Source organism: Peribacillus suis (genome assembly GCF_059384845.1).
Window position 1 is genome coordinate 3,228,452 of sequence record NZ_CM182019.1, and the last position, 57,553, is coordinate 3,286,004.

Consider the following 57,553-nt stretch of genomic DNA (forward strand, 5'->3'; position numbering starts at 1 on the left):
GAAACGCTTCACTTCGTTAAAGTGAAATTTATCAGTATAATACAGCATCCTCCAAAAGATTAAGTCTAGAAAAGAGGAAGATAATGACACATAGTATAATTGAAGTTATTGGCACTTTATTTGGTTGTATACTAGTAACACAATTCTCGTACGGCTTCTTGATTTTTTTATTAGAATCTACTATGACCGATTTTTATGCTCTAGGCATCTACAAACCGCCTAGAAATTTTTTTCAGAAAACTACCAATCTTTTTATGTTGATTACGATTGGCTTGGGGTACCATATTTATCTTATACTTCGGAACTACAATTGGTTTGTAAGGAAATTTTTATTTCTTATCGCACTTGTTTTACAAGGAATTGCTTCTCTTATTATTTATTACATCGTTTACGGAATCTTGAAAGCTATTTTTCTATAAATTCATTCTTCGTATCTCTGGGAAAAGGACGATAATAGAAACAATACAATAGACAAGGAGAATTTTAAAATGAAAAAGGTTAAGATTAAAAAATTCATATGGAACCTAGTAACTCTGGGCTTCTTTCTATTAGGTTGTCTATTTATTTACTCTGCTTTTTTAAAGTTGTGAAGTGAGTTTTAGTAACAATACAAAGAACAATGATAACTAGAATACTTTTATTCCTGTGTTAGTTTTAGAGGCAATTGCTTAATGATTATTTATGAGATGTGAAATTTCATCTTTTTATATAAGTAGGTTACCTTTCATTTTTTCAGAAAGAGGAAAATCATGATATATAGCATGATAGAAAATATAAGAAATTTATTAGCAGGATATCTAACAATACAACTTACCTATGGATTCTGTATTTTTTTATTGGAAGAAACAATGACCAGTTTTTACGCTTTAGCCATCTATGAAAAACCTAGTAGTCTTTATCAGAAATTTGTCAACTTGTTTATGTTTCTTCTCGTTGGTTCTGGTTACTACATTTATCTTAAACTCAGGAAATATAACTGGTTTGTTAGGAAACTTCTATTCCTAATGGCTCTTCTTTTACAAGGAATTGTTTCCGTGATTATTTATAAAATCATTTATGGGACGTTGAAAGCTATTTTTCTATAACTTAGAAAGAGGAATGTCATGGTAGGCGATATAATTCAAGGCATCAGGATTTTTATAACATGTATACTCTCAACACAATTTGCATTTGGCTGTACTATTTTCTTTTTCGAAAGTGCGATGATCAACTATTATGCTATGGGAACTTATGAGAAACCCAGTACTCGGTATCAAAAATTCGTAAATTCTTTCATGTTCACTTTAATTGGTACTGGATTTCACATTTATCTTAAACTCAGGAAATATAACTGGTTTGTTAGGAAACTTCTATTTCTACTAACTCTTATTTTACAAGGAATTGCTTCCATTATTATTTACAAGATCATTTATGGGACAGTGAAAGCTATCTTTCTATAACTTATCAAAAAGCGGATACATAACCATAGTTCTTAAAAGGACGTGACATCATAATGAATCATTTGTTAACCTGTACGACTGAAGAATTAGCCTTAATGGTGAGTGTTGCCGGACATCATGAAATCGCAAAAGGTATTGCCGAAACTGCTATTGGGGATAAGTCCGAAAAAGAGTGGTTGGCCATTCTTGAAGTAACGAAAAATCAATTGATGATGAAAAACATGTGGAGTGAGGAGCAAGAATCTCGGGAAGAAGTACCATTAATGCAGGAAACTCAGCGTTTCATCGAGAAATATATTGGCTCAAAACGAATGATTCGCTGCTCCAATTTTCCTCAAAAATCCGTTTTAATGCTACATCACTTTGAAGAGGATGAATGGCTTTTCCATTTGATCGATCGAGATATCATTCATGAATTCGCGATTATCCCCTCTTCTGAAATCCAGATGGTCATCAGGGAATATTATGGGATTTCCTTTGACAAATATGAAGGTGAGGAAGCTTTCTCTCTGACCGAGCAAGCATTTGATTGGTTAAGTAATCCTAAAAAAGTTGATAAAGTACGCAAGAAGTCCAAGTTTACCCAGCAAGAAGAAGACAGTTTCTACTTATTCTCTGATGACCTGCGCACTTATGACTGGACTTTGTTCAATATTTCCAACTTTAGTATAACGAGTTACGAAGAAGAAACATACTTAGAGAACATTCTATTCTTTTTACCTTCTGATCGTGGAATATGGCTTGCAGAATATACGGAAGATCCAAAAACCCCTGTACATATCCATTTAGCCAACCATGATGAATGGGAAGCCACATTAGCTGGTATTGGTGACTTAGCTGCCTATCAGGGACAAACAATATATCAAAGTTAATAGATTGAGTAATGCGAAGCGGCCATTTCAATAGGATTGGCCTTTCGTTTTGAAAAGAGGCAGATTATGTGCACGACATCATTCAAGGTATAAGAATTTTATTATTATGTATTCTTTCAGGACAACTGATGTATGGATTCTTAATTGTCTTGTTCGAAGAAACCATGACCAACTTCTATGCTTTAGGTATTTATGAGCCGCCCAATAATCTTTTTCAAAAAATAACGAATCTCTTCATGTTGATAACGATTGGCTCAGGCTATCACATTTACACCAAACTCAGAAAATACAATTGGTTTATTAGGAAGTTTCTCTTCCTATTTGCCCTGTTTTTACAGGCAATCGCTTCTGTTATGATTTATAAAACCATTTACGGGGTTTTGAAAGTTTTATTTCTATAAGTGATTACCTTCATTTTTTGAAAGAGGACAGTATGACAAACAGTATAATTGAAAGTATAAGAATTCTATTAACCGGTTTCCTTTTAACGCAACTTTCGTATGGTTTCACCATTTTTTTATTGGAAAGTACAATGACAAACTTTTATGCACTGGCGATTTATGAAAACCCTCGTAACCGTTATCAAAAGTTCGTTAATTTTTTCATGTTTATTCTCGTTGGCTCTGGCTATCATATTTATCTTAAACTTAAAAAATACAATTGGTTTATTAGGAAATTTCTTTTTCTAATAGCTCTTGTTTTACAAGGAATTGCTTCCGTCATTATTTATTACGCCATTTACGGGAGCTTGAAAGCCATCTTTCATACATAGGTTTTCATGTAATTTAAGAGGCTGCCGGAAAATTCCGGCAGCCTCTTGTTTACTACTTTGTGAAAATCCCTATAAGTTCATTCAGCCCAAGATAGGCAAACATGATGAGGCAAGCTGTTAATACCACATTAGGGACGGATTTATTCCGATACTCTTTATCTACCTTTTTTGAGTTTAATAATAGCAACAAGGAGATCGCCAGAAATGGCATGAATAATGCACCTAATGCTCCATAAATGATGATTAACTCGACTGGTTTTCCGAAATAAAACAGCATCATCGGAGGAAAGGTCAACCAGGCTAGATAGGCGCGATAGGCCGGTTCTGTTTCGGATACAGCCTGTTTGCCTGCTGTTTTTTTCTTGCGTATCGTTTTAATAAAATCAGCGAAAAGGTACGGGACCCCGTTCCAAACGCCAAGTAAAGATGAGAAAGCCGCGGACCAAAAGGCTACTAAGAATAACCAGCGCATCGGCGTTCCAAACTCCGCGCCAAGCATTTCAGCAAGTTTGATGAGGCCTTCATCATCGCGGATACTGACCCCTGTACCCATGAGGAACTGGGCGCCAATTACCAATGCGGCCAATGTGAAGATGGCCGTTAAAGTATAGGCGACCTTCGTATCCGTCCGCATCATGGAAATCCAACCCTTCCCACTCCACTCTTTTTCACTTAACCAATATCCATAGGAAGCCATCGTGATCGTGCCACCCACTCCACCAATCAAACCGAGCATTAGCAAAAAGGAACCTTCGGGAACTCGGGGGACAAACCCACCTGCGAACTCCCCTAAATTTGGCAAGAAGAGAAGTGCCGTACCGATAATCGTTACAAACATCACCCCGATCAATGCTGTCATGACCCGTTCAAATAGAAGATAGCGGCCGGTCCATACGAGGCCGAACCCTGCAACCGAATGGATAATGGCCCAAGCCCAAAGAGGCATGATGGGAAACATGGCGTGCATGGCCAATGCAGAAGTCGACGCTGCAGCCGCTCCATAAATAAAGCCCCAAATGACTGAATAGACTCCAAAATAACCCGTTGCCCATTTCCCCAATGAATGCCAACCGTCAATCATCGTTTGTCCGGTTGCCAAATACCATCGTCCCACTCCTTCATTTAAAAAGTATTTCAGAATCGCACCAACGATGATGGCCCATACAAACGTCATCCCAAACGAAGTTCCGATGACGATGGATGTGATCAAATCGGCAGTTCCAACACCTGTCGCAGCTACGACTATCCCTGGACCGACCTGCCTAAGTTTTTCTCCCATGGTGGTGGGTGGGAGTTTGATTTGTGCATGGTTAAGTTCTGTCTTCATATAAAACCTCCTAGAATAAATTTTCTGAAACCAAACCTTTAAATGTAACCCCTTACATTACTAAAGATATATAATGAGTAAAAGTAGTTCACGTTTCACCAAATAGTTTCACTATCCGTACAAAGTGTACGTGCAGTGAAACATATAACAATCATAGTTTTCTTTTGAATAGAAGTCAATATAGTTATTTTACTTTTCTGACAACTTCACAATATACTATTGGGATTATTTTGGGAGGTCGTTCATTATGGATCAAACCACGAGTCATTCAGACTATTTTGTACACTCGGTAGCTAAAGGATTTGAAGTGTTACAAGCATTCGATTCTAGCTCAATTAGCCTTTCACTTCGGGAGCTATCTGAACGGACAGGCATTAATAAAGCGACAGTCCGACGTTTTGCTTTAACCCTTGTCAATCTTGGATACTTGAAGATCATCCAGGAAAAAAAATTTCAGCTCAGTCCAAAGATTTTAGACATCGCTCATCACTTTTTACAATCATTGAATTTACCGGAGTTCACCCAACCCATCTTGGAAACCATTTCTGCCACTGTTCAAGAATCTACCAACCTGGCCATTCTTGATGGAAATGAGATTGTCTATGTATCTAGAGTGAATGCAGCTAACCGAATTGTCGGAGCAAACTTGTCGGTCGGTTCAAGATTACCTTATTATGCAACCTCAAAGCCCTTGTTGCTTGGCTACCTGAAAATGAAAGGAAGGTAATCTGGGAAAGCACGATAATCGAACCCTTTACTCAACAAACACTCACCACTTTCGATACATTCGAAGAAGACCTTGCCAAGAGTAGAATGCGCGGTTATACAATAGGAGACGAAGAACTCGAACAAGGACTATGCTCCATATCCATGCCCATTATCAACCATCAAGGTGCAACCATTGCCGCAATTAATATTTCCACCCAGGTAAGCCGGACAGATAAGAAGAAATTAATCGAAATCTACTTACCAGTCCTTCAAGAAGGAGTCAAAAAAATAAACCAACAAACCGGAGTTAACATGTAAAAATCCACACCCTATTAAAGTGTGGATTTTTATCATCTATTTCATTTAACAGAGACTCTTCAATTCATTGGTTAATCTGATAAATTTTTTCTTATCACGGGTTTCCAACGAATGATCGATTTCTTTTTCGATTTGATTTTTTCGATAATCATTAAGGGCCTTGATAAGTACCATTTCTGCCAACGTTTCCATCATCTCAGGTTCTAGTGGTGTTATAGGCAATTGCTTCTCCATTCGAAACCAACTCCTTCACCTTTTTTCTATTATATTGGACAACTTGAAAATTAGTATCATTCTTTATGTTTTCTTAAAAATATACATTTAGTAGTAAGACATCGTTTTTTGTGAACCGTTCCCCTCTCCCTTCTCTTACTCTCATGATTAACTGGATTTGACTTTTCTATACATGAAAATAAAAAAAATCCTACCCTTCTATTATTAAATAAGAAGAGTAAGATTTTATGATATGAGCTATTTTCCCCTGACTTTCAGTAACCCCCAAGATAACAAGCCTGTAATTCCTACAAAGATTAAGTCAATAAGTACCCATTCAAAATCAATTCTATTATAATGATAATCCTCTTCATGAAAATAAGTGAAATTCCACCAATAGAAAAGCACGGATATGATTACATGAATGATGGGTCCTACTATAATTTTCTTTGTAACCAATGCTGATCCTGTTCCTATTACAACAGCAATCGGGAGGATAAGCACTTCTAAGACGTAAGGATTAAACCAAGTTGATGCACTTATCATTCTAATCCTCCTCTAATGAGCAGCTTGTTCCTGTTTCAATTTCTTCCACCGGGAATAGATATCCAAACACGAAATCAATAGAATCAGCCATAGGAAAATACCATTTGGAATCACCCGTACAAACGATAGATTCGGGAAATAATCCAGCACAATGACTGGTGTAAAAATAACAAGCGTGATTACTTGTAATGACTTCATTTTGCCCTCCGCTATTTCGATAACAACCTCTTTCAATCAACTATCCCGGTGATCCATTTTCTTATTAATGGACCGGAGTTCATCTTCAATCCGAGTGAGCCTACTATCTATATCTTGTTGATTACGATTCTTGCCTGAATTCTTAAGTAGCCTACTGATAAACGCAGTGAATGAAACAAAGAATAAAGCGATAAGTGCAAATACGATGATCATCAAAATGATTCCTGGTACCCCAATATTACTCATTAAAACAGCTCCCTTCACTATCCATTTTATACCAAGATGATAGTGGAATCATACCTCATTATGCTAATAACAATATGCCCTTTTACTAGAATAGTTTAATTCGACGTTCGTTTGCATTAATTCAACATTCAGCCTCATTAATTCAACATTCGTGGCAATAATTCAACATTCACACCATTAATTCAACTTTCACTACAAAACAAAACCGATAGCCACTTGCCGCTATCGGCTTTCTCTCACTCTTTTAATAATCTCCGTAATACCTTGCCTGAACTGGTTGTTGGCAAGCTGTCCCGGAATTCAACGTAGCGGGGATATTTATAGGACGCCATCCTGTTTCTTGACCAATCGATGATTTCCTCCTCACTGATCTCCCCTTTGTACTCCGGTTTCAATACGATGAAGGCCTTCACGCTTTCGCCCCTGTTCGTATCTGGCACACCCACTGCGGCAACTTGTAAAATCGCTTCATGGTCTTTCATCAACACTTCCACATCTTCCGGAAAAATGCTGTATCCCGAGGATTTGATCATCTCTTTCGTACGGCCGAGGAAATGCAGATAACCTTCCTCATCCAGCATTCCAATGTCACCTGTATAGACCCACCCATTTTTTAATGTCTCGGCTGTCGCGTCTGGCCTATTCAGATATCCTTTGAATACGCCAGGGTTCTTCAACACGATTTCCCCTCGTTTACCCGGCCGTAAATCTTCTCCTGTTTCGAGGTCAACGATGCAGATCTCGGTATCAAATGTAGGAATGCCGCAAGTACCAAACTTGATTTTATCACTCGGCATGAATGTATCACATGTATGGGTTTCACTTAACCCATACGATGCTTCATACAAAAGACAACCATCGGTCAATTCCCCCCATGCCTTTGCAAGTTTTTCATCGACCGGAATACCAAAACTAGTCGCGAAATTCAATTCAAGTGAAGTTAAGTCTCTTCCTTCGATACCGTGAGTATTCAAGATGGCTACATTCATAGGAGCGACCGTATATAATTTATTCACTTTATATGTTTCAATTGCGCTGATTGCCGCCTCTGGCTCAAACCTTGTCAATGCCACACACATGCAGGCACTATATATAGGAAGATTGACGCCCATCACCATCCCGGCAATATGGCAAAATGGAGCGCCTGACAGCATTTTGTCGCTGTGCGTGATGAAAGAACTCTGAGCAGTCGCTGCCGTTTTGAACAACGCGTTCCCATATGTAAGCATCGCCGCTTTCGGCCTCCCCGTCGTACCCGAAGTGAAGACCATCAGGCTCACATCTTCCCATATATTCACTTCTTCCACTTCTTTTAGAACCTCATTCGTATAGAGAATTTCAAGAAGATCAAACGTTCGTTCCATTGTCACTTTCTCCGCCAAAAACTCGGCTGGCAACGGCAAAGTGGGAGATTCCGAAAGAAAGTCAGCGTAATGGGTGGTGATGATAAATTGTAAAGATTTTGCCTTACCTTTCACCGCTTCCATAGTTGGATATAACTCCTGGCCGGCAATCACGGCCTTTATATCTGCCTCAATGATCAAATATTCCAGTTCCGCTTCTTTATACATCGGATTCAAAGGTACCACTATAGCACCAAGCATTTGGATGGCGTAATGTCCAATGAGATATTGCGGACAATTCTGCATGAACAAAGCGATCCGGTCACCCTTACCCACACCTTGGTCTTTGAGAAACTGGGCAAGCCTCCCCGTGTCATCCTGAAGCTGGCTCCAAGTCAGATTGTTCCCATAGTACACATACGCCGTTTCCTCCGGACGTTCCTTCGCATTATCCATCAAGTACTCATGAAGCGGCTTTTCCCCTAAGCGGTAATGCAAGGTTTCCAAAACACCTTTTGGCCAGCTTTTCTTAGTCATTGATTTCACGATCCATTCCTCCTATTAAAAGAATCACAAATGGTTGGAAGCGTTATCATTTTTTTGCAATGGACCTAGTTGAGGAACAAACGGATGAGATGGAGAGAAGCGTCATGATGTGGAATCGAAGGGAATAATTTTTAGAATATTCTAATATCAATTATATTTCATCTTATCTTTAAAATCTAGGATAGTCCCTCTGTAAAAAAAAATTCCTCAGTAACTTGAACAGAGTATAAAAATAGCATTTGGCGGGCGCTTCCACCAAATGCTTAGTTTTGTTCCAACTTGTTAGAAGTAATCCAGACCTTTAAAAGGTGACTAACCCAACCATACGACCAAATCCGTAACCAACCAATATAATTAAGAAACCTCCTATAATATAGAAGGATGCCCTCATAAATTGATCCTGTTTGTTTATAGTCTGAAAAACACTTTTCAAAAACTTATTCATTGTAAATTCCCTTCAAAATTATTCATTTGGAAAATTGATACAATAATTCTACCATAGAATACATCAGTTTGTACCGGATAACATGGTAGTCAACGTATAATAAACGAAATGGAGATTCTGTCCATTCATTTCGAAGCCTTCTTCACTGGTAGCCACTTTCTTGAAGCCGTTTTTCTCCAAAACTCTTTGGGAGGGAATATTAGTAGTGGTCGTCTTTGCATGGATTTGTTTGATATCTTTATTGACAATTTTCTTTAGTAATAATTGCAGAGCCCTATTGGCAATCCCTCTTCCAGTGTATATTTGACCTACTCGATAACCAAGATGCCCTATTCTTTGGTTTTCTTCGATATCTACCACATTTATTCTTCCTAAAATGGAATGGTGGTTATCCTTGATTAAATAGAAAATGGAAGCTCCTCGTGTTTGTTCATCGAGTAATGCTTTATGGCTTTCATTGAAATGAGCAGGGGTATAATAGTCATCTCCACGAGACGGGACCATTTCTTCAAAAAAAGCTCTGTTTTCCAGTTCGAATGCTAACAACTCTTCCATATCTGAATCTCGTAACTCCTCTATGAATATATCCATTTATGCCGCCACCCCTTTTTGTCTAAGTATAATGGAAAATTAAGGATGAGTAACGTTTTTTCTTGGTGAGGGATATTTGTTTATTTGGCATTTCCAACAAACAATAATAAAAACACCGTGAATGTAATCATCCACGGTGTTTCCCTTTATCCTTTGAATTGACTTTGGAATCCTTCTCGCAAGCGTTCTGGCAGCTCGACAATGGTTTCGTTCAATGTATCCAGCTTTGTTTCGATCCGGTGAAGCAAGTACAAGGTTACAATGATGGGAAACCCGATATCGCTGACAAACGGTAGGATTTGGTCCACTTTTATTCACCTGCCTTGGTGTAGTTTTAGTCAAAAAGGACAGGCTCACCGCTTCCGGACTTGTCCTTCCAAGATGAGCCTGCCTATGAATGTAGTTGAATCACCATGAATTCAACCACATTAGCAAATAATCCGACCATTGTGGGCATTAATTCAACCGTTACGACGGATAATTCGACCGTCAGAAGAGATAATTCAACCGTTACTAATTTTAAAGTACTTCGACGTCCTCGACATTACGCTCGACCACGCGTGCTCCCTTGATGCTAACGAAATCTCCTGAAGAGGTGATGAAAACATTTTGCGCGATGATTTGTTGCATCGCTTGCTTCACTTGATTCACGTCCACCGGTTCCTTTGGATTATCCACAGAAATCGTAGATGACTTTCCTTCTTCTGTTACGAAGATCATTTCCAATGCTTTAGCCATACCTGTCACCTCCCTCGTTTTCCGACCTCACATCACTTACCCGATGATAGCGTTCGTATCCACGCGGTTCACTTCACCCATCGGATAATTCTGCACACTCGCAATGGCCTTGGCTGTTGCCGATAATTGATCGACCAATGCATCCGTTTTAATGTTAGAAAAGGACTTACGTTTAAAAACGATCTCCCCTTTTTCATTGAGGCCCGTTTCAAAATCCAATCGTAACGTTGTCGATAATTTGATTTGGTTTGCCATGTCGCTCACCCCCTTTCATACTCTATATAAACTTTTTCGCGGGAAAAGTAGCATGGCGGGTAAAACTTTTTCATAAAATGCGTAAATATGGAATAAATCATGTAAAATAAAAGAAAGAACATCGAAAACCTAAGACGTTTCCATCACAGTAATGTGGGTAGAGAAAGGATGAGGCATTCTCTACACGTCTCTTTTGAGGAGGAAAGTTCATGAATCCTGTCATCTTATTTGATGGTGAATGTAACTTTTGCGATTCGAGTGTCCAATTCATCATAAAGCGCGATCCGAAGGGGCTGTTTCGTTTTGCTTCCCTTCAAAGTCCAACTGGACAAGAGTTGCAGAAGAAGTATCAGGTTCCCGGGAATATCGATAGCATCGTCTTGCTTGAGACTGGCAAGGCCTACTATAAATCGACTGCAGCACTAAGGATATGTAGCCATTTGAAAGGCGCTTGGAAGCTGTTTTATGGCTTGGTCATTGTCCCACGTTTCATTCGGAACACCGCTTATGATTTCATTGCCAAAAACCGTTATAAATGGTTCGGGAAAAAGGAAGAAAGCTGCATGTTGCCTTCACCAAGTATCAGGAAGCGTTTCTTATAAATGAAAAAAAAAGACGAAAAGCAAAGGTGCTTTTTCGTCTTTTTTATATATTCTATGATTTCCCACAAAAATAATAGTTCCTTGAAGGAGTGATTTCCCTTGTATCCACAAACATTATTAGAAATTATAGGGTCTACTATTTTTGTAGTTATGCTGTATGCCACTGCCTTATTATTGCCACAAAAGATCAGGAAATTGAGTTTACTAATGGCCTCTTCCATTACCGTATTCGTGCTTGCATTCTTTGTTATTCGCCCCTATTGGGTTGATTATCAAGTATCCAAGAAGACTGAACAACTCAACCACTATCTTGAGGACAAATATCCGAATCAAAGATGGCAACTCAGTAGGGACATTGGGAGAAACTATAATCCGTATCACGTAAATGTAGAATTTGAAAACGAAAAAGGGTGGACGTATTCGTATTCCTTGAGCAATGAGTTGTGCCAAGGCTCTTGGTCGCCACCAGAAGGAAAAAGCCCCAGTGAAGGGAAACATTTCGAGAAGAGTTGTGATTAGGCCGCCTCTTGTCAGTAAATGATTTCAGACTTTATCTTGCACTTTTTGCACTAAAGTCAAGCCAGCCGCATTCTATTAAACGTTAAAACACTTACTTACTCAAACTTAATGTCTTCCCAAATAAAACGAGGGTTAAATTCATTCGGTTCCAGGTCCGTTTCTTTGTACGTAATCGGCTTTTCATTTGGCATCGTAATGGTTAGTTTCCTTTTATCTTCGCTTAATTTCAAAGTGAAAAGGGTAGTGCGATTTCGATTTTCTTCATTATATAGGATACCCGTGATTGTGGAACCAGTCGGATTCACGATTTCAAAATGCCTAAGTGGATCAATCTCGTTTTTTGTGATTCTCTGAAGGGTATACGTACTGATTTCATCCCTCATGATAATAAGGTACGTGTCATTCGATATCCAATAATTGTACAATTGGCTACCAAAATACTTAGGGGTCTTATAAGAAGGAACATCGCTCGTTTCCACTAAGTCTTTCCCCTCTTTTGTTTCTTGCACTTGGAACTTTCCTTCTTGGATGGCTGGTTCTTCACATGCAACAAGGCTACCTATCATCAGCCATCCAATCATTACTCTTTTACACCTATGCACATCTTATCCCCCTATTCCATTTCTCAACGGGTATCTTTATTATCTATTGATTATAATTCCTCTCTTTTATTTACCATAAAAAGGAACTAATTTACAACCAATACGCTAAAAAAAAACGATCCCTACATCTTCCCATTTATTATTTTTTACAATTTTTCACTAAAATATACTATTATATTAAAGACAACAATCAAGGAGGAAAGTCATGAAGAAAATGGCCGTCATACTTACTTCGTTATCCGTATTTTTAGCTGCTTGTGGAAATTCCTTTATTTCTTCTCAATATCAAGAAATTGATACGATTGAAAATGACTTAGGGGATCATGGAACGGTTTATCAGGCTTATAGTAAAAGTGTTTCAGAGGTTGCTAGTGAGATCCGGACGGACACAGAACCCGATCATGCTTCAGTAAGCAGTGAGGAAGAGATGTTTCTCCTCTATCCAGAAGACTCAACAGATGAAGTCATACATATTATGAAAGATGAACTAAACCCAGCTAATACGATCATTGAAGTCGTCGAAGAGGATTTTGCCGAAAATAGCTATGACTTTCCTCTTATGGAAACACTCGGCGTTTTAAGTGTGGCTACCACTTTGTATGGCTGGAATCAAGTAGACTCGAAAACATTAAAGAAACGGCTGGGCTATAAGGGTTATGTTAACGCGTTTAGAAATCATAACTCCACTAGTATCCCCACTAATTCTTTGATGGAGGATGAAGAGGGAGACGAATCCGGATCTTCATACACGGGTAGCGGTTATAGAGGGACAGGCAATGTGAAAAAATCATCAGATCCGGACAGCATTCGAAATGGTGATGTTGTACGTGGTGGCGGTCCGGGGACCGGGAAATGACAAGGAGGATATAAGAAATGTTTGAAAACATTATAGACGTACAGGAAGTGTTACTAACAATCTATTACTTTTTGGTATTGGGTGTAGTATCCATTGTTTGTATGTGGATTTTCGAAAAAATCACACCGTACAATGATTTTGAACTGATCAGAAACGGGAACAGTGCGGTCGCTATTCAGTTTGCGGGGAAAATCTTGGGTATCACCTATATCATGAGTACTGCCGTTGACACAAATAATTCCTTACTGGGTGCCGCAATATGGGGCATCATCGGCTTTATCTTGATGATGATCGGTTATTTTATATTTGAGATCGCTACACCGAAATTAGATGTGAGAAAAGAGATTGAAAAAGGGAAAGTATCGGTTGGAATCATTGCAGCCGCTATATCCCTCGCTATCGCCTTTATCATTTCAGGTGCCATTTCATAAGACGGACTAACATGAAGAATCTGAGTTCTTTCAGGTTCTTTTTTGATGGATCATTATAGATTGTGAAGGAGAGAACAGTATGTCAGAAAGAGCAAGCCACATTCAAAAAAGAAGAATCTTCACGTCTTCCGGGATTGTTTCTATATGTGGGATTGTGTACCAGGTACTATATGGAGCCGCTGGTGGCTATCTTTTCGGGGATTCCACATTATTCTATTGTTTAACCATTGGCTTGTTTTTGAGCGGGATGGGCATTGGGGCCATGCATAGCGGTAAATTCCATCGCCACTTGATGTCCAAATTCGTGATAACGGAATATTTGATTGCCTTAATCGGTGGTTTCTCCATCTTCTCTGTTTTTTACATACAAGCAAATTTCGGGGATGGGACATCCAAGGTCTTTTTATTTGCCATCATCATTATCACCGGTTATCTTACAGGATTGGAAGTGCCCCTACTTATTCGGAAATCCGAAGAAATTGATGCCGACTTAAAGGAATCGACTGCTAATGTACTGGGATGGGACTATGTTGGTAGTCTATTGGGGACCGTGGCTTTTGCTTTTTGGCTAAAACCGACGCTGGGACTGATCAAGACCGGATTTTTTATCGCTTTTATCAATATCATCGTGGCCCTCTGGATAAGCTTTGCCTTTAAAAAAGAGATTCAACAAACGTATATCAGACTGACGGGGATCTTATTAACCATCGTGATTGGCTTAGGTTTTTTATATGGGGAACAGTATGCCCATACATTGGAGCAGAAACTTTATAGAGACCCCATCGTTTTTTCCAAAGATACGAAATACCAGAAGATTATCATGACGAAAGATACAGGAGATTTACGTTTATACCAAAATGGACAGCTTCAGTTCGCTGAATCAGATGAACATCGATACCACGAAGCGCTGGTTCATATTCCAATGTCGCTTTCCGACAAGAATACGAATGTACTGGTCCTTGGTGGTGGTGATGGGTTGGCGACAAGGGAATTATTGAAGTATAAAGAGATTCAAAACATTACCCTGGTAGACTTGGATCCTGAAATGACGACCCTTTCCAAAGAAAACCCACTTTTGACGAAGTTGAATCAAAACTCCTTTCACTCTAAAAAAGTTCATATTATTAATGAAGATGCCTTTAGTTATTTGAAGAATGCCGATGACGTATATGATGTCATCCTTGTAGATTTACCTGATCCGAATAACGAGTCCTTGAATAAACTCTATACGTGGGAATTCTATAGCTTAGTTAGGAACCACCTGACACCAACTGGCTTTACTTCTATTCAATCGACTTCCCCTGTATTTGCTACAGCGGCTTTCTGGACGATCAGTAACACCGTGAAATCGACAGGGTTATATGTGGATAATTATCATTTAGATATTCCTTCGTTTGGTAATTGGGGTTTCACATTAGCCTCCAGGGAAAAGTTTGATATTGAAACTGCTGAACTAAAAGTGGAAACTACCTATCTTGCGGATGAAATGATTCCATCTCTCTTTTACTTCGGCAAAGATGAAGATCAAGATATAACCATCAAGGGTAAGCATTTTGAGATCCCCGTTAATTCATTAAATAGACCCGACCTTCTCGACTTATATGAAAGAGCTTGGGATTATTATTAACAACAAGAAAGTTGAAACTTTTCCTCACTCTTTCCGTACTATCTATTATAAATTATTTACAGAGGAGGTATTTTATTGGATAGGCCTAAGTCGGTAAATAAATCCAGTCTTGGTCTTCCTATTTTCTTTGGAATGGGAATAGGTGCGGTAGTTGGGTTAGTTGCTTATGTTAAAGACTGGCTCTGATTAAAAATGAGCGAGACGGAAAGCAGATTATGCCTTCCGTCTTTTTACTGCTAGGACGTGGACTATCGCCATAAGTGGTTGGTAGTCGGGCTCAATTGCAGTGATATATCTCACTTTTAACCTTAATCAAGCTGTTACACTTTGGATTGTGTTAGGAAATAGAGCATGTACGAACAAAAAGCTCATCTTTGAAGGACCATCCCTTCAAAAATGAGCCTAATTCGACCATTGTGGCGATTAATTCAACCATTATGGGCATTAATTCAACCGTTACGACGGATAATTCGACCGTCAGAAGAGGTAATTCAACCGTCACTAATTTTAAAGCACTTCAACGTCCTCGACATTACGCTCGACCACGCGTGCCCCCTTGATGCTAACGAGATCTCCTGATGAGGTGATGAAAACATTTTGCGCGATGATTTGCTGCATCACTTGCTTCACTTGATTCACGTCCACCGGTTCCTTTGGATTATCTACGGAAATCGTCGACGACTTTCCTTCTTCCGTTACGAAGATCATTTCCAATGCTTTAGCCATACCTGTCACCTCCCTCGTTTTCCGACCTCACATCACTTACCCGATGATAGCGTTCGTATCGACGCGGTTCACTTCACCCATCGGATAATTTTGCACACTCGCAATGGCCTTGGCTGTCGCCGATAATTGATCGACCGATGCATCCGTTTTAATGTTAGAGAAGGATTTACGTTTAAAAACGATCTCCCCTTTTTCATTGAGGCCCGTTTCAAAATCCAGTCTTAATGTTGTCGATAATTTGATTTGGTTTGCCATGTCTCTCACCCCCTTTCACTGTCTATATAAACTTTTTCGAGGGAAAAGTAGCATGGCAGTGGAAATATATTTTAGAAAAGCTCAATAAAAAAGGAGACAGCATTTACACTGTCTCCACTAGCATTCAACTATGAACCTTTAAACAGGGGCACTAAATGGCATGCATCCACTGCTTATGAAAGGTGCCAAATGATCATCCTACATGTTAAATGGATAATTTTCGAAGTCTTGTATGGGTAGATATTTTTTCCAAACTACATGCCTTTCCGTCTTTCAAAGAGTGAGCTGTTCCTGAAGTCATGAACGTTCTTTTATCCGTGCTCTAAGTTCTTCAAGCCATTCGGCGTTGTGCTGCGCCCGGCTGTATGCATGCTCTTGAATAAACTTAACACCCCAATAGTTCTCAGCGTTTTCATCAATTTCAAGGCTGAAGCTTGTGTAGGTTTCCCAAGCCTTACGCTGTTTTTCAATTTTCTCCTCTAATATCGTGAGTACTTTATCTACCTTCACGTGCTTGATATAGGAAAGGGCAATATACATTTCATTTATTTCAGTGGCTTTTTCAAACATTTGGTAAATCCGCTTTTTTAATTCTTCTCGTCCTGGATCTGTAATTTGGTAGACATGCTTGTCTGGCCTGTTCTCTTCCTTGATGGTTTCAACCGCACGGATATACCCCATATCCGCTAATTTGACAAAATGATAATATAATTTACTTTCGCTTATCCCCGTAAATTTATCAATAGGAATTGGTTCGGATAATTGCTTTTTTAACTTATATGGATAACTATTGTCTTCAGCCAATTTCCCTAAGATATAAATTTGAATCGACACGTCAAAACTCCCCTTCAGTCGTCACTTGTCTATAGTTTAACAAATTTGCGCTGTATATTCTGTAGGGATTTCGACTTTCCCTTTTCAGATCGTCAGAAACGGCTTATTCCTCAAATTCCCATTCGTAAGTAGGATTAAATTCGTTTGGCTCCATTACGGTTTGTTTGTATGTAACAGGAGGCTCATCCGGCATGGTAATCGTCAGTTTCGTATGGTCGTCGTTAAGTTTTAGTGTGAACGTAGTCGTCCGATTCCGATGTTCTTCATTATAAAGTACACCTGTCATGGTATGGTCAATGGGTTTGACTATTTCAAAATGTCGTACCTCTTCATAATCATCTCTCGTTATCCTTTGCATGGTATAGGTACTGATGGGGTCCCTTAAAATGAGAAGATAGGTTCCTTCTGATATCCACCCTCCATATAAGTGTCTTCCATTATATTTATAGGCTTCATACAAAGGTTCATCGTTCCCCGTTTTGGCATCCCCGACTTCTTTTTCTGCATGTACCGCTTCCTTATCGTCATTGAATGGTTGTTGGTCCTCACATGCAGCAAGGAGACTTATAACTAGGAATCCCATCATGATTTTTTTGAACGCTGACAATAGCACACCCTCCTGTCGGGTCATTTCAAATAGTATTCGTCATGGTAGAGTTATCCCCCTTTAAAAATACATATTTTGGACGAGAGTGTATTTCGTATTTTGGTAAACAATAAGGAGCGAAAGGATGTGGATGAAATGTCATTAGAATGGTTTGACAGAGTATGTGGGGAATTGCAGGACCATCTTCAATCGATTTGTGATAAATACGATCGGATTGGCAGCATGACCGTGGAGCGAGGAGCAAAACATCCACGCATCGAATTTTATACAGAATTAGATGAAGATGAGCAGGAGAATTTTTGCGCCCTGTTTTTCGATCCGAAAAGTGAAGAATTTTATATGGAATCCTTCGACATCGATTTTGGGCAAATAAGCAAGGTGCTATTACCTGATATTGAAGATATCGTGGAGGCCGTCCATGAAACCTTCCATGCTTACATAGAAGGGGACGATGACGAATACGAGTATGAACTTGATGACGACAATAATGGATTGGAAATCGTGTCAGGCTCCATGTCCTATCCTTCAACAGGAAACGATGATTCTGAGGTATTCGAAATCGATGTTGAATGGGAAACGCCAGAAGTGACGGCTTATATAAAAGAAAACGAAGTAGAGGTCACCTATCAATTCGGAATCGTCCAGGAAACAGGTGATGGACTGCTGAGACGGGTCAATCGGATCTGGACAGAAGAAGACGATATTATTTTAAGAGATGAAACGAACTTCATGTTCAGTAAAGAAGAAGCTGGTACCATCATCTCGATGATTGCCAGTCATATGGATTCTCTGACTAGCATGGATGAATAAGCCAATAAGAAAACCTTGTCCGGTGAGAACATGGACAAGGTTTTTTTCTCACATAATCAGTTGTTCATACACTTCATTTAATTGCGTATAACGCTCAGAATCCATCGCTTCTTTTGCATGCTCCATTTCCTTAGGAAGAATTCGGTTAAGAAGTTCTGATTCCTTTCCAGTAAGCTCACGAACGAGCTCCTTCTCCGAATGGAACTGACCATGTTTTATTTTGTCATAAATGTGCTGTGCCTCCGGGTATTGATCCGTATAATTAGACAAGATCTCACGTAAGTAACCAATCGTGCGGTCCATCCAAACCACTCCTCTCCTGGATTAGTAATCTAAACTAGATTGTCCGAGAATGACTGCAACTATACAGTGTTTAAGGGAATTTGAGATGGAAGCAAAAGAACCAAATTTGTTATTAATATTCTTTTGTAAAAAACTTAGTTAATTGATAGTTCATTTCTTCGGCTGTTTTTTCATAACCCGTTTTTTTTCCAATGATAAATCATCCTTCATCCTTCACTTGATAAGCTTGACTCGCTTGAAAGGCGCTTTGGTTGAAGTTACATAAGGAAGTGATACTCTTCCAGAATTGTCACTTTAAATAAGGGCGGCAAGTGTTGCCCTCTCATAATAAAGAAAAGAAACCTTGAAAAGCATTAGCTTATCAAGGTTCGAATTATACTTATAATATAGAATTTCTTCCTAGATTGAATATATCTATGTCTTCGTTCTCTAACAAAGTTTCAAGAGCTTCTGATCCTTCTTTCTCAGCGAATAAGAACTCTTTTGTCGATACCGGTACTGCCAGTAACCATGTAACTTTTTTATCTAGGAAATCTAGGGTCTTAAGTTTATCCCAGATAAAAGGTGACGTAAATAGCACATGTTCCATTTCACTATCTGGATAGTACATCTTTATGACCGCTTTGAATATTTCTCCATGAGAAATAGGTAACTTTGCATTAATGATATTGAAGGCACATGTGGATAATATATTAGGGAAAAATTCATATATTGTAGCACTGGCCCCAACAATTTCTATCCTCAATGGCTTTTCATCTACTGAGTACCCAATTGAATAATCAGATAAACCAATAGTAGAATATGCGGTAATACCATCATAAGGTCTATCTATAGCATCTAATATATCCACATCGCTAACATTATTCTCATCCCAATACTTAGATACACTAGGCTTTCCTCCAAATGCTTCTAAAGCTGTTCTTGCTATGATTTTATTCTCTTTCGTAACTGTCATAGTAAACCTCCCAAAATGATAACCGATTTTTAATCTCCAAAATAATCATCTGTTAAATCTTCTCCCTTATGACTCCTATTTGTGGATGGTAATTCTGGACGATAATGGTCTGGGTTATTATGTTCATCCAAAAACTCTTTCCTTGTGATACGCCTTTCCATTGCACTTTGTTGGTGTTTTCTAAATTCATAACCTGGTTTGTGTCCCATATCCCAAGGTTCATCTTTATTCATAATTGTATCATTAAGTGGGTCTCTAACTTGTCATACGAAAAACTGCACCTACAGTTGTTAGATTGAGTCTAACAACTGGAGATGCAGTTCAAAGACGAGGCACTTTTTTATTCGTGTTCGTTATCCGGGATATAGTTCAATCGTATAGGCAGTTTTTTTACTGGCCTAAAATGGAGCACAGTTCAATATACTGTATACAAAACTTAAATAACTTATATTATTTTTTTACTAAATATTCAGAAATACTGTGAATCAACCATTTTAGTCTCTCTTCATTCATTTTCCTCATGCCATATCTTTTAACGAATTCCTGTACATGTTCCCAGTTGTTTAGTTGCTCTATTAAGTTTAGCTCATCTCTAAGTTTTTGGTGATACTTAGTATTTTCGAACGAATTAAAGTGTTTTATTTGGTCAGTTAACTCTTCATAGTTAACACTTGCGTTGAAATAGCATTCAAGAAAATACTTAAAGGTTTCAAGTTTTAATTCATCATTCAAAGTCATCACAACCTTTATTTGATCATCGGAAAACTAGTTAATATTTTCAACCCTACCTCTTGTGTCGAATCTCTTACTAATATAACTCTAGAGTCCGTTAAGTTGTTTATAAATTGCAAAAAACTATCATTCTTATTATACAAAAATTGGATTTTCAAAGATTTTTTTGATATAGAAAAAACCGAACAACGAGGCACTTTTTTATGAGTGTCATTGTTCGTGTTTAGTATAGCCAACCACTTTATCTTTGTCATTTTATACGAACCTAAAGGATGATCTTCCCATCTAAAAAACCTTAACTAGCCACTTTGCTAATCAAGGTCAAGTGCCTAAGAGGCAATATCATTTTTTAAGTATTGTTTTTCTTGGTTTAGAAAGACATTAAATAAGTTAATTAATCTAACTTCATTCTCTTCTTTCGAGTATTGAGAAGGATTAAATCCGTCTTTAGGAGCCAGATAATGAATAAAGCTCTCCATGTCTTTTGGATAATCAAAGTCGGCATACACTTCAGCAACCTTCCATGTGTAACTCCTTTATTAAGATCAATAACCCACTCAAATATTCCGGCTTGGCCTTTAACAGTTGTTACTCTCTCTGTGAAAGTAAACCAAAATATTAGCTATCATAAAATATAGTACTTTCAATTTCCTTCCTTAATTACATTACAAACTCGTACAAGCGTATTGATCACTCTAATTATTAAATTACTTTTTAGCTCATAACTCTTAGTAAAAAAATACGGTGAGAAAATAGAAAACCAGCATTCAGGGCAGATAAATTTATATCGGCTAGAATGCTGGTTTTTTCAATTTTGCATATGTTCATTACAGTATTCAATTATATATTCGTAAATATCTTTTCCTTTATTCTTATATCCCCCTCGATGGCAGTTTTCAATCTCTGTAAAAGCCATCTGCTGTGCAACGGAATAATCATTTTTAGATATATTAGCTATCATTTTTAATAATTTCTCATCTAATATATTTTCCTGAGATAATATAAAGGAATGAAAATCACCGTGCTGTAATTTAATAGTTTCAATTAAATTATTTATCTCTTTCTGAAAATCCTTAATTGCATTTGCAATATCTATATGCATCAAGTCAAATGTGCTAACTTCATATGATTTCTCATTCCATTGAATTGGTGGACATACATATGCACCATTTGCTCTCAAGCTTTCTCTTGCATGTATATTTTCAGGCATCTCAAAGATATCCCAAAACAGATTATCATAGTTGTAGGCTTTAATATTCATTCTGAGAAATAAAGTCCACTGATCTTCATTGGATTGAACCCAGAATACAGCATTAGCAAAATATTCACCCACAACCTTATACATACAATTAGATATCACCTTGAAATTTTGTTTTTTTGCTTCTTGCTTTATATTTGTCATTATGAGTTTTTCTGTCTCTTTGCTCTTTTGAATTTTGCTCATGCCCCTACTGGTCTCCTTCCATTTTAATCTTCACTTTTTATCACTTGAATATTATACTTTCCTGGGCTTCGCTCACTTGGTATTCTTCTACTAATTTATTATCTACTTCCTGGACTTTGTTGATGGTATCGTTCTTTTCTTTTTCCGCCTTTTCCATTTTCTCATGGAAATCCTCTTGGTCGAACACCTGTAGTGAGAGGATATCATCAATGTTCTGGAATATCTTTTGGAGATCGGTGGACTGCTGGTTCACCATCGATTTGGCGTTGGAGAGACCGTGGGTCACTTCCCCCTCTAAAAACGGCACCTCGACCACGGTTTCACCGGATAAGTTTGCATCTTCCAAAATCGCCGGAATGCCTTTTAAAAAGCTGATTTGTGTCGTGAATAGTTCGTTCAGGCATCGGCAACGATGACTTGTGCTCGATAAAAGTTCTTGATGGCCGTCGCCCCGGCTCCGGCCAGCTCTTCATCCAAATCGACGATTCCCTGAAATTCCTTTTTCAGTGTCTCTACTTGCCCCAATAGGTCTTCATATTGCTTGGCCCGTGACTTGACTGCCGACTTCAATGGCTTTGCTTCAAAAATCGTCATAATGGCTCATCCCTCTGTAGGGAAAGGGGGACGGTGCTTTGCAAAAAATAAATCTGAGCTTTCTCCTGTCCTATATCCAAAAGAAACACCTCATTATTATTGGTATATTTTTCATATTATATAATTATAAGGAAGATAGTCAGGGAGATAAATAGGGATAAATATGCTAATTACCCGATTGACCAGGATATAATCCTCATCTATCCACGAATACCACTAAGACTTTATACCCTCTCCGCATATAATTTCAGATAGTAATAGAGGGTAATGAATGGGCCAAAATGATTTGATAACAAAAAAAATCCGCCATACAAATTGTAGGTGGATTTCTGGATTGATTCTTGATTAGTATTTTTCTTGATACCACTGTTTCGCGGCATTCACTTCATTCATCGTTAATTGATGTCCATGGTTCTCCCATTGTACATCAACCGAGGCATGGGCCGCTTCTAATAATTCTTTAAGGTCGATGGATTCTTGCTGTGGACAAATTGGGTCATTGACTCCGGCTGCTATGAACACGTTCGTACCTGTTAAATCAGGTAAAGCGATTCCACGTCTTGGCACCATTGGATGATGTAAAATCGCACCCTTCAAGGCATCCGTAAAGTGGAATAAGAGGCTCGCTACGATGTTCGCACCATTTGAATACCCGATTGCGATGATATTTTGACGATCAAAAGCATAGGTACTTGCCGCTTCATCCAGGAAGCTATTCAGTTCATTCGTACGGAAAATCAAATCCTCTTCGTCAAATATCCCCTCCGCCAAACGTCTAAAGAATCGGGGCATCCCATTCTCCGATACATTCCCTCTTACACTAAGGACAGAAGCTTCTGGATCGACGATGTCAGCTAGCGGAAGCAAATCATTTTCATTCCCGCCCGTTCCATGTAAAAGCAATAAGACTGGTTTATTCGGATTCGTTCCTGGTTTAAAGATATGTTTCATTCTATATTCTCCCCTTGCTTAGTTATCTCACTTTATTGGATGGTACTTGAATGGGAATCAATGATTGAACGAGATGCTCACGTTGCTGCTCGAATTGGGGCGGCAACATAAGTTTCATCCCCATCGTTTCCACACTTTCGTCAATCGCAAATCCTGGTGGGTCTGTCGCGATTTCGAATAAGATCTTTCCTGATTCACGGAAATAAATCGCATCGAAGTAGTTACGATCCTTCACTTCGGTCACGTGATGTCCATGATTCATTGCATACTCTTGCCACTCCAAGTGGTCGGCTTTGTCGTTCGCACGCCATGCGATATGGTGCACCGTACCGGCACCTATTGTGCCCCGAACGCCTGTGACCATTTTTAAATCGATGATATTGCCGATGTCAGCTAGAGCTCTGAACCGTGTGTAATCGCCTTCTACACCCATCATTTCCAGACCTAACACATCCGTTAATGTAGCGGCCGTTTCATCTGGTGCGCTTGAATAAAGGGTGGCGCCTCCAAATCCTATTATCGCCACTTCCCTTGTCACATCGTCCACTGCCCAAGCATTCTCTTCACCCGCCCCACGAGCGACAAGTTCAAGGTGAAGGCCATGCGGATCGTCAAATTGTAAATACGTTTCACCGAAGCGCTTCACTTTTTCAAACTCCACATCATATTTCCGTAACCGTTTTTCCCAAAAATCAAGTGCTCCTGTTGGCACGACATATGATGTCACACCCACTTGTCCATCGCCAATCCGCCCCTGACGAGCGTTTGGCCAAGGGAAAAAGGTAATGATGGTCCCCGGATTTCCCCCTTCGTCACCGAAGTATAAATGATATGTGCCAGGGTCATCGAAGTTCACCGTTTGCTTCACCAAGCGTAAACCCAGTACACCTGAATAAAAATCGATGTTTTCCTGCGGATGGCCGACAATGGCACTGATATGGTGAATCCCTGCCGTCTGTTTTTTCATCTTCGTTTCCTCCCTATTTTAGATGAATGCTGAGCACATAGTTCAAACAAATTGATTTAACCCATTTGCTCAACATTCTTCTTTTTTAAAACACACCATGTACACGTACTCCGTGCACATGGTGTGAACGGAACTGCTTACAAGTATTCTTTCTCAATCTTCATCGTACTGCGAACCGTATCGATTGGGCGGACCATCTTCTCGATTTGTTCCCGTTTTGGTTCTAAAAATGGCGGCAATGAAAGAATTTCACCCACCGTTTCATATGGCTCATCGCCCATGAATCCTGGACCGTCTGTTGCCCATTCAAACAGGATGCCAGGTGCGACGCGTGCATAAAGCGATTCAAAGAAGAAACGGTCCACATAGCCGGAAGTACTGAATCCGAAACTTTCCATACGGTCGATCCATTCCTTCAATACACTTGTATCTTCCACGCGGAAGGCTGCATGGTGCACCGTACCGAAGCCTTGGCGTCCACGTGGCAAGACCGTATTATGTTCGACGATGACTTGTGCCCCATTCCCGCCTTCACCAACTTCAAATAAATGAAAGGAACCTTCTTTGGCAATTTCACGGAATGCCATGACTTTCTCCAGCACTTCTTTAAAATAGTCAAATTGGTCAACCCGGACATGAATCGGTCCCAATCCTGTAATCGCAAATTCAAGTGGAATCGGGCCCTTTTGCCATGGTGTACCTGAAGCCACGCCCTCATTCAACTCGTCTGAGACTAATTGATAGTGTTGATCGTCGAAATCAACGAATGATAAAGACTTTTTCCCGAAAAGATCTTGAATGCCTGTATGTTTCACTTGTAGCTTGTCAAAACGTTTGACCCAATATTCGAGAGCGGCATCTGTCGGTACTCGGAATCCCGTTTTGAAAATCTCATTCGTACCATGCGTTCCTTTTGGAATGCCTGGAAAATCGAAGAATGTCATGTCCGTCCCGGCACTTCCTTTGTCATCCGCAAAGAATAAGTGATAGGTTTGAATATCATCTTGGTTTACCGTCTTCTTGACCAAACGCATGCCCAATACGAATGTGAAAAACTCATAATTTTTTTCTGCACTGCTTGTTATAGCTGTTACATGGTGAATTCCTTTAATGTGATTCATCAACTTTCTCCCCTTTTCATTGTGCTTCCTGTTTCAAATTATCTCGAATTCGAGATATTATATAAAAAATAAATGAGATCTATCGACCCATTGTTCTTAATTGAAATATATTTAATTCGAGATAATAATATCACATATCTATATCTTCTGCAAATAATTCTTGCCTTACACACAATCCTAATTCCCCTTTAACGGGCAAAGAGAAAATTAGGATTGAACACAAGTCCACACTTTTAGTTGTTAGCTAAACATTCAGGTGCTACAGAAAATTGGGCTTCCGTCTTTTCTTTCACTTCTTCTATGGAAACATCTCCTTGCGTCTCAATTAGAACCATTCCTTCAGGGGTAAAATCAAACACGGCTAGATCGGTGATTAAACGATGCACAACTTTTTGACCAGTCAATGGCAGCGAACATGTTTTTTTGATTTTCGATTCTCCATGTTTGTTCACATGTTCCATAATCACGACCACCCGCTTGGCCCCATTAACGAGGTCCATCGCACCGCCCATCCCTTTCACCATTTTCCCGGGAATCATCCAGTTGGCCAAATCCCCTGTTTCAGATACTTCCATTCCCCCAAGGATGGCAAGATCGATATGGCCGCCACGAATCATGGCGAACGATTCTGCGCTGTCAAAAAAGGCCGATCCCGGAACGGCCGTGACCGTTTCTTTTCCTGCATTGATCAAATCCGGATCTATCTCCTCTTCCCGTGGATATGGACCAATGCCAAGCAAGCCATTCTCTGATTGAAGTAAAACATTGAAATCATCCGGGATCTCATTGGCAATAAGTGTCGGCATCCCAATGCCCAGATTGACATTCATGCCGTCTTCAATTTCCACAACCGCCCTTTTTACGATGACCATACGTGTATCCTTCATCATCAGACACCCCATTCCCTTTAAATTTTATCCTTGTGCAACCGTCCGTCGTTCGATTCGTTTTTGATAATTGGATCCAAGCAAGATCCGCTGTACATAAATGCCTGGTGTATGAATTTCATCGGGATCCAATTCACCTGGTTCGACGATTTCTTCTACCTCCGCAATCGTGATTTTCCCGGCCATCGCCGCAAGTGGATTAAAATTCCTTGCTGTCTTACGGTATACAAGATTCCCAAGCGTATCGGCTTTCCACGCTTTTACAAGGGCAAAGTCCCCAACAATTCCTCTTTCCAATAGATACTTCTTGCCGTCGAACACCTTCGTTTCCTTTCCTTCTTCTATAGGTGTACCGACGCCCGTCGCTGTATAAAAACCAGGGATTCCTGCCCCACCAGCCCGGATTCGCTCCGCCAGTGTACCTTGAGGCGTTAATTCGACTTCGAGTTCCTTACTCAAGTATTGCTGTTCAAATATTTTATTTTCCCCCACGTAAGATGACACCATCTTTTTTATCTGCTTATTCTGAAGCAACAGGCCCAGACCCCAGTCATCGACGCCACAATTGTTACTGACAACCGTCAAATCTTTGGTACCTTGTTCCTTTAGCGCCTGTATGGCATACTCCGGGATGCCTGACAACCCAAAACCGCCAACGATTATAGTGGAACCGTCCTTAATATCTGAAACCGCTTCCAAAAATGAATGCATCACTTTTCCTTTTTTCATATGTTCGCCCCCTTTAGTATCATAAATATTCTGAATAGTATTATTGTTTAAAGTTTACATTTATATCTCCTATAAGTAAAATACATAAATAGAATATATTGTATGAAAATAAAGAATAAATAGGAGATAAAACGCATGGAACTACGAGACTTACAATCTTTTATCGAGGTTGCGAACCATAACAGTTTTACAAAAGCTGCCGCCCATTCCTACTTGTCACAACCCTCACTTAGCAAAGCCATCAAAAAGCTTGAACAGGAGCTTCATGTTGAACTGTTCGATCGATCTACAAGGCACCTCCGCTTGACCGATGCTGGACGGATCGTCTATCAGCAAGGTCAAAAAGCGCTACAGGCCTTGTCAGAATTGGATATCCTTTTAGGTGACCTCAAAGACATTGCGACAGGGGAAATTAAAATCGGGATGCCTCCTTTGATTGGCACCCTTTTTTTTCCGGAGATTGCCCGTCGTTTTCACCAACAACATCCGAATGTCTCAATTGAATTAGTTGAACTTGGCGCCAAGTTGATTGGTCAGCTTGTCGAAGATGGACGGATTGATCTTGGGCTCGTGGTCATGCCAGCGAATGAGGCAAAATTCGACATCTACCCGTTCATTCAGGATGAATTCGTTTTATTTGTCCACGACGACCATCCGCTCGCACATCAATCATCCGTCTCCTTGACCGAACTAAAAGAAGAAAAGTTCATCTTATTTACGAAGGACTTCACTTTGCACGACTATGTGATACAAGCATGCGAAGAAAATGGCTTCAGTCCCATCATCTCGTACCAAAGTTCACAGTGGGATTTAATCGTCGAACTGGTCTCATCCAAGCTGGGCATTGCGCTATTACCCAAATTGATATATGAAAAACAAACGAACAGTGATGTTAAAATCATCCCGATTGAAAACGCCACACTCCTATGGAAACTCGGAATCATTACAAAAAAAGGCTCCTATCACTCGTTTGCAGTGAAAGAGTTATTGAAGGTGTTGGAGATGAAAAAGGATGGGGTTATGTAGGGAAAGGGAGCTAAGTTCTCCTTCTTCAAGAAACGATTAATTTCCTACTCACTATAAAAAGGGCGTAATCCACTTAATCGTTGATTACGCCCTTTCTCGTTAGTCTAGTTATGCAAGGTTACATTGGATTCGATGGGGTCACGTCCCACACGAAAACTATTTACCTTTGCTTCTTGATCAGGATAACCAAAGGAAATGCCAAACAATAACTTCATGTCATCGGAAATGCCAAGTACTTGGCGTACCGTATCAGCGTGAAAGCCCAAGATTGTCTGAGGAACACTTCCTATCCCGCGTGCAGTCAGTGATAAAAGGAACGACTGAGCATACATGCCAATATCAGAAGCGACACGCACATTATCTCCAAATGAAGGCATGAATAGGAACGCAACATGCGGTGCATCGAAGAATGATAGATTTCGCATGACTTCCTTTTGACGGGCTTCGTGATCCTCCCTAGCTATCTGCAATTCCCCATAGAATGTTTGGGCCTGTTCTATTTGTCGTTCAGCATAACGTCCATAATAGTGATGTAAATCAAATGTAAAATCGGGCGTGGCTTGCCCTTGTTCGCTCGTATTTAAGAGGGCCTTCTTCAATTCCTCTTTCTTTGCACCTGAAACGATATGAACATCCCAAGGCTGAGTATTGCAATTCGATGGGGTAGCTTGAGCATCCTCTAGAATTTCACGAAGAACTTCTTCTTCAACAGGTGTAGAAAGAAATTGACGTATAGATCTTCGACTGCGTATAACTTCTTGAAAAGAATGATTATCCAACAAACACCTCTCCTTTAGTATGAACTTCCAAAGCCGTTAATTATTACAAGAGAACACTGTATATTCATACTAAATGAGAATTCATTTATTCTCAAACATCCTGTTTGATGGGCTATCGCTTAAAGTCCATTCTTTCTATTAAGAAATGGATAGATACATATGTACTAGGTTTCCTATTATACAATTAGTAAAAATGTTTATCTTAATACTTGTATATCCTCTACTAATTCCTTATGAATTCTTCTAAATAATAGATTCCATGTGCACATACCATACCTATTATTAGATGTCTAAATTTAAAGTCTTCTTTTTCCGATGCTCTCAGTCTATTCATTAAAATAATTAATATGGATATTGTTAAAATCATTAATGAAAAAATATGTGTATCCGTATATTTAGCATCAGTATTTAAAAGAAACAACATGATTAAAAAGTAATAAAAAGTCGGTTTGCCCTTCACCTTTTTCCTTCCTTCCCATTCAATTAAACTCTTAACCTTCTCTTCCTAAACAAAAAGAAGACTGCTCATTAACAGCCTTGATTTGAAGCTATTCCCCGTAAGACCTATTAGACAGTTTCCTTTTATTCATAAAGCTTCTTGGCTATTTCATCAAGAGTTCTGGATATGTTTGAAAGTACTATTAGAATATGGACAGGAAATCCGATTGCAAGTCCTACTAATGGAGAAAAAGGTCCAGCAAAAAAGAGTGCGATAAGAGTAGGTATTAAATACACAGAAATAATTAGTACTTTCAAAATACATCACCTTTTTAGTTAATTATAACATGGTATTTCGCTACAGAACTCGTTTAGTAAGCTGATACCTCCTTCCTTACTACCTTCATCGTACTGGTCATGAACGGCAAGGCAGTGGAAGAAGGATTTGTATTTTTCATCCCGAATATATTCCTTAGCGATCTAACAAGAAAGGAAGTTCAAAAAGAGATATTCTATCAAAAAAACTTTCCGGGGGAGATTTATATGTCTTTAAAAGCAGGAGATATCATTACGTTTGAACGGACGTTTACAGTGAGGGATGTTGAATTATTCACGGAGATTTCGGGGGATGAAGGGAATCATCACATAACCCCAGATGAACAGGGGAGGCTTGTCATTCAAGGGTTATTGACGGCTACCTTACCAACAAAAGTAGGTGGGGACCATAACGTACTGGCTCGCACCATGAATTTTGAGTTTATACGACCTGTATTTACGGGGGATACAATAATGTGTGAAGTTCAAATCGATCAATATGAAAGGCAAGAAAATAATCGAACAGCCCTTATGGCCTTGTTCTCATGTAAGAATCAACATGAAAAAGAAGTGTTAAAAGGAGCTTTTTCAGGTATCATCCTTTGAATCTTTCTTAAACTAGGGGCTTAGTAAAATGGTAAATAAAATGAATCCATTTCGATTAATCGAAATGGATTCATTATGTACCAATTAATTCGACCACGAATCGGTTTAATTCAACCATGCAAGCTGATTATTCAACCACGCCCAGCCACTAATTCGACCACTCGACTTAATTTTGAAGAGCAGAATAGTCTAGCTATTCTCAAGCAAATACCAATTCTTTTTCTCTGACCATTGGAATGACCTTTTCACCGAACGCTCTCAAGTCTTCTTCATAGTGAAGAAATCCTGTCAGCACGATATCCACACCGATTTTTTTCAGTTCCATAATCCGGTCCGCGACTTGTTCAGCCGTTCCGATGAGTCCTGTCTTAAATCCGTCATTATATTGGACAATGTCTTCAAAGGTGGAATCAGCCCACATTCCTTTTCCATCAGGAGAAGAGGCCCCTGCGGTTTTGACTGATTTTTTAAACCCTTCCACCGCTTCTCGATCCGCATTTTCGACAATATCCCGCAACACTTGTTTTGCCTCTTCTTCTGTATCGCGGACAATGACGAAACCATTCACGCCAAACTGGATGTCGCCTTCACCATTCGCCTTCCTTAGCGCCTTTACTTCCTCAATTTGTTCCTTTATTTTTTCAAGGGTCCCGCCATTCATGAAATAGACATCCGATACGCGTCCGGCCATTTCTTTGGCAGCTCGAGAATTTCCTCCTTGAAAGATTTTCGGGGGGTTAATAGGCTTTGGTTTCAAGGGTGTGTCGTTCAATCGGTAAAAGTCGCCTCGATAATTAGACTTTTCTTGTGTCCACATTTCCTTAAGAACCTCGATAAATTCTTCAGAACGACGATACCGTTCGTCATGATCCAACCATGGTTCTCCGTAGCCATGGAATTCCCCTTTAAACCAGCCGCTGACGATATTGACAGACGCACGCCCGTTACTAATATGGTCAATCGTCGAGATGATTTTCGCCATCACACCTGGGTGCCATAGACCAGGCAACACAGCCGTAATGATGTTCAATTTGTTCGTCACAGCGGCAAGGGCGGAAGCGAGGGTAGCTGCTTCTAATTGGTTCTCAGCCCCGTAGCTTGCGAAAAACCTTGTTTGCAATAGCACATAATCAAAACCAATTTCTTCAGCAATTTGAGCGTACCGTTTATTATCTTCAAAAGACCAACCTGTCTGTTGTGGGATCTGAGAAACGACTAAGCCCCCGCTAACATTCGGAGCCCAATAAGCAAATTGTAAACTCATCCTTTTTCCTCCTTTTATTCGGAAATCAAAAGGCCCCTATCAAAATCCCAAAGAAAAGGAATCGATACGGGCCTCTGGTCGTCCAGTGGGCACTATTAAAAAGTGTGTTATGAACCTAGTAAGTACATCAAATGAAGAAGAATGCATCCGTCTATAAAGCTAGTTATTTAACAGCAGCCGGCTTGATGTCACCGCCGAATGGACTTAGGAATGTTTTTTGATTAGAAGAATCCTTCTTTTCAATTGGCAATCTAGGGAATAATAATTCCGATACGGTATAGGCTTCTTCTAAATGTGGGTAGCCAGATAAAATAAAGGTTTCGATGCCCAAATCAGCATATTCCTTGATACGCGCCGCTACCGTATCCGGATCTCCTACAAGAGCCGTGCCGGCACCTGTTCGCACCAATCCCACTCCTGCCCATAGATTAGGGCTTACTTCCAACCGGTCACGGTCGCCTTCATGTAGGCTCGTCATTAAACGCTGACCTTCTGAATCCATCCGCTTAAATACATTTTGTGCTTGTGCAATGGTCTCGTCATCCACGTGTTCAATGAGCTTATTCGCTGCTTCCCATGCTTCCTCTTCTGTTGGACGAACGATCACATGGAGTCTTATCCCGAATTTCAATGTTCTTCCTTGCTTAGCTGCAAGCTCACGCATTTTAGTGATTTTTTTCTCCACTTGGGCTGGTGGCTCTCCCCAAGTTAAATAGACATCAACATGTTCTGCCGCCACGTCCATGGCAACGGGTGAAGATCCTCCAAAGTAAAGGGGCGGATATGGTTTTTGCACCGTAGGGTATGGTAATTGTCCCCCTTCAATTCGTAAATGGTCACCTTTGAAGCCTACCTCTTCTTCTTCTGCAAGTAATTGTCGCCAAATGGTTAAAAACTCATCTGTTAGCTCATACCGTTCATCATGATCTAAAAAGACACCTTCTCCTGCCATTTCTACAGGATCGCCCCCGGCTACCACATTAATTAACAACCGACCTTCAGAAAATCGATCTAATGTGGCAGACATACGTGCGGCAAAGCTTGGTGACATTAAACCTGGGCGTACGGCTACCAGATATTTTAGATTTTTTGTTACAGGGACAAGTGTAGACGCGACAATGAATCCTTCTTCGCACGTTTTTCCTGTTGGAATTAACACCCCTGTATAGCCTAGATCATCGACCGCTTCTGCAATTTGCTTACAATAGTTATACGTGGCAGGACGAGCGCCTTCACTATTATTTAATTGACGAAAGTCACCATTTGTAGGGATAAACCAAAAGATTTCCATTTATTACTAACCTCTTTCTCTCAAATCAAGTTTTATTTAGCTGGTCTAACTGTTTCTCATTGGTAGAAAATTCAGTAATTTATTTAAAAAGGGATGGTACGTAAATTTTTAAGAATAGGGGGTAATCTCAGGTACCTGGCCATTCAGAGCCCAGTTTCCTAGATCCCGAATTTTGTATTCAATCGGATCATGCAAGGTATGTGTCCTTACATTACGCCAAAATCGGTCAAGTCCATACTGTGCTGAAGTGGCCCTTGCTCCCATAACTTCAAACATGCGACTAGTGACCTCCAATGCCGTTTTTGCAACGGAAGCTTTGGCGGTTGCAATCATGATCCCACATTCACCTCGCTCTTGTTCCGTTAGTGCCCACTCATTGTCCCATGCTTCTTGTAATGCCACTACCGCATTTTGAGCCAATGCTTCAGAAGCTTTTATCTGTACGAAGAAATCCCCATAATGACGAATGGTATAGGGGTCAAGGTTCGCTTGCTCCACACCGGAAGTCAACCAAGGGCGAGAAATGCTTCGGGTGTACGTTTTGGCTTCTTCAAACGCTCCTTCCGTCACACCAAGGAGAACATTCACTAAAATCGTCTGGGCAATATGTGTTCGTAAAGTGGGAAAGAAGCCATCCTGATGTTGTTCGTAAGAATTCAGCACTTCCTCTTCTTCTAGAAGCACATCATGGAACATAACGGTTCCGCTGTCTGTTTGGCGTTGACCGAAGCTATCCCAATCGCCTCCGACAACTATACCGCTTCGCTTAGTCGGAATAACGGCAATGACAGGCTGGTCATGTTCCGGACTTTTGGCTGAGATAAGCAGTCGGTCCGAGTCCGTGGCACCGGAACAAAAGGATTTCTTCCCGTTCAATCGCAATGAATTCCCTTCTTGCTTTACTACCAACCCTTGGTCACGTGGGTTAAAGGCATTGCCCCAGAACCAATCATGTTCGGCTGTTTCTCTATAAAGCCTTTCCTTCTGCTGTTTAGATCCGTATAAATGAACCGACGCCAAGCACAAAAAGTGGTAACCGAACAAATGAGCCAACGAACCATCGACTTTAGCCAGTTCACGGGTAATTCGAAAAATAGTTTCCCAATTCTCGCCATGTCCCCCTAAATGCTTGGGAACATTAAGAGAGAGCAATCCACTTTTGCGAAGTAGATCACGTTCCACTTTTGCCGTTCCACCTTGTTTATCCCGTTGTACGGCAGTTTTTGCGAATTCATTTGCTAACGACTGGGCTATTTCAAGAAAATCCAGTTCTGTTCCTTTTTCAGCTATATTCATGAATGAGGATCCTCCTTCAAATGGACCGTGTTTAAATCATATATTTATTGGTTTCCGTTTCCTTCATAAATTCGTTGAGCTTTTTAGTTAATCCGCCATTCCCGAATCTTATATATTTATGGTGGTTTTCTTTCGCATTCTCTTCTGTGACAAAGTCCAAAAAGGCCAAAAGATAGATTCGACGGTGAATAATATTAACGATTCCATCCTGGTAAAACCATTTATCAATCGTGTTATACACCCCTTTATTCACCCTATATTGCTGCTGACACAAAAGAAAAAACTCTATATCCGGTAAATTAAGATACTCGCTTTTTTCCAGATTCCCCTTTTGGATGGGATGTTTAGAAAGTTCGAATATGCTTACTTTTTCATCAATCATACTGAATGCTCCTTAATCCTTGTTGGTTTAAAACGTTCAAATCGAGTAGGAGGAGGCGCCTAGCCTCCGACCTCTCACACCACCGTACGTACCGTTCGGTATACGGCGGTTCAGTTTAAGTCTGACGTAGTTTTGTATATCGTTCATATAAACTTTCTAACCCTTGATTGTGCCAATAAGCATTGTCGAGGGTTTTATGTAGAATAGGACTTTGGGTAATTCGCCAGTAACCCTTTCTACTATTCCCCCATTCATATGCTTTTCTAGAAGGTACACCAAGCCCTTTGAGTTTTCGTACTCTCGTCTTTGGGAGTTTCCACTGTTTCCAGAGGCACATTCTGAGCCTTCTTCGAATCCATGAATCTAATTTTCGCAATATACTTGGAGTATCAATGAGAGAAAAATAACCTACCCATCCTCTAAGGTACTGTTTTAACCTACCTATTTTGAGTTCCATGGGTATCGGGGATTTCCTCGAGGTCATTTCTCTGATTCGGTTCTTCACTCTCTTCACCGTTTGTTGTGCCAATCGAACCTTCGGGTTCTTCTTTGACCTTGTGTAACTAAAACCGAGAAATGTTCGATTCCAAGGACGATCTACCTTTGATTTCTCATAATTAACCTTTAGTTTTAGTTTACGTTCTATGAAGGAGGAAAGGTTACTCATGGCTCGATTTGCCGCTTTTCTTGTCTTTACGAAGACATTACAGTCATCCGCATACCTCACAAATCGAAGATTTCGCTTCTCCAGTTCTTTATCTAACTCATCTAACATGATATTAGATAATAGAGGACTTAAGGGTCCCCCTTGCGGAGTTCCCTCATTACTCTTATGGAATAGTCCGCCAATCATAATCCCTGCTTGTAAGAATTTACGAATCAGTTTTAGAACTCGTTTATCTTCAATTTTCAGCTCAAGCTTTCCCATGAGTTTATCATGATTCACTTTATCGAAAAATTTCTCTAAGTCCATATCTACAACCCATGTATACCCTTCGGCTATATACGATTTCGCCTTTCGAACAGCCTGGTGGCCCTGTTTATTAGGGCGAAATCCGTAGCTATTCTCTGAAAAGGTGGAGTCGTATATCTTGTTCAATATCTGGGCAATCGCTTGTTGAATGAAACGGTCAAGAACGGTGGGAATTCCCAATAACCGAACTCCGCCGTTTGGTTTCGGGATTTCGATACGACGGACGGGTTGCGGTTGATAAGTACCCTCTAGTAAGGATGTTTTCATGTGATGCCACGCTGTTACGAGGTGCGGTCTCAGGTTTTGAACCGGCATTCCATCGACTCCGTGGCTTCCCTTATTTCTCTCTACACGCTTTAATGCCTGTATTAAGTTGTCCCTTTCTAGTACCTGTTCCATTAACATCGTTGATATCCTTTCTACGTGGATAAATGGTCTATTTGTGCCTTTATCTGCTCCGCCCTTTTGAAGTTCCCCGTGTATTCACCACTTCTTCCTTCAAATAAGTTCCGTTTGGAATTGTTTGCTTCTTTGCAAGATAACGAACGCCTAGTATTTATCCTCCTTAATCTGTTCGGTCCTTCCTTATCTTCTCGAGTAGATAAGTACTATGACCTCTGCTGACTTCTGATGATTCAGCTGTCCATCACTGGACAGGTTGCCAAGTTTACTTGGTTGTCACCAGACCTCCCCGGGTAAGAGTGCAATCTTTCCCTCCACCTATCTGCTTCATTTACTCTGTACCACCTTCGGCAGTATGGACTTTGTTTTGTGCAGCAAACTCATCCAATGATACCTAGCCTTATATGAAGTTCGTGTTCCTCAGACCGGAGGTTTGCCGCTTGCTTCCTTCAGATTCCACGTCACCGTGGACACCCTTGCATTAAGCTAACCATTACTACTGCCTTCATGGTTCGGGACTCACACCCTATAGATTGCACCCATGCCGGGCACACTACCAAGGCTATGATCGAAGGGCTCCCCATTCGATCACAGGCCAGTTTGAATAACTGTACTTTTTTCTCCGCACTGACCGTTCTCCCTTCAAGTAAATACGCTACGTTCATCATTCAAGCTTTGAATAAAGCGAGGTCTACTTTGCCCACCACTTACGAACCACTCTTTTCATCCAAATTCAATCAAACCGTAAGCATAAAACAAAAAAAACAGACACCTTTATTGTTAGCTTAAACATCAGGGGATTTAAGCCTACATAAAAGTCTCTGGTAGTCCAGTCGACATATAAAGTTAGTAAAGTTGTATATACCTATAAATCACATGAATAAAATCGGAATTTGATATTTATTATAGCAAGACTTCACACCGTTGCAACAAACAATTAAGGCGGTTCTGACGTTTAGCGGACAGTGAACGAGAAAGTGTTCGATTATATAAAGAAAAACCACATTACGATTTATATTGTTTTGTTCATATTCCCTCCCATATGAAAATGGTCCATCCATAATGCTGAGCCGAATGTCCAGCTTGGAAGAGACTAGGCTATCTTTCTCAAATACCCATCATGAATCTAACAATTCATATTGATTATATATGAATTGATGGTCTATTATTGATACACATGGGCACCCTTTCAGATTTTTCAATCGACGTTCATGATTTAAATAGAAAAGACTGATTGATACGATTAACGCCTTTACGTTTTACTTTCAAGGTTTAGAGGAGGAAAAAAAAATGGAGAGCCATCAACCGATTATAGATCGCCGAATCATCCGGACCCGTGAAGTCATCTATGAAACTTTTATTTCTCTACTATCCGAAACGGAATTTTCACGAATATCCATCAAGGACATCACCAATCAAGCCAATATCAGCCGCTCCACGTTTTATGCACATTATCAAGATAAATATGATTGGTTAGATAAGACGGTCCAAGAAAAATTATCAGAATTAAAAGAATGCTTGAGGGTTTCAAAGCCGAACCTTGGAAATGACCAGTCCAGTCTTGAAATGGCTGATCCCTACTATGAGTCTTTCTTTGAAAATATAGCTACAAATCAAAAGTTCTACCACACCATGTTCACGAAAATCAAATCCGAAGAATTTCTTCAAAAATTGTATAAAGTGATTAGAGAGGACCTTTACCACCGCATTTCAAGCATGAATAAGAAACAAAGTTTACTAGTCCCCTTAGATATATTGCTTGATTCTAGCAGTTCATCCATCATAGGGATCACAAAGGTATGGGTGGAAAAAAACATGATTTACAGCCCTCACTACATGGCCTTGCAACTAACCCGTTTAGCGATTGGCAGCCTTTATAGAGCCATGGGCAAAGTGAATTAATACTTTCTTAAAATAATGACTATCGGATAGCATTCTTAAAAACATACATAATGAAAAAACAAGAAGCCTAAAAAGAGTCCCTTTTCAAGTAAAACAACGCAAAAAAAAGGCAGAAATGTTGTGATCGACATTCCCGCCTTTTGGGACAGCCCCTTCTCTTCCACAAATCAACCAAAGAATAAATCGAGCAGGTTACTTCCTGTTGAAGATTGCCTATTATAAAACTCCGAATACCCGCACTTCTTGCAATACACAACCGTGAATTGATTATTTTGGACATCGAACATCTTCGACAATCCGGTTCCCGTCATTGCCACGTCCTTCTTAGCCGCATCATCACTACCGCATTTTATACACCCTTTTTCACTCATGTTTCCTCATCTCCCGATCCAATTGAATTCAATCAAATTTTTCTTGCGTGTGTTTTTTCCTGGAAAAGTCTATAAATCTTGTTCCCTGGAAGGTTAACGTGCCCATATCTCCTTCAGCAAGCAAACCAAACTCCTTGCCTGAAATACGAAATTCCGTTCGATCACCACTGTCAAATTCCCATGTAATAAAGTAAGAGGAAGATTGCGAATGGACATGGGGATCATGGAGATGATCATGCCTGGTGACATTCGTCCGTTTGCTTATGACATGTGCTGGAACAGATAAACGAGGCGATTCTTCATTTTTCTTCCACTGGCTAAGGCCATTGAATGCATTCACTATGAATAGTATGAGAATGATAACAAAAATAATCCCTATAAATGCTGGAGCCACTGTGAAAAGACCATCCCCACCACCAACATCGTACATATGGTATCCTCCTTGTTTTGATAATAAGTTATACGGATAACCTGAAGGAAAGTTCCAAATAAAATCCAATTAATGTATGTTTGGCATACAAATAAACACTCAAAAAACGCTTGAGATTCCCGAGCGTTTTTCCTTTTTATAGCTTAAATTGCATAATAATATTTATCTTTTGTATAAGTTTACTTTACTTTTTTATAAGTATAATGTACTGTAAGAATATGGTAATAAAAGGAAGGTGACGATCTTGAAGAAAGCAGATGAGGATTATGTTGAAAATAAAGTATATGAACACCGGGTTTTAAAAAGATTGTCTCAAAAAGAATTGGCCGCCGCTGTGGGAGTATCCAAACAAACCATTTATGTAATGGAAAAGAATAATTACTCACCTTCTCTTGTTTTAGCTTTTCGAATAGCTGATTTCTTTAACGTAGATGTTAACGATCTTTTTATTTATGTGAAAGGGAGTGAACAAAATGAAAATTGAAGAACTATCAAATGCAGCCTTCTATCCTTTAAAAGCCTGGACGGATAAATCAACTGGCAATTGGAATATGCTTATTGGCACTAGCTTTGTATTACTTATAGTCGGAGTGATTCTCATCTATGTATTCTATAAAAAAATGGGGGCGGTTGACGAAAGGAACATCCAAATATCCTTAAAAGCGTCCCTCATCATGCTATATGGAGTCGTTTTATGCGACATCATTTTCCCGAAAGAATATATGTGGCAAATCTTCTTCCTATTCAAATATTCTTTTGCTTTCATCGCTTCAGGAATATATTTGGCCTTTCGATATAAAAAGGATTTTTCAAACTAATCATGTGCTGGATGAACTCCGAACATAAATAAGAGAAAGAGAGCACCTTGACCGTTCAACAACTGGGAACAGGGACGTTGCTCCCATAGCAAAACAGCCACTTCCTTTCTGGAGGTGGCTGTTTTGAATAGATTAGGAGGGATACGCTTATCCATTATCCATTTTATTAAATGCTGTATTCTTTTAGACTCACATCGAATCCAGAACCAGTGAAACGAGCAGCCCCGCTGAAGCGAAGATCCCCGTGATGGGACCTGAGTCTTCATACGCTTCAGGCATCATGGTGGACGCAACCATGGCAATGATCCCTCCACCCGCAAAGGCTGCCATGCCTGCCATCATCGCTTCCGATGCTTGATCGAGGAAGAGATAGCCCCCCAGTGACGACATGGCCGAAATCATCAATACGGAAAACCAGAGAGCCATGATTTTCTTCTTCGAATAGTGGCTATTCACTAACCCCGTCGTACTGGAAAGTCCTTCTGGAATGTTGCTGATGAAAATGGCGATGACGAGCAACCAACTGACCGACCCGCCGCTGATCAAGCTGGCCCCGATCATGATTGATTCCGGTATCGCATCCATCACGGTCCCAATGAAGATTGCCAGCCCCGCTTCCTTCGAAGAGGCATGATTGGAGCGTTTCCTTTTAGATGCACCCTTTTTGGAAACAAGAAAATCCAAACCGGTAAATACTGCGGCACCCGCGATGAAACCTATGGACGTTGCCATGATTCCCCCATCCCGAACGGAATCGCCTAAAAGCTCATAGGCCGCTGCCCCGATCAAGACGCCCGTCCCAAATGCCATGATGTAACCAATCGCCTTCTTTTTAATTGGAACAAATAAAGCCATAAGCGCCCCGAGCAAAACGGCGGAACCTGAAACACCACCCCATAAAACTGCGTTCCACATGGATCTTCCTCTTTTCTTTTTATAGGTCAGTACCCAAGATGCCCCTCGGCCAAACGAATATAAGGCTTGGAAGTTTAAAAGACATTTATAAAAATTACCTATTTCGTGTCATGTACCCATCCCAATATTTTATTAGATACATAGTATACCTATGGAATGGTTTCTAGAAGGAGGCTTAAAATGAGTAAAGATAAAAAGAGTTACAAAGATAAAAAATGTCCAAAATGTGGTCATAGTAAATGCAGATGTGACCATAAAGAAAGTACAGAGCGGAAAAGAAAAGAAGAAAAACCAAAGCAAAAAAAATGCCCAAAATGTAACCACGAGCATTGTCGATGTGAATCTACAAAAGGTCAACGAATCATCCAAAAAGTTCTAGTGAAAGTAGAGGGGCCAACGGGTGCTACTGGTGTTACAGGAACAACGGGACCTACTGGGCCGACGGGAACTACTGGCGCCACGGGAGCTGGAGCGACTGGTGCTACCGGGGCTACTGGCGCTACCGGCGCTACTGGACCTACTGGTTCGACGGGAACTACCGGCGCCACGGGGGCTGGGGCAACTGGTGCTACCGGCGCTACCGGTGCCACAGGGGCTACTGGACCTACTGGTTCGACGGGAACTACCGGCGCCACGGGGGCTGGGGCAACTGGTGCTACCGGCGCTACCGGTGCCACAGGGGCTACTGGTGACATTGGTGCGACTGGAGCCACTGGGCCTACTGGCGACATTGGTGCGACTGGAGCCACGGGCGCGACTGGCGACATTGGCGCGACTGGAGCCACGGGACCTACTGGCGACATTGGTGCGACTGGAGCCACTGGGCCTACTGGCGACATTGGTGCGACTGGAGCCACGGGCGCGACTGGAGCCACGGGACCTACTGGCGACATTGGCGCGACTGGAGCCACGGGACCTACTGGCGACATTGGCGCGACTGGAGCCACGGGACCTACTGGTGACATTGGTGCGACTGGAGCCACGGGACCTACTGGTGACATTGGTGCGACTGGAGCCACGGGACCTACTGGTGACATTGGTGCGACTGGAGCCACGGGACCTACTGGCGACATTGGCGCGACTGGAGCCACGGGACCTACTGGCGACATTGGCGCGACTGGAGCCACGGGACCTACTGGCGACATTGGCGCGACTGGAGCCACGGGACCTACTGGTGACATTGGTGCGACTGGAGCCACGGGACCTACTGGTGACATTGGTGCGACTGGAGCCACGGGACCTACTGGTGACATTGGTGCGACTGGAGCCACGGGACCTACTGGCGACATTGGCGCGACTGGAGCCACGGGACCTACTGGCGACATTGGCGCGACTGGAGCCACGGGACCTACTGGCGACATTGGCGCGACTGGAGCCACGGGACCTACTGGTGACATTGGTGCGACTGGAGCCACGGGACCTACTGGTGACATTGGTGCGACTGGAGCCACGGGACCTACTGGTGACATTGGTGCGACTGGAGCCACGGGACCTACTGGCGACATTGGCGCGACTGGAGCCACGGGACCTACTGGCGACATTGGCGCGACTGGAGCCACGGGACCTACTGGCGACATTGGCGCGACTGGAGCCACGGGACCTACTGGTGACATTGGTGCGACTGGAGCCACGGGACCTACTGGTGACATTGGTGCGACTGGAGCCACGGGACCTACTGGTGACATTGGTGCGACTGGAGCCACGGGACCTACTGGCGACATTGGCGCGACTGGAGCCACGGGACCTACTGGCGACATTGGCGCGACTGGAGCCACGGGACCTACTGGCGACATTGGCGCGACTGGAGCCACGGGTGCGACTGGCGTAACGGGTACAGGTTTGGCAGAGTTCGGATTTGTTTACAATACAGGAGCTCAAACAGTGGCTGCTGGAACGGATGTTACTTTTGATACAAATGGAACAATTACACCGGGTATTACGCATGCAGCAGGTTCACCCGATATAACCGTTACCACACCAGGAACCTACGAAGTTACTTTCTCGGTATCGACTTTAGAGCCTAACCAATTTGGTTTATTAGTAAATGACACATTGGTTCCGGGTTCCGTGTACGGATCTGGTTCAGGTGCCCAGGAAAACACCGGCCAGGTATTGGTCACCTTAGCTGAGGGCGATGTTCTTAACTTGCGTAACTTATCTCCGAACCAAGTCACTCTTCAGACACAAGCAGGAGGCACACAAACAAACACGAACGCTTCTATTCTTCTTAGAAAGTTGGATTAAGCACGAATACTCTATATAAACTCCCCATTGTTTATGATGGGGAGTTTTTCCTTGAAACCCACCTCTCCACTTGCGCTAAACAGTATTTTTTTACCATTTTTTAATATCCCATATAAGCAAAGTTCTTTAGACACTCGTAAATTAGCATGTTTTTTCTATAATTTACCACCCTTACGTGAAAAGGAGAAGGTATTAATCCTTATTTTCCCATAATTGATGTTCCTACAAACTATTCATTTTGGCTGATTCGAGTTTATCGCCCTATAATCCGACATTTTTCTCATTCATCCGTTTGCTATCATTATGGGAACATCTGTGTTCTACATACTGGCCAACTAAAAAGAATGGAGGTGCAAGGTACCTGTTAGATTGGCCAAAGGTGCTGTTCTTTGAAAATAGAATAAGGGGGAATTGACTTGCGAAAGAAACGAAGGACGAAGTGGTTAGCAATAGCATTCGTCATCATGCTTATTGGATCACTGATCATTCCAACAAACTCCATCGCTGCATCTACAAACAAACTCCACACCTCTGCTAAAGATGAATTAGCGGGAAAGAATCAAAAGAAAGTGGCCTCCAAGGTCCTAAAGCAGTTTGAAAAAGATGAAAAGGTAACCTTTCTCGTTAAACTCAAAAAACAAGTAGACACCAAGGACGTCTCCTCAAAAGCTGCCAAAACAGCCAAATCACAAAAGCTATCTGCAAACAATGCTAAGTTACTTAAACGGTCGAGTGTGGTTTCGGAGCTTCGTGCCACTGCTCTTGAAACACAAGTCGATATCAAGAACTACTTAGAAAAACAAGAAAAAGCCGGCAAGGCAAAGGATATTCAATCTTTTTATATCGTTAATGCGATTGCCGTGACAGCCACGAAGGAAGTTATGGAGCAACTCGCCATCCTTCCGGAAGTAGATAAAATCATGCCGAATGAAACAAGACAGCTTATTAAACCGGCAAGCAAGACCATCGCTGCTAAAGCTGTTACAATCCCAAATGCAAGTAAAACCAAAGCAGACACATCTTCCATTGAGTGGAACATCGAAAAAATCGGGGCTCCGGCCGTATGGGATATGGGCATTGATGGAGCAGGAACCGTTATTGCTTCTATCGATACAGGTGTCCAATGGAACCACCCGGCATTAAAAACCAAGTACCGCGGCTATAACCCTGCCAACCCAGATGTCGCAAACAATGAATACAACTGGTTCGATGCGGTGAGCGGACAAGCTTCCCCATATGATGATTTAGATCATGGAACGCACACAATCGGTACAATGGTAGGCTCTGAGCCAAATGGATCCAATCAAATCGGTGTGGCTCCAGGCGCTAAATTCATCGCAGTTAAGGCGTTTTCTGCAGCTGGAGGTTCTGATATTGATTTATTGGAAGCCGGTGAATGGATCATCGCCCCAAAAGATGCGGCAGGCAATCCTCATCCGGAGAAAGCACCGGATGTTGTCAATAACTCTTGGGGAGGCGGAGCTGGTCTTGACGAGTGGTACCGTCCAATGGTACAAGCTTGGAAAGCAGCTGAAATCTTCCCTGAATTTTCTGCAGGTAATACGACAGCATCGAATCCCGGCGGAGCTGGTTCAGTAGCTAACCCAGCGAACTATCCGGAGTCTTTTGCCACTGGCGCAACAGACATTAACAACGTAGTCGGAAATTTCTCTTTACGGGGTCCATCTCCATACGGGGAAATCAAACCGGATATTTCAGCACCTGGCGTTAACATCCGTTCTGCTGTTTCCGGTGGTGGCTATGAAGGCGGATGGAATGGAACATCGATGGCTGGCCCTCATGTCACGGCAGTCGCTGCTCTATTAAGACAGGTAAATGCCAGCTTAACCGTTGACCAACTTGAGGAAATTCTACTGACAACGGCGACACCTTTGACAGACAGCAATTACCCGACAACGCCTAATCATGCATATGGTTATGGCCTAGTAAACGCATTTGACGCGGTCTCTTCCGTTGTAAGCGGACTGGGTAAAATCGAAGGTCAAGTAACCAAGTCTGGTGATGACACAGAAGCAGCCGTCATTTCTCATGAAGCACCAGAAAATTCGTATAAAGAAATGAACCTAAAGCTTCAAGCTGAAGTATCAGATAATGTAAGTGTCACTGCCGTTAAACTCAGCTACAAAAAAGCGGACGGAAGCTGGGCTGAAGTCAAGGCAGAAAGAAAGAATGGCGATTATAAGTCTGGAACGTACGAAGCCACGATCCCAGGTGCTGATTTGACTGGAAATACAGTCACTTATAAATGGATCGCAACAGATTTTGGTGGCTCCGTCACGACTTCCAATGCTTATTCCATTGAACTATTACCTGGAATCAGCGTGGGCTATACAGAGGATTTTGAAGAAAATCCAACTGGATGGAATTCTTATGGCACAAACAATAACTGGGAATGGGGCATTCCGACAAGCGGACCTGGATCAGCAGCATCCGGTCAGAAGGTCTATGCTACAAACCTGGCTGGAAACTATGCAAATAGCGCCAACATGAGCCTGGCCATGCCTCCGGTCGATGTACCAGAAGGCACAAGCTATTTACAATTCAAGCACTGGTACGAACTGGAAAGGAACTATGATTTCGGTCATGTCTTCATTTCCACAGACGAAACGAACTGGGTACAAGCTGCCCGTTTCAATGATAAGTCCAATAATTGGGTCGACGGAGAAGTCAACCTAAGCGAATATGCTGGAGAACGAATCTATATCGCCTTTAATGTCACAACAGATAGCTCCGTCCAAAAACCGGGCTGGTATATCGATGATGTTAAATTGGCCAATACTTCGATTCTACCAACGACAAAAGCAAAAGCAGGATTAGGCGTCAATAAGTCTGACTCTTCGGTATCAGCTAAACCGCAAGTTAATCCTGACAAAATCAAGCCAGTTATCGAAAAAGAAGAAAAAGAAGCTGAAAAAGAACAACCGGCACCCGTGCTTCTTCCATTACAGGCACAGGTAAGTGTTTTAGAAACCGGTCGTTCTGTGTATACAAACCCACAAGATGGATCATACCAACTTACACATGCAACAGGTACGTATACGATGCAAGCAGAAACATATGGGTATCGTTCACAAACAGCGCGAGTGAACGTCGAACAGGATGCAACTTCAACAGCTAACTTTACCCTTCAGGAAATTCCTAAAGGAACGATCAATGGTACCATCACCAATAAAGTAACTGGTGAACCAGTCGCTGGTGCTACCGTTTACCTTCTTGAGGATGCGGCTATCCAACCAGTAACGACAAATGCAGACGGTGAGTACTCACTAACTGCTTATGAAGGAACTTACACGTTAAAAGTCATGGCTCCTTCTTATTACGGCAATGAAGCATCCGTGACGATTTCTGAAGAAACTACCACGAAAAACATCGAACTTAAACCGTTCATCGGGTACCCGGATGAAATCAAATATGATGATGGAACAGCTGAAAACGCCCGTGCCTATAATGCGGCAGGCAACAGCTGGGCTGTGAAAATGTCCTTGGCTTCAGGGAATAAAACGGCCAATGTAACCGGCGCTCTTTTACGCTTCTGGGATACAACATGGCCTACCCCAGGTGGGACTGAGTTCCAAGTTTCCGTATATGATGCTTCTGGAACAGACGGATCACCTGGCAAGAAAATCGCTGGACCTTTCACCGAAACGGCCTTACGTAACGGTCAATGGACACATGTTGATCTTAGCGAACATGGCATCATGGTTGAAGGCGACTTCTTTATGGTTTATACCCAAACAAAAGCCAATCCGAATGCACCAGGTCTAGCTACAGATGAAGATGGACCGAATGCAGGCCGAAGCTGGCAGGGTGTAAGCGGTGCTTGGTCACCAGCCCCAGCTGAAGAAGGAAATTACATGATTCGGGCAACGGTCGATTACGAAGTAAAAGAACCTGTCATCACCTCTCCTAAAGATGGTTCTTATTCGAATCAAAAAGAAGTGACCGTTGAAGGTACATCCGCACCGACAACGAAAGTGGATATTTTCAACAAAGGAGAAAAAGTGGCAACAACAGATTCTACTGATGAAGGAACATTCTCCGTCCCTGTCACATTAAACAACGGGGAAAACACGTTGACTGCAAAAGCTCGGACTAGCCAAGGCACGACTGAGGCATCCGCTCCTGTAACGGTGATATTGGATACGAAAAAGCCAACACTCGCCATTACTTCACCAACTGATGGCAGCAAAGTAAACCGCGAAACGGTAACCGTGAAGGGTACCATCTCGGATGAAAACCTGGATTCAGTTAAAGTGAACGGGAAGAAGGCCGAAGTGAAAGATAACACATTCTCTTATCGCCTTCTACTTGACGAAGGAATCAATAAAATCAAGGTAGTCGCACTTGATAAGGCAGGCAATTCAGTCACGAAAACCATTTCCATCGATGTGAAATTCACAGCTCCAGAAATCTCTGGTTTAGTGCCAAATCAGGATAAGGTCTTAAAAAATGGGGAATCCGTCAAAATCGAATTTGACAGTGAACCAGGCCTAACCGCAGATTTCTCCATCTTGATGCCTTTGACAAATGCAGGTGGCGTTGCCAATGCAACGGAATTACCAATGAAAGAAACATCAGCAGGACATTATGTCGGCTACTACACAGCCACGACGAATGTAAAAGCACCAGGTGCCGTCGTTGAGGTAAAAGCCCAAGATAGCTACGGTAATGTTACAACACAAAGAGCAACAGGTAAGCTTTGGATTAACGCTCAAAAGTAAAAAGAAAAAGCCATGCCTTCCAGCCTATCGGCTGGGAGCATGGCTTTTTTTTTATGATTAAGTAACTTTTACCTATTAATCTACTACCCTTTTAAGACGTCAGGACGAGACTTCTTGGTAAACAAATCTGTGTATAAACATTTGCCTAGGTAGAGCAGTACAGCTGCGTCATCAACCTGTCCGAAACCTACTATAAAATCCGGAATGAGATCCGTCGGTACAATCACATATAAGATGGAAGCTACTAGAGCTACCTTTGTTTTCTTCGTTAATCTATTAAACACGGGCTGGTCAATCTCCTTTAAGACGAGTTTCATTCAGTATAGCGCACAATTCATGGAAAATCGATTCTTAAACAGAGCTGTAATCGTTAGAATTCAACCATAGATCGGATTAATTCGACATTCAAGCTAATAATTCAACATTCACGCCAATAATTCAACATTCAACACCAGTAATCCGACATTCAGTCTAAATAAAAAGACCCTCACCATGTAAGGGCCTTCCGATGGCTAAAAACCTAACCAGTTTTCGATTAGCACGACGATATACAAAACAAACCAGATACCCTGTAGCAGAAGCGCCGCACTGAACAACCGGCTTTTCGTGTATTCATCCCGGATGAAAAGCCTCCAGGTCAACATCAGAACCACCGATACACCTGGAATCAAAATCGCGGTCATCATGAAATAGTTGGATGCGACATTCCATACAAGCTGAAAAGCAATAATGATAAATGCAAGTAGAAAATGAACCTTTTCCTTCCGTGCCCGGATGACCCAAAGTAAGGTAAGCACCACTGTCGCAAGCAAGATGATTTCGGTCGCCACGATGAAGAAGATATCATATAACGTTACTCCGTCCAAAGCAATCCTCCTTCTCATTACAAGATCGCTTATATGTATATGCCACTTGGACGGAAGAATTGAAAAAGTTTATTACGTTTCCTCCAACAAAGGAAATCCTACCTACAATAAGTGGTCTCTCCGTAAGTCTATAGCACCTTTACTGGAGGAAGAATTCACTTTCTAATTGTTTTTCTGCTTCTCGCTTGATCATGGAAAGAAACTGCTCCCACGTTAGGTTCCCTCTTAGTCTATTTTCCCCACAATGAAATTCGTCTATCATTTCACTAATGTCATACCATACATTCAGCTCATTAAAGTGTTCGCGAACCACTTCATACACTTCGTAAGCTATATGCGTGACATGTCTATCTTCCCCGACGATTTGTCGTAATAAATGATGCAAGTAGGCCTTCGCACACTCTTCATGTGTAGGCACCGGCATTTTCCATTCTTTTATCACCCTTTGAAAATAATCCTCTACCTCGAATTGGTTAAGCGGTTCTCTAAAGGATGCTAGGGTTTTTAATGAGTCCACCGAAGACCCATCTATTAATTTTTGATAGGCCCAATTAACATAATCAATAGCCTTTGCTTTTCCTTCATATCTTTTATAAAACAGGATTTTCGTTTCCACTCGTGTCGTGTCCCCCATTTGAAATCGCCCTATTATCATTCATACCTTATTAATAGAAGGAACGCAATTCAATAAAAAAGACCCTTTCGCTTTGAGCGAAAAGATCATGGCTTACTACTTAATATTTATACGACTGTCCACCGTCGATTGGAATGACGGCGGCATTGATGAAGGTTGCCTGTTCGGAAAGAAGGAAAGCGACCAAGTACCCGACCTCTTCCGGTTTCCCAAAGCGTTTCATCGGGTTGACGCTGACGAATTCCTTACCGGCTGCCTCCCAATTCTCGCCACCCATCTGTTTCAAGGAAGCTTCGACCATCGGCGTCATGATCGCACCCGGAGCGATCGCCTTGATGCTGATGCCGTACTGGCCATACTCGATTCCGGAGTTTCTGGTCAATCCGACGACACCATGCTTACTTGCCGCATAGCCTGATTGGTTCCCCACGCCGCGGATTCCACCGACAGATGCCGTATTGACAATTGTGCCGAACTTCTGCTTTTTCATGATTTCCAGTACATACTTCATCCCGAAGAAAACCCCGTTCAGGTTCACCCCCACCACTCTGCGGAACTCATCGATTCCATAATCCTCCGTCAGGTTCTGTTTCCCTTCGATCCCGGCGTTATTGAAGAAACTGTCGATGCGGCCGAATCGATCCACCGTTTCATCCACATACTTCTTCACATCACCTTCCTTTGAAACGTCCGCCGTAATCAAGTGCACTTCCGCCTTGGGGACCGCTTCACGAATCAATTTTTCCGTTGTTTCCAAGGAATCACTTTTCACATCGACCAAGGAAAGTTTCGCCCCTTCTTTGGCCACTTGCAGGGCAGAAGCCTGTCCCAGTCCGGATCCGGCTCCTGTAATCAGCACGACTTTATCGTCAAAACGATTGTTCATCTTCATTCCTCCATTAAAAAAAGTAATCAGACTCGCTGATATTCTTCCCTACCTGGTTTCAGTCATTCGTTTTTCAGATAATATTCACTGTAAAAATTGTCAGAATGAATTGACGGAACACGAAAAATCTTCTTTAAAAGACAACTCCTGACTCAGTGATTAATCTAGTATGTATAAAAAAAAGAGGATGCATGCCTTTATTTCAACACCCTATCCTCTAATTCTTTGTTTCATTCTGTTGTCATTACGTGGTACTTCTTTAAAATGTCCATTGTGATGGTTTTAGCGTCCGTGCTTGTTCCGGCAATATTCGTAGCAAAACTATACGCATGATTGTCTGTTTTGATAAAACCGACATACCAGCCTATCCCTGACCCTTGCCCTGTTTTCCCGTAAAGGGTAAAGTCATCGCCTTCCTTCTGGATCATCATGCGCTTCACGGTTTTCATGACATCCTTATCAAAGGGAAGGTTCTCTTTATATAGTTTCTCCATAAAGTCTACTTGTTCTATTGGTGAAATTTCGAGTGAACTGCTTAACCAGAACTGGTCGATGCCTCCACTACTATCTTGGTTGCCATAAGATATGGTACGAACCCATTCCTCCATTTGCTTCTCTCCAATGTCACGAGCCATCGCTTGATAATACCAAACGACAGAATTCCTCATCGCAGACCCGAGCGTATGATCTTGGTTCCAAGCCTCGATTTCCCGCTCCACACCATCCCAATACTTAATGTCATATTCATCTTCTACAGCGCCAACTTGCAAGCCAATCAAGGAATTTGGCACTTTGAAAGTCGATTGCGGTGCAAACCGTTGATTCGCGCGTTCCTCGTTATAGACGAATGTCTTTTCTTTTTTCAAATCGCGTAATATGAATGTTCCGTCATGGTTCGTAAAGAATTCATCGACTTCCAGCTTCTTAAGATTCATGTTGCCCTTGGCAGCGTTCGCTTCACTTGGCTGTAGAACACTTGTAATGAATAGAACCACTGCACTCATGCACGCTAAGAAAAAAAACAAATTCCTTCTATTATTCATATTCCCTTCCTCCCTCTGACTATATTTCCTGCCAATCTATCACTTTAAATATAACAAAAATATGGAAAATCCAAAATGATGCTATTATACCGTTAACCGAATTTATTCGGACTTGAGCCGGAAATCACGTTTCCTTTCATTCACGAACTTCGGCTTCTGAAACATACTATTCGTGTCTTGAAGACTTCTCTTTTTAAAGGCAGAGAACCCCATGATCTCTTCCGTTTTCCATATCCAACGCGTTTCTTTCTCTCCCCCATGCAGGTAATAGACATTGTTATCTAGCATGTTCCCTTTGTTTTGCTTGAAAGGGTTGCTGATAAGGAGATTGGAATCACCGGCGATCATGATGTTATTTTCGATTCTATTATGGTTTGCTTGATATTGAAGCAAAATCTGTCCGCCCTCTTGAAATTCCGTATCATTTTTATACAGGACGTTGTCGGTAATTGTACTGTTTATGGTGCTTCCTCTTTTCCTGTCATACCCTCCTATTGCAATGCCCGCACTTCTATTTTCATAAATCGAATTGTTTTGGATGGTGATGGAACGTGTAACTTTGCCCTCATGCTCGCTAGCCGCTTCGACTCCTATATCGTTTTTATACACCCTATTCTTCTCGATCACGATATCTTTACCCCCGTCGACATAAATTCCGCCAGCCGCATATTGGTTTCCGTAGGCTGGATTTCCGTAACTGGATATTTCATAGACTGTGTTGTTACGGATGATACCGTTCCTTGCCTGATCGAATTTTTCAACAGGAGACACACCTTCAAACCCAATAACATCGATTCCGATATTGTCATTTCTCCTGACGATGTTATTTGTAACCTGGAAGTTTGATATATTACCATTCAGCACCAACGTTTCACTGGCACCCAGTTTCATCTCTTCTAGTGTATTGCCTGAAAGGATGATATCTTCAATCGCTTGCGGTGCTTCGGTGCCATACACAGCAATCCCATGGGCATTCCCGTTTTCATGAAGTGTTTCAATATGATGAACTTGATTACGCAAAATACGGATACCCTTTCCGCTTCCGCTAACGGATATTCCGATTGGCACTAAATCCTCTTGTTCGGTTTTATAATGTTGGATGTCTAATCCATCGATGGTGACATAGCTTTGATTATGTATCGATACTAAGCCCTGGTCATCCCATGAAACCTTTAGGCCCCTCCCATCGATGATCGCCTTTTCGTTTGGGTGGGCCTTGATGGTGATAGGGGCATTTTCTTTCCCGGATTTCCGTATGACGACTTGTTCATTGTAGACTCCTTTTCGAACATGGACAGTTGTACCCGGTTTTGCTAAATCGACGGCTTTCTGTATGGTTCTTAAAGGTTCTTTCTTACTTCCGACGTTTTTGTCATCCCCAGCGGAAGACACATACAATTTGTTATTTTCCTGAGTGGCTTGCCCGGATAGTCCATAAAGGACAAGCCCAATAGAAAAAGCTAACAAAAGAAACAGTACGGCTCTTCTTTTCTTGTTCAAGTTCGTGCCCCCTCATCTTCTGATTGTCTTACATAATAAATCCTAAGAATCTTCAACAAAAAAAGGTTAACCAATAAAAACTGGTTAACCTTATCATACGGAACGGCAAGATCATTGCAACCCCGTTAACAGTTCTGTTTGAGTTCCGCCAAAGCTTCTTGATCGGCAATAATCATTACATTTTCGTGTTGTTTTAGGATGGAAGCTGGGACTTGCTCATTGGTTGGTTCAGATAGTAGTTTGTATAAAATATGGGCCTTTTGCTTTCCGGACACGAGGAGTACGATTTGTTTACTCTTCATGATCGTCGAGATTCCCATCGTTACCGCGTGTTTTGGTACGTCGAAGGGATTATCAAAATAGCGGGCATTCTTTTCTCTTGTGGAGGCTGTAAGCTCCACTACATTCGTGGTGGAGGCAAAAGGTGTGCCTGGCTCATTGAATCCAATATGGCCATTCACCCCAATCCCCAATAGCTGAAGGTCTATCCCACCAAGGTTTTCAATGAGCTCTTCATACCTTTGACATTCTGCTTGTAAGTCTGGTGCCATGGTATCCGGCAAATGAGTTTGTTTGATCGGGATATCGATATGGTTAAAGAGATGGTCCTTCATATATGTATGGTAACTAGTGGGATGATCCTTTTCCACTCCTACATATTCGTCCAGGTTCACGGTATGAACATGGCGATAGGAGGTCTGATGTTCCTGATAGTCCTTCACTAAGTGTTGATACGTCCCGACCGGCGTTCCTCCAGTCGCAAGGCCCAATACAAGAGAAGGTGTCCGTTTTACTTTGTCCAGAATAAGGTATGCTGCTTTCTGGCTCATTTCATCATAGTTTTGAGCTTCAACGATTTCCATATTATTCAACCTCCATTATGCTATATGCCATTTCTCCTCTACAGATGGTCATGACCACTTCATTTTCCTCGTTCAAAATGACTAAGTCCGCATCTTTCCCTACTCGGATGCTTCCTTTTCTATCATCAAGTTGAAGCTGTTTGGCCGGGTTCAGGGCCGCCATTTCAATGGCATCTTCAAGCGGACAATTCGTATAGGATAAGAGGTTCTTAACCGCTTGCCCCATTTTCAGGATGCTCCCTGCCAGTGTCCCGTCCGTAAGAACCGCCTTCCCATCTTTCACCGTCACGTCTTGGCCCCCTAAATCGTAGGTTCCGTTTTTCAGGCACTTCGCCCGCATGGAATCGGTGATTAAAAGGAGCCCTTCTTTTGACTTTTGTTTATAGGCAAGCTTGACGATTTCCGGACGGACATGAATGCCATCCAGGATCATTTCCGCTTTCAATTCGTCACGTAAAAGTGCCGCTCCGGCCACTCCCGGTTCACGGTGATGCAGGCCTTTCATTTGATTAAACAGATGCGTGACTTGGGTGGCGCCATCCGTAATCGCTTGATCCACTTCGTCATAGGTCGCATCTGAATGGCCAATGGAGGCCACAACTCCATGTTCCTTTAAATAACGGATTAATTCGCTTCCACCTGGCTGTTCCGGTGCAAGCGTAACGACTTTGACATGATCATTCGATAACTCATTCCACTTTTTAAAGATGTGTAGATCCGGATCGATCATATATTGCGCTGGCTGTGCCCCGGCCATCTTTGGATTGACGAAGGGCCCTTCTAAATGAATGCCAACGATTTCAGCCATTCCCGCTGGCTGATGGTCATCGATGTACTGACCGGCATTCATTAACGCGTTCTCGATGGCTTGGGGTTCCTGTGTCATGGTGGTCGCTAAAAAACTCGTCGTCCCTTCCCCCGGAAGGGCTTCAGCCATGCGCTTTAACGCTTCCTGCGTTGCGTCCATGGTATCGGCGCCATTTACGCCATGAATATGAATGTCGATCATTCCCGGTATCACCTTATAATCCGGCAGGGCATGAAAATCAATGACCTCACCCTTAAACTCTAAGTCATTAATATCATCCATAGAACCAAAGGCAACGATTTTTCCATCCTTCGCCATTAAAAACCCACATTCAATCCTTTTTCTTTCACTGTAAATCGTTATATTCTTAAAGATCATGCATTTCATTTGATTGATCTTCACAAAATCCCCTTCTCTTATCCATGTATTTATGTTCACTATCCAAGGGTAAAAACCCTTTTTTTATTTTTGTCATGCTTTGGGTAAAAGTAGTAAATAGCCAATCATCAACATGACTGGCTATCCTTATATTAGACTTTCTTACACGGCTTTAGACTTGGATTGCGGTTCTGGGTGTAGGTTAGGCTTCACATATTCTTCGTTTTTCGTATAAATGGTCAACCCTGTGGTGTTTTTGTTGAACTTCGGGAATAACAAACTCACAAGATATCCGAATACAAAAGAAGTAAAGAACGATACGATACTAACGATGAACGGTGTCATGTCTGTTTGTTGCACGAAATAGGAGGTAATCGCGCTTAAGAATAGACCGATCAATACTCCAGGTGTATTGGCACGTTTCGTGAATATCCCAAGAGCAAAGATCCCGGCAATCGGAACACCGAATAATCCTGTGATAGCCAAGAACAAGTTCCATGTTTCAGCTTGATTGCTTGAAATGAGATATAAAGCGGCTACCATACCCAGTACACCAGAGGCGATAATGACAATTCTCGCCAACAATACATCACTTTTTTCATTTGCACCTAAAAATCTTTGTTTAAAATCGACGGTTATACAAGCGGAAATACTATTTAAACTAGAGGAGATTGTAGATTGGCAAGCGGCAAATATGGCGGCGATCAGTAAGCCCGCTACCCCCGCTGGTAAACTTGAAACGATGAAATACGGCACGATGGCTGAAGTATTAAATCCTTCTGGAAGGGCTTCAACATTCGTATAGTAACTATAAAGGACGGTACCAAATCCAAAAAAGACAGGGATCGTGATAAGAGCCAAGATTCCATTGGTCCACAAAGACTTATTGGTCTCTTTGATTGAACTAGTCGTTTGATAACGTTGTACGACGTCTTGACTGGCTGTATATTGATGTAGATTATTAAAGATGGAGCCTAAGAAAATAATCGGGATGGCTGCCGTGACGGCACTGAACTTGAAACTGTCTGCCGTTACCACTTTCTTGTTGTTGACCGCATCATCGATAACTGTCGAGAGTCCGCCATCGATCGAGAAGATTCCCAGGATGACAAGTAATACGGCACCGCCTAGAAGGATGATCCCTTGAATCACATCGCTCCAAATGACCCCTTCAATCCCCCCGAGGAACGTATAAACAATACATAAACCTCCAACCGCAAGAGCTATGATAAAGGGATTTATATCGGAAACGAGTGTAATGGCAAGCGTTGGCAAGTAGACGACAATCGCTATACGGCCAATGTGGAAAAGTGTAAAGAGTAAACTTCCTATCACGCGAAGAGATACACCGAAGCGTTCCTCTAAATATTCATAGGCCGTCGTGACATTCAGCTTCCTAAAGAAAGGAATATAAAAATAGATCAACACCGGTATGATGGCCAGTATTGATAGATTACCTGCTGCATACGTCCAATCAGATAAAAATGCCTGTTCTGGTGTCGACATATACGTAATCGCACTTAACGTTGTAGCATAGATACTGAAACCCGCGGCCCAAGCAGGAATCTTACCACCTGCGGTAAAGAACGCATCCGTATTCTTACCAGATTTCTTTGTAAAATAAAGCCCCACTGCTAGCATCGCTAGTAGATAGACTACCATGACAGCCCAGTTAGCCACGCCAAAACTAATCTTCTCCATATAATACACCCCTCATCATAAAATCATTTTATAGAGCTTCCTTAAAAGGCAACAAAAGCGCCTGCCCCCCTCTTCTTTTAAAAAAAGAGTGGCACGGCCCTTGCAGTACATCGTGATTACAGAAAAATCAGATAGTTAAGTGTCCAACACATTCTATCTATGAGCTATCTTATAAGTTAAAATCTTTTACGAGTTGTTCCACTTCTTCCCTTTTGCTTGAATCAAATGGCGCCATCGGTTTTTTGACCGTACCTGCTTGGATGCCTTTTACATTCAGTACTTCTTTCAACGTTTGATATAATCCCAAATCTAGCACTCTTTCAATAAGGTCATTGGTGACGTGCTGAATCTCATACGCCTCCGCTACCTTGCCACTTTGCGCCAACTCCAAAATCTGTCTAGATCGCTTTCCATTGATATTATATGTACTCCCGATTGCCCCATCCACTCCTGAAATGGCTCCATAGATAAGCATTTCATCGAATCCAGAATAAATCAGTTTATCTGGGAATCTTTTACGAAGTCGCTCCAATAAGTAGAAGTCTCCATCCGTATATTTCACGCCGATGATTTTGTCATTTTGAAAGAGTTCCTCAAATTGATCCATGTTCATCGATACACCCGTTAAGAAAGGAATCGCGTAAATGATCATATTATTGCCTGTATGATCAATAATGGTTTCATAGTAATGCTTGATCTCTTCAAAATTGAACTTATAGTAAAACGGCGTGACGGCTGATAGACTGTCGTAGCCAAGCTCTGTTGCAAATTGACCCAGTTCAACGGCTTCGTCCAGATTGATCGATCCTACCTGGGCAATTAGCTTGACCTCCCCTTTACTCTCTTCACTGACAATTTCGAAAATTCGCTTTTTTTGATCGGTAGATAGCATGAAGTTTTCACCTGAGCTACCATTCACATATAGACCGTCCACTTTCTGAACATCAATATTTTGTCTAACGATCTCACGCAAGCCTTGTTCGATAATCTTCCCATTTTCATCAAATGGTATCAGTAGTGCTGAAAATAACCCCTTCATATCTTAACCCCCTAATTAGTTTGAAAAATTCAGATAACAAAGATATAATATTGTCAGACCAATTTTTATTTACAAATTTATCATAAAAGCCTTTCATAAAAATGTCAACAAATTTCAGTAATCCCTTTCCTTCATTTCTATAATATGGTAGACATACATAAAGGGGTGGCGTCATGACAATTCATAAGACCTCATTGGTCACAATCGCGATTGAAAGAATGAAGAGCCATATCTTAGAAAATAATCTGAAACCCAATGATAAGTTTTTAACAGAAAAAGAACTGGTCGAACAGTTGCAAGTAAGCAGGACGGTTATACGCGAAGCGTTAATCTCGCTCCAAACCGTAGGGATCTTGAACGTGAAGCCCGGTGGCGGCGTCTATATAGCTGAGCCTACACTCGATTCAATCCATACGATACTTAAACATTATTACGACACGCACGGTGTAAAAATGAAAGAATTGATGGAAATTCGGGAAGTCATCGAATTAGGGGCATTGCGATTGATCATTGAGAAACAAGTGGATGTCGA

At 41.4% G+C, this 57,553-nt stretch carries 62 protein-coding genes and 2 pseudogenes (1 of these 64 only partly in view); 17 read left to right on the forward strand and 47 right to left on the reverse strand.

Annotated features, from left to right (window positions below; genetic code table 11):
- Window positions 1–1,492: 1,492 nt before the first annotated feature.
- On the forward strand, window positions 1,493–2,311 hold the full coding sequence (locus AC503W_RS15750) for a YfjC family protein (RefSeq protein ID WP_494914851.1): 819 nt from the start codon (window positions 1,493–1,495) through the stop codon (window positions 2,309–2,311).
- Between the two features lie 433 nt (window positions 2,312–2,744).
- Complete coding sequence (locus tag AC503W_RS15755) at window positions 2,745–3,083, forward strand: hypothetical protein (protein WP_494914852.1); 339 nt, start codon at window positions 2,745–2,747, stop codon at window positions 3,081–3,083.
- Window positions 3,084–3,135: 52 nt separating this feature from the next.
- On the opposite strand, the gene AC503W_RS15760 is transcribed toward AC503W_RS15755, so the two are convergent.
- On the reverse strand, window positions 3,136–4,410 hold the full coding sequence (locus AC503W_RS15760) for an Nramp family divalent metal transporter (RefSeq protein WP_427688195.1): 1,275 nt from the start codon (window positions 4,408–4,410) through the stop codon (window positions 3,136–3,138).
- A 247-nt stretch (window positions 4,411–4,657) separates the two neighbouring features.
- Here AC503W_RS15760 and AC503W_RS15765 point away from each other — a divergent pair.
- Window positions 4,658–5,436, forward strand: a pseudogene (locus tag AC503W_RS15765) (IclR family transcriptional regulator domain-containing protein).
- Between the two features lie 45 nt (window positions 5,437–5,481).
- On the opposite strand, the gene AC503W_RS15770 reads toward AC503W_RS15765, so the two are convergent.
- The 9 genes from AC503W_RS15770 to AC503W_RS15810 all read right to left on the reverse strand — a co-directional run bounded on the left by AC503W_RS15770 (window position 5,482) and on the right by AC503W_RS15810 (window position 10,557).
- Window positions 5,482–5,670, reverse strand: a complete 189-nt coding sequence (locus AC503W_RS15770) for an IDEAL domain-containing protein (protein WP_494914854.1) — start codon at window positions 5,668–5,670, stop codon at window positions 5,482–5,484.
- Window positions 5,671–5,907: 237 nt separating this feature from the next.
- Complete coding sequence (locus AC503W_RS15775) at window positions 5,908–6,195, reverse strand: hypothetical protein (RefSeq protein ID WP_494914856.1); 288 nt, start codon at window positions 6,193–6,195, stop codon at window positions 5,908–5,910.
- A gap of 12 nt (window positions 6,196–6,207) precedes the next feature.
- Window positions 6,208–6,393 carry a hypothetical protein gene (locus AC503W_RS15780; protein ID WP_494914858.1) on the reverse strand — a complete coding sequence of 62 codons (186 nt, stop codon included), beginning with the start codon at window positions 6,391–6,393 and terminating at the stop codon, window positions 6,208–6,210.
- A gap of 36 nt (window positions 6,394–6,429) precedes the next feature.
- Complete coding sequence (locus tag AC503W_RS15785) at window positions 6,430–6,639, reverse strand: DUF4083 family protein (protein ID WP_494914861.1); 210 nt, start codon at window positions 6,637–6,639, stop codon at window positions 6,430–6,432.
- 236 nt (window positions 6,640–6,875) lie between these two features.
- Window positions 6,876–8,519 carry an AMP-binding protein gene (locus AC503W_RS15790; protein WP_494917370.1) on the reverse strand — a complete coding sequence of 548 codons (1,644 nt, stop codon included), beginning with the start codon at window positions 8,517–8,519 and terminating at the stop codon, window positions 6,876–6,878.
- Window positions 8,520–9,036: 517 nt separating this feature from the next.
- Complete coding sequence (locus AC503W_RS15795; RefSeq protein WP_494914864.1) at window positions 9,037–9,564, reverse strand: GNAT family N-acetyltransferase; 528 nt, start codon at window positions 9,562–9,564, stop codon at window positions 9,037–9,039.
- Window positions 9,565–9,710: 146 nt separating this feature from the next.
- Window positions 9,711–9,872, reverse strand: coding sequence for a YvrJ family protein (locus tag AC503W_RS15800; protein ID WP_402873704.1), 162 nt, complete (start codon window positions 9,870–9,872; stop codon window positions 9,711–9,713).
- 211 nt (window positions 9,873–10,083) lie between these two features.
- The gene (locus AC503W_RS15805; RefSeq protein WP_402873702.1) at window positions 10,084–10,302 is read right to left on the reverse strand and encodes a DUF2922 domain-containing protein; all 219 of its coding nucleotides are present in this window, start codon (window positions 10,300–10,302) and stop codon (window positions 10,084–10,086) included.
- Window positions 10,303–10,338: 36 nt separating this feature from the next.
- The gene (locus tag AC503W_RS15810) at window positions 10,339–10,557 is read right to left on the reverse strand and encodes a DUF1659 domain-containing protein (RefSeq protein ID WP_402873680.1); all 219 of its coding nucleotides are present in this window, start codon (window positions 10,555–10,557) and stop codon (window positions 10,339–10,341) included.
- Window positions 10,558–10,766: 209 nt separating this feature from the next.
- Between AC503W_RS15810 and AC503W_RS15815 the strand changes: the two genes are divergently transcribed.
- Window positions 10,767–11,159 carry a thiol-disulfide oxidoreductase DCC family protein gene (locus AC503W_RS15815; protein ID WP_494914866.1) on the forward strand — a complete coding sequence of 131 codons (393 nt, stop codon included), beginning with the start codon at window positions 10,767–10,769 and terminating at the stop codon, window positions 11,157–11,159.
- Between the two features lie 99 nt (window positions 11,160–11,258).
- A complete protein-coding gene (locus tag AC503W_RS15820) occupies window positions 11,259–11,678 on the forward strand; it encodes a hypothetical protein (RefSeq protein WP_494914868.1) in 420 nt (139 codons plus the stop codon).
- A gap of 95 nt (window positions 11,679–11,773) precedes the next feature.
- Here AC503W_RS15820 and AC503W_RS15825 read toward each other — a convergent pair whose 3' ends face one another.
- Window positions 11,774–12,280, reverse strand: coding sequence for a hypothetical protein (locus tag AC503W_RS15825; RefSeq protein WP_402986839.1), 507 nt, complete (start codon window positions 12,278–12,280; stop codon window positions 11,774–11,776).
- Window positions 12,281–12,485: 205 nt separating this feature from the next.
- Here AC503W_RS15825 and AC503W_RS15830 point away from each other — a divergent pair, with 205 nt between their 5' ends.
- The 3 genes from AC503W_RS15830 (at window position 12,486) to AC503W_RS15840 (ending at window position 15,194) form a co-directional block, all read left to right on the forward strand.
- Window positions 12,486–13,136, forward strand: a complete 651-nt coding sequence (locus AC503W_RS15830; RefSeq protein WP_402873692.1) for a DUF4247 domain-containing protein — start codon at window positions 12,486–12,488, stop codon at window positions 13,134–13,136.
- Window positions 13,137–13,153: 17 nt separating this feature from the next.
- Window positions 13,154–13,567 carry a DUF350 domain-containing protein gene (locus AC503W_RS15835; RefSeq protein WP_402958021.1) on the forward strand — a complete coding sequence of 138 codons (414 nt, stop codon included), beginning with the start codon at window positions 13,154–13,156 and terminating at the stop codon, window positions 13,565–13,567.
- A gap of 79 nt (window positions 13,568–13,646) precedes the next feature.
- The gene (locus AC503W_RS15840; RefSeq protein WP_494914871.1) at window positions 13,647–15,194 is read left to right on the forward strand and encodes a polyamine aminopropyltransferase; all 1,548 of its coding nucleotides are present in this window, start codon (window positions 13,647–13,649) and stop codon (window positions 15,192–15,194) included.
- Window positions 15,195–15,531: 337 nt separating this feature from the next.
- Here the strand turns inward: AC503W_RS15840 and AC503W_RS15845 are convergent, their stop codons facing one another.
- The 5 genes from AC503W_RS15845 to AC503W_RS15865 form a co-directional block, all read right to left on the reverse strand.
- On the reverse strand, window positions 15,532–15,696 hold the full coding sequence (locus AC503W_RS15845; protein ID WP_494914873.1) for a hypothetical protein: 165 nt from the start codon (window positions 15,694–15,696) through the stop codon (window positions 15,532–15,534).
- A gap of 5 nt (window positions 15,697–15,701) precedes the next feature.
- A complete protein-coding gene (locus AC503W_RS15850; protein ID WP_494914878.1) occupies window positions 15,702–15,920 on the reverse strand; it encodes a DUF2922 domain-containing protein in 219 nt (72 codons plus the stop codon).
- Between the two features lie 36 nt (window positions 15,921–15,956).
- The gene (locus AC503W_RS15855; protein WP_402986841.1) at window positions 15,957–16,175 is read right to left on the reverse strand and encodes a DUF1659 domain-containing protein; all 219 of its coding nucleotides are present in this window, start codon (window positions 16,173–16,175) and stop codon (window positions 15,957–15,959) included.
- Window positions 16,176–16,472: 297 nt separating this feature from the next.
- Window positions 16,473–17,009, reverse strand: a complete 537-nt coding sequence (locus tag AC503W_RS15860; RefSeq protein WP_494914880.1) for a PadR family transcriptional regulator — start codon at window positions 17,007–17,009, stop codon at window positions 16,473–16,475.
- 103 nt (window positions 17,010–17,112) lie between these two features.
- Window positions 17,113–17,616, reverse strand: coding sequence for a hypothetical protein (locus tag AC503W_RS15865; protein WP_494914881.1), 504 nt, complete (start codon window positions 17,614–17,616; stop codon window positions 17,113–17,115).
- A 135-nt stretch (window positions 17,617–17,751) separates the two neighbouring features.
- On the opposite strand from AC503W_RS15865, the gene AC503W_RS15870 reads away from it, so the two are divergent.
- Window positions 17,752–18,426 (forward strand): hypothetical protein, encoded by a 675-nt coding sequence (locus tag AC503W_RS15870; protein ID WP_494914882.1) that lies wholly within the window; start codon window positions 17,752–17,754, stop codon window positions 18,424–18,426.
- Window positions 18,427–18,474: 48 nt separating this feature from the next.
- On the opposite strand, the gene AC503W_RS15875 is transcribed toward AC503W_RS15870, so the two are convergent.
- From AC503W_RS15875 to AC503W_RS15930, 12 genes and pseudogenes are all read right to left on the reverse strand, one after another.
- A complete protein-coding gene (locus AC503W_RS15875; RefSeq protein ID WP_402986846.1) occupies window positions 18,475–18,729 on the reverse strand; it encodes a sporulation protein in 255 nt (84 codons plus the stop codon).
- A gap of 379 nt (window positions 18,730–19,108) precedes the next feature.
- Window positions 19,109–19,684: a suppressor of fused domain protein gene (locus AC503W_RS15880; protein ID WP_494914883.1), complete on the reverse strand. Its 576-nt coding sequence runs from the start codon at window positions 19,682–19,684 to the stop codon at window positions 19,109–19,111.
- Between the two features lie 29 nt (window positions 19,685–19,713).
- Window positions 19,714–19,944 (reverse strand): annotated as a pseudogene (locus AC503W_RS15885) (HNH/ENDO VII family nuclease); the annotation flags it as partial.
- A gap of 801 nt (window positions 19,945–20,745) precedes the next feature.
- Window positions 20,746–20,925: a DUF2247 family protein gene (locus AC503W_RS15890; protein WP_494914885.1), complete on the reverse strand. Its 180-nt coding sequence runs from the start codon at window positions 20,923–20,925 to the stop codon at window positions 20,746–20,748.
- A gap of 299 nt (window positions 20,926–21,224) precedes the next feature.
- Entirely contained in the window at window positions 21,225–21,860 is a 636-nt protein-coding gene (locus tag AC503W_RS15895) for a hypothetical protein (RefSeq protein ID WP_494914887.1), read from the reverse strand.
- A gap of 40 nt (window positions 21,861–21,900) precedes the next feature.
- Window positions 21,901–22,260: a T7SS effector LXG polymorphic toxin gene (locus AC503W_RS15900; protein WP_494917373.1), complete on the reverse strand. Its 360-nt coding sequence runs from the start codon at window positions 22,258–22,260 to the stop codon at window positions 21,901–21,903.
- Window positions 22,257–22,454: a T7SS effector LXG polymorphic toxin gene (locus tag AC503W_RS15905; RefSeq protein WP_427688156.1), complete on the reverse strand. Its 198-nt coding sequence runs from the start codon at window positions 22,452–22,454 to the stop codon at window positions 22,257–22,259. The genes AC503W_RS15900 and AC503W_RS15905 overlap by 4 nt, the downstream gene beginning before the upstream one ends.
- Before the next feature lie 345 nt (window positions 22,455–22,799).
- Window positions 22,800–23,405: an alpha/beta hydrolase gene (locus AC503W_RS15910; protein ID WP_427688154.1), complete on the reverse strand. Its 606-nt coding sequence runs from the start codon at window positions 23,403–23,405 to the stop codon at window positions 22,800–22,802.
- 22 nt (window positions 23,406–23,427) lie between these two features.
- Window positions 23,428–24,372 carry a ring-cleaving dioxygenase gene (locus AC503W_RS15915; RefSeq protein ID WP_494914889.1) on the reverse strand — a complete coding sequence of 315 codons (945 nt, stop codon included), beginning with the start codon at window positions 24,370–24,372 and terminating at the stop codon, window positions 23,428–23,430.
- Window positions 24,373–24,509: 137 nt separating this feature from the next.
- Window positions 24,510–25,493: a ring-cleaving dioxygenase gene (locus tag AC503W_RS15920; protein ID WP_494914891.1), complete on the reverse strand. Its 984-nt coding sequence runs from the start codon at window positions 25,491–25,493 to the stop codon at window positions 24,510–24,512.
- A 233-nt stretch (window positions 25,494–25,726) separates the two neighbouring features.
- Complete coding sequence (locus AC503W_RS15925; protein ID WP_427688149.1) at window positions 25,727–26,380, reverse strand: 3-oxoacid CoA-transferase subunit B; 654 nt, start codon at window positions 26,378–26,380, stop codon at window positions 25,727–25,729.
- A gap of 27 nt (window positions 26,381–26,407) precedes the next feature.
- On the reverse strand, window positions 26,408–27,109 hold the full coding sequence (locus tag AC503W_RS15930; protein ID WP_402986869.1) for a CoA transferase subunit A: 702 nt from the start codon (window positions 27,107–27,109) through the stop codon (window positions 26,408–26,410).
- Between the two features lie 135 nt (window positions 27,110–27,244).
- On the opposite strand from AC503W_RS15930, the gene AC503W_RS15935 reads away from it, so the two are divergent.
- The gene (locus AC503W_RS15935) at window positions 27,245–28,135 is read left to right on the forward strand and encodes a LysR family transcriptional regulator (protein WP_427688147.1); all 891 of its coding nucleotides are present in this window, start codon (window positions 27,245–27,247) and stop codon (window positions 28,133–28,135) included.
- A gap of 104 nt (window positions 28,136–28,239) precedes the next feature.
- Here the strand turns inward: AC503W_RS15935 and AC503W_RS15940 are convergent, their stop codons facing one another.
- On the reverse strand, window positions 28,240–28,914 hold the full coding sequence (locus tag AC503W_RS15940) for a nitroreductase (protein WP_402873635.1): 675 nt from the start codon (window positions 28,912–28,914) through the stop codon (window positions 28,240–28,242).
- Between the two features lie 981 nt (window positions 28,915–29,895).
- On the opposite strand from AC503W_RS15940, the gene AC503W_RS15945 reads away from it, so the two are divergent.
- The gene (locus AC503W_RS15945; protein WP_427688145.1) at window positions 29,896–30,273 is read left to right on the forward strand and encodes an FAS1-like dehydratase domain-containing protein; all 378 of its coding nucleotides are present in this window, start codon (window positions 29,896–29,898) and stop codon (window positions 30,271–30,273) included.
- Between the two features lie 199 nt (window positions 30,274–30,472).
- Here AC503W_RS15945 and sfnG read toward each other — a convergent pair whose 3' ends face one another.
- The 5 genes from sfnG to ltrA form a co-directional block, all read right to left on the reverse strand.
- Complete coding sequence (gene sfnG, locus AC503W_RS15950) at window positions 30,473–31,537, reverse strand: dimethylsulfone monooxygenase SfnG (RefSeq protein WP_427688143.1); 1,065 nt, start codon at window positions 31,535–31,537, stop codon at window positions 30,473–30,475.
- A 163-nt stretch (window positions 31,538–31,700) separates the two neighbouring features.
- Window positions 31,701–32,828: an FMNH2-dependent alkanesulfonate monooxygenase gene (gene ssuD / locus AC503W_RS15955; protein ID WP_427688141.1), complete on the reverse strand. Its 1,128-nt coding sequence runs from the start codon at window positions 32,826–32,828 to the stop codon at window positions 31,701–31,703.
- A gap of 108 nt (window positions 32,829–32,936) precedes the next feature.
- Complete coding sequence (locus tag AC503W_RS15960; RefSeq protein WP_427688139.1) at window positions 32,937–34,124, reverse strand: acyl-CoA dehydrogenase family protein; 1,188 nt, start codon at window positions 34,122–34,124, stop codon at window positions 32,937–32,939.
- Window positions 34,125–34,155: 31 nt separating this feature from the next.
- Window positions 34,156–34,506, reverse strand: coding sequence for a hypothetical protein (locus AC503W_RS15965; protein WP_427688138.1), 351 nt, complete (start codon window positions 34,504–34,506; stop codon window positions 34,156–34,158).
- 115 nt (window positions 34,507–34,621) lie between these two features.
- Window positions 34,622–35,884: a group II intron reverse transcriptase/maturase gene (gene ltrA / locus AC503W_RS15970; protein WP_427685931.1), complete on the reverse strand. Its 1,263-nt coding sequence runs from the start codon at window positions 35,882–35,884 to the stop codon at window positions 34,622–34,624.
- 1,287 nt (window positions 35,885–37,171) lie between these two features.
- Here ltrA and AC503W_RS15975 point away from each other — a divergent pair.
- Window positions 37,172–37,783 (forward strand): TetR/AcrR family transcriptional regulator, encoded by a 612-nt coding sequence (locus tag AC503W_RS15975; RefSeq protein WP_427688136.1) that lies wholly within the window; start codon window positions 37,172–37,174, stop codon window positions 37,781–37,783.
- Between the two features lie 167 nt (window positions 37,784–37,950).
- Here the strand turns inward: AC503W_RS15975 and AC503W_RS15980 are convergent, their stop codons facing one another.
- Window positions 37,951–38,154 (reverse strand): zinc ribbon domain-containing protein, encoded by a 204-nt coding sequence (locus tag AC503W_RS15980; protein ID WP_402873610.1) that lies wholly within the window; start codon window positions 38,152–38,154, stop codon window positions 37,951–37,953.
- A 28-nt stretch (window positions 38,155–38,182) separates the two neighbouring features.
- Window positions 38,183–38,584, reverse strand: coding sequence for a DUF2500 domain-containing protein (locus AC503W_RS15985; protein ID WP_427688134.1), 402 nt, complete (start codon window positions 38,582–38,584; stop codon window positions 38,183–38,185).
- A gap of 244 nt (window positions 38,585–38,828) precedes the next feature.
- Here AC503W_RS15985 and AC503W_RS15990 point away from each other — a divergent pair, with 244 nt between their 5' ends.
- Together AC503W_RS15990 and AC503W_RS15995 are read left to right on the forward strand one after the other, a co-directional pair.
- On the forward strand, window positions 38,829–39,068 hold the full coding sequence (locus tag AC503W_RS15990; RefSeq protein WP_427688132.1) for a helix-turn-helix transcriptional regulator: 240 nt from the start codon (window positions 38,829–38,831) through the stop codon (window positions 39,066–39,068).
- Entirely contained in the window at window positions 39,058–39,402 is a 345-nt protein-coding gene (locus tag AC503W_RS15995) for a DUF2178 domain-containing protein (RefSeq protein WP_427688130.1), read from the forward strand. The genes AC503W_RS15990 and AC503W_RS15995 overlap by 11 nt, the downstream gene beginning before the upstream one ends.
- A 189-nt stretch (window positions 39,403–39,591) precedes the next feature.
- On the opposite strand, the gene AC503W_RS16000 is transcribed toward AC503W_RS15995, so the two are convergent.
- A complete protein-coding gene (locus tag AC503W_RS16000) occupies window positions 39,592–40,317 on the reverse strand; it encodes a ZIP family metal transporter (protein ID WP_427688128.1) in 726 nt (241 codons plus the stop codon).
- A 180-nt stretch (window positions 40,318–40,497) separates the two neighbouring features.
- Between AC503W_RS16000 and AC503W_RS16005 the strand changes: the two genes are divergently transcribed.
- Both AC503W_RS16005 and AC503W_RS16010 read left to right on the forward strand, forming a co-directional pair.
- Entirely contained in the window at window positions 40,498–42,561 is a 2,064-nt protein-coding gene (locus tag AC503W_RS16005; protein WP_494914897.1) for a BclA C-terminal domain-containing protein, read from the forward strand.
- Between the two features lie 416 nt (window positions 42,562–42,977).
- A complete protein-coding gene (locus AC503W_RS16010; protein WP_427687404.1) occupies window positions 42,978–47,303 on the forward strand; it encodes a S8 family serine peptidase in 4,326 nt (1,441 codons plus the stop codon).
- Window positions 47,304–47,386: 83 nt separating this feature from the next.
- Here AC503W_RS16010 and AC503W_RS16015 read toward each other — a convergent pair whose 3' ends face one another.
- From AC503W_RS16015 to AC503W_RS16060, 10 genes are all read right to left on the reverse strand, one after another.
- A complete protein-coding gene (locus AC503W_RS16015) occupies window positions 47,387–47,587 on the reverse strand; it encodes a YkvA family protein (protein WP_427687405.1) in 201 nt (66 codons plus the stop codon).
- A gap of 228 nt (window positions 47,588–47,815) precedes the next feature.
- Window positions 47,816–48,169 (reverse strand): hypothetical protein, encoded by a 354-nt coding sequence (locus AC503W_RS16020; protein ID WP_403122407.1) that lies wholly within the window; start codon window positions 48,167–48,169, stop codon window positions 47,816–47,818.
- Window positions 48,170–48,308: 139 nt separating this feature from the next.
- The gene (locus AC503W_RS16025; protein WP_427687408.1) at window positions 48,309–48,803 is read right to left on the reverse strand and encodes a hypothetical protein; all 495 of its coding nucleotides are present in this window, start codon (window positions 48,801–48,803) and stop codon (window positions 48,309–48,311) included.
- 100 nt (window positions 48,804–48,903) lie between these two features.
- Entirely contained in the window at window positions 48,904–49,689 is a 786-nt protein-coding gene (locus tag AC503W_RS16030) for an SDR family oxidoreductase (protein ID WP_402957641.1), read from the reverse strand.
- A gap of 230 nt (window positions 49,690–49,919) precedes the next feature.
- Entirely contained in the window at window positions 49,920–50,693 is a 774-nt protein-coding gene (gene blaOXA, locus AC503W_RS16035) for a class D beta-lactamase (protein WP_494917376.1), read from the reverse strand.
- 141 nt (window positions 50,694–50,834) lie between these two features.
- Window positions 50,835–52,232, reverse strand: coding sequence for a right-handed parallel beta-helix repeat-containing protein (locus tag AC503W_RS16040; RefSeq protein WP_494914900.1), 1,398 nt, complete (start codon window positions 52,230–52,232; stop codon window positions 50,835–50,837).
- Between the two features lie 125 nt (window positions 52,233–52,357).
- A complete protein-coding gene (gene nagB / locus AC503W_RS16045; protein WP_427687414.1) occupies window positions 52,358–53,095 on the reverse strand; it encodes a glucosamine-6-phosphate deaminase in 738 nt (245 codons plus the stop codon).
- Between the two features lies 1 nt (window position 53,096).
- Window positions 53,097–54,290: an N-acetylglucosamine-6-phosphate deacetylase gene (nagA, locus tag AC503W_RS16050; protein WP_427687844.1), complete on the reverse strand. Its 1,194-nt coding sequence runs from the start codon at window positions 54,288–54,290 to the stop codon at window positions 53,097–53,099.
- Window positions 54,291–54,443: 153 nt separating this feature from the next.
- Window positions 54,444–55,982: a sodium:solute symporter family protein gene (locus AC503W_RS16055; RefSeq protein ID WP_494914902.1), complete on the reverse strand. Its 1,539-nt coding sequence runs from the start codon at window positions 55,980–55,982 to the stop codon at window positions 54,444–54,446.
- 169 nt (window positions 55,983–56,151) lie between these two features.
- Window positions 56,152–57,021 carry an N-acetylneuraminate lyase gene (locus AC503W_RS16060; protein ID WP_494914903.1) on the reverse strand — a complete coding sequence of 290 codons (870 nt, stop codon included), beginning with the start codon at window positions 57,019–57,021 and terminating at the stop codon, window positions 56,152–56,154.
- A gap of 173 nt (window positions 57,022–57,194) precedes the next feature.
- Between AC503W_RS16060 and AC503W_RS16065 the strand changes: the two genes are divergently transcribed.
- Window positions 57,195–57,553, forward strand: partial view of a FadR/GntR family transcriptional regulator gene (locus AC503W_RS16065; RefSeq protein ID WP_494914905.1) — the 5' portion only. 343 nt of this gene lie beyond the right edge of the window; the window shows 359 of its 702 coding nt (coding positions 1–359); the start codon lies at window positions 57,195–57,197; its stop codon lies off the right edge, out of view.

Bases quoted from the DNA above. Each gene is read 5' to 3' on its own strand.
- AC503W_RS15750 (WP_494914851.1), top strand. From the start codon at position 1,493: ATGAATCATTTGTTAACCTGTACGACTGAAGAATTAGCCTTAATGGTG.
- AC503W_RS15755 (WP_494914852.1), top strand. From the start codon at position 2,745: ATGACAAACAGTATAATTGAAAGTATAAGAATTCTATTAACCGGTTTC.
- AC503W_RS15760 (WP_427688195.1), bottom strand. From the start codon at position 4,410: ATGAAGACAGAACTTAACCATGCACAAATCAAACTCCCACCCACCACC.
- AC503W_RS15770 (WP_494914854.1), bottom strand. From the start codon at position 5,670: ATGGAGAAGCAATTGCCTATAACACCACTAGAACCTGAGATGATGGAA.
- AC503W_RS15775 (WP_494914856.1), bottom strand. From the start codon at position 6,195: ATGATAAGTGCATCAACTTGGTTTAATCCTTACGTCTTAGAAGTGCTT.
- AC503W_RS15780 (WP_494914858.1), bottom strand. From the start codon at position 6,393: ATGAAGTCATTACAAGTAATCACGCTTGTTATTTTTACACCAGTCATT.
- AC503W_RS15785 (WP_494914861.1), bottom strand. From the start codon at position 6,639: ATGAGTAATATTGGGGTACCAGGAATCATTTTGATGATCATCGTATTT.
- AC503W_RS15790 (WP_494917370.1), bottom strand. From the start codon at position 8,519: ATGACTAAGAAAAGCTGGCCAAAAGGTGTTTTGGAAACCTTGCATTAC.
- AC503W_RS15795 (WP_494914864.1), bottom strand. From the start codon at position 9,564: ATGGATATATTCATAGAGGAGTTACGAGATTCAGATATGGAAGAGTTG.
- AC503W_RS15805 (WP_402873702.1), bottom strand. From the start codon at position 10,302: ATGGCTAAAGCATTGGAAATGATCTTCGTAACAGAAGAAGGAAAGTCA.
- AC503W_RS15810 (WP_402873680.1), bottom strand. From the start codon at position 10,557: ATGGCAAACCAAATCAAATTATCGACAACGTTACGATTGGATTTTGAA.
- AC503W_RS15815 (WP_494914866.1), top strand. From the start codon at position 10,767: ATGAATCCTGTCATCTTATTTGATGGTGAATGTAACTTTTGCGATTCG.
- AC503W_RS15830 (WP_402873692.1), top strand. From the start codon at position 12,486: ATGAAGAAAATGGCCGTCATACTTACTTCGTTATCCGTATTTTTAGCT.
- AC503W_RS15835 (WP_402958021.1), top strand. From the start codon at position 13,154: ATGTTTGAAAACATTATAGACGTACAGGAAGTGTTACTAACAATCTAT.
- AC503W_RS15840 (WP_494914871.1), top strand. From the start codon at position 13,647: ATGTCAGAAAGAGCAAGCCACATTCAAAAAAGAAGAATCTTCACGTCT.
- AC503W_RS15850 (WP_494914878.1), bottom strand. From the start codon at position 15,920: ATGGCTAAAGCATTGGAAATGATCTTCGTAACGGAAGAAGGAAAGTCG.
- AC503W_RS15855 (WP_402986841.1), bottom strand. From the start codon at position 16,175: ATGGCAAACCAAATCAAATTATCGACAACATTAAGACTGGATTTTGAA.
- AC503W_RS15870 (WP_494914882.1), top strand. From the start codon at position 17,752: ATGTCATTAGAATGGTTTGACAGAGTATGTGGGGAATTGCAGGACCAT.
- AC503W_RS15875 (WP_402986846.1), bottom strand. From the start codon at position 18,729: ATGGACCGCACGATTGGTTACTTACGTGAGATCTTGTCTAATTATACG.
- AC503W_RS15880 (WP_494914883.1), bottom strand. From the start codon at position 19,684: ATGACAGTTACGAAAGAGAATAAAATCATAGCAAGAACAGCTTTAGAA.
- AC503W_RS15895 (WP_494914887.1), bottom strand. From the start codon at position 21,860: ATGAGCAAAATTCAAAAGAGCAAAGAGACAGAAAAACTCATAATGACA.
- AC503W_RS15905 (WP_427688156.1), bottom strand. From the start codon at position 22,454: ATGACGATTTTTGAAGCAAAGCCATTGAAGTCGGCAGTCAAGTCACGG.
- AC503W_RS15910 (WP_427688154.1), bottom strand. From the start codon at position 23,405: ATGAAACATATCTTTAAACCAGGAACGAATCCGAATAAACCAGTCTTA.
- AC503W_RS15915 (WP_494914889.1), bottom strand. From the start codon at position 24,372: ATGAAAAAACAGACGGCAGGGATTCACCATATCAGTGCCATTGTCGGC.
- AC503W_RS15920 (WP_494914891.1), bottom strand. From the start codon at position 25,493: ATGAATCACATTAAAGGAATTCACCATGTAACAGCTATAACAAGCAGT.
- AC503W_RS15925 (WP_427688149.1), bottom strand. From the start codon at position 26,380: ATGAAGGATACACGTATGGTCATCGTAAAAAGGGCGGTTGTGGAAATT.
- AC503W_RS15930 (WP_402986869.1), bottom strand. From the start codon at position 27,109: ATGAAAAAAGGAAAAGTGATGCATTCATTTTTGGAAGCGGTTTCAGAT.
- AC503W_RS15935 (WP_427688147.1), top strand. From the start codon at position 27,245: ATGGAACTACGAGACTTACAATCTTTTATCGAGGTTGCGAACCATAAC.
- AC503W_RS15945 (WP_427688145.1), top strand. From the start codon at position 29,896: ATGTCTTTAAAAGCAGGAGATATCATTACGTTTGAACGGACGTTTACA.
- sfnG (WP_427688143.1), bottom strand. From the start codon at position 31,537: ATGAGTTTACAATTTGCTTATTGGGCTCCGAATGTTAGCGGGGGCTTA.
- ssuD (WP_427688141.1), bottom strand. From the start codon at position 32,828: ATGGAAATCTTTTGGTTTATCCCTACAAATGGTGACTTTCGTCAATTA.
- AC503W_RS15960 (WP_427688139.1), bottom strand. From the start codon at position 34,124: ATGAATATAGCTGAAAAAGGAACAGAACTGGATTTTCTTGAAATAGCC.
- AC503W_RS15965 (WP_427688138.1), bottom strand. From the start codon at position 34,506: ATGATTGATGAAAAAGTAAGCATATTCGAACTTTCTAAACATCCCATC.
- ltrA (WP_427685931.1), bottom strand. From the start codon at position 35,884: ATGTTAATGGAACAGGTACTAGAAAGGGACAACTTAATACAGGCATTA.
- AC503W_RS15975 (WP_427688136.1), top strand. From the start codon at position 37,172: ATGGAGAGCCATCAACCGATTATAGATCGCCGAATCATCCGGACCCGT.
- AC503W_RS15980 (WP_402873610.1), bottom strand. From the start codon at position 38,154: ATGAGTGAAAAAGGGTGTATAAAATGCGGTAGTGATGATGCGGCTAAG.
- AC503W_RS15985 (WP_427688134.1), bottom strand. From the start codon at position 38,584: ATGTACGATGTTGGTGGTGGGGATGGTCTTTTCACAGTGGCTCCAGCA.
- AC503W_RS15995 (WP_427688130.1), top strand. From the start codon at position 39,058: ATGAAAATTGAAGAACTATCAAATGCAGCCTTCTATCCTTTAAAAGCC.
- AC503W_RS16000 (WP_427688128.1), bottom strand. From the start codon at position 40,317: ATGTGGAACGCAGTTTTATGGGGTGGTGTTTCAGGTTCCGCCGTTTTG.
- AC503W_RS16005 (WP_494914897.1), top strand. From the start codon at position 40,498: ATGAGTAAAGATAAAAAGAGTTACAAAGATAAAAAATGTCCAAAATGT.
- AC503W_RS16025 (WP_427687408.1), bottom strand. From the start codon at position 48,803: ATGGGGGACACGACACGAGTGGAAACGAAAATCCTGTTTTATAAAAGA.
- AC503W_RS16030 (WP_402957641.1), bottom strand. From the start codon at position 49,689: ATGAACAATCGTTTTGACGATAAAGTCGTGCTGATTACAGGAGCCGGA.
- blaOXA (WP_494917376.1), bottom strand. From the start codon at position 50,693: ATGAGTGCAGTGGTTCTATTCATTACAAGTGTTCTACAGCCAAGTGAA.
- nagB (WP_427687414.1), bottom strand. From the start codon at position 53,095: ATGGAAATCGTTGAAGCTCAAAACTATGATGAAATGAGCCAGAAAGCA.
- nagA (WP_427687844.1), bottom strand. From the start codon at position 54,290: ATGAAATGCATGATCTTTAAGAATATAACGATTTACAGTGAAAGAAAA.
- AC503W_RS16055 (WP_494914902.1), bottom strand. From the start codon at position 55,982: ATGGAGAAGATTAGTTTTGGCGTGGCTAACTGGGCTGTCATGGTAGTC.
- AC503W_RS16060 (WP_494914903.1), bottom strand. From the start codon at position 57,021: ATGAAGGGGTTATTTTCAGCACTACTGATACCATTTGATGAAAATGGG.